This window comes from Cyclobacterium sp. L-R (genome assembly GCF_056859355.1).
Genome location: NZ_JBSXOH010000071.1, coordinates 57,672 through 115,342 on the forward strand (window position 1 = coordinate 57,672; position 57,671 = coordinate 115,342).

Here is a 57,671-nt window from a genome sequence, read left to right on the forward strand (position 1 = left end):
CAGCCTGAAGCAGCTTTCTCCCTATATTTTGGAAGGACAAGTTACCAATTCTCCTACTTCAAGGAGACCCAATACTTTGACCGTTTATTTTCAGGTAGAGTTTGATCAGCCAATTGAAAACTGGGTTGACAACAATCAATCGCCTCATAAAATAGTGACTTTTGGTGAAAGCAAAGGCCAACCTTTACAAATGAAGGTGGCACTATCCTATACGAGCGCTAAAAATGCGGCCCTCAATATGGCCGAAGAACTTCCTCACTGGAATTTTGACAAAGTTGTAAAAGAGACTCAGGACACTTGGAATGAACTCTTAGGCAGAATAGAGATAGAAGGCAATACGGAGACCCAACAAAGGCGTTTTTATACTGATTTATGGAAAGCACTGCAAGGAAGAAGGACAATAAATGATGTCAATGGCGCCTATCCAGACAATACTGGAGACACCTTCAGAATTGGACAATTACCTGTAAATGACCAAGGAAAACCCTTGTTCAGACATTTTAACTCAGATTCTTTTTGGGGGGCACAGTGGACCATTAGTGTCTTATGGGGCTTGGTATACCCTGAGATAGCAGAAGAGTTTGCCAATAGCTTCCTTCAATATTACAAAGATGGTGGATTGATCCCACGTGGTCCTTCAGGGGGTAATTATACCTATGTAATGACTGGTGCCTCAAGCACACCGTTTTTTGTTGGATTGTATCAAAAAGGAATACGGGGTTTTGATGTGGATTTGGCCTATGAAGGCCTTCGTAAAAACCACCTATCAGGAGGCATGATGAGCAGGTCTGGCTATGAGCACAAAACGGATAAGGGAGGCAATGTAGAAGACTATATCAGCAAAGGATATGTGCCCTACCCCAATCCAAGAGGTCGCTTTGGAGGTCATGAACAAGGCGCAGGTCAAACTTTAGAGTACAGTTATCAAGACTGGACCTTGGCACAGTTGGCGCTTGCCTTGGGCAAAAAAGAGGATGCAGAAAACTTTTTGGCACGTTCTGCCAATTACAAAAACCTCTATGATGAACAAACGGGCTGGATTAGACCTAAGGACGTGGATGGAAACTGGTTTAGTCCATTTGACCCATATAACTATGCAAAAGGCTATGTGGAAGCAAATGGTGCTCAGTTTACCTGGTTTGTACCTCACGATATTGCAGGCTTGGCCACGCTTATGGGCGGAAAAGAAAAAGCTGCAGTTCGACTGAATGAACAATTTGAAGAAGCCGAGAAACTAGGTTTTACTTCTGGCACCTCTCATTCACTTGAAACACATCCAGAGTACAGGAGGATTCCTATTAATTACGGCAATCAACCTTCCATGCAAACGGCCTACATTTTCAATTACTTGGATCGGCCTGACCTGACCCAATATTGGTCAAGAAAAGTTTTGGACAAAGCCTTTTCAGGATTATCTCCTGAAAGTGGCTTTAATGGAGATGAAGATCAGGGACTAATGGGTTCACTCTCAGTTTTGATGAAACTAGGATTGTTCCAGATGAATGCCGGGACAGAAGAAAATCCTATTTATGAATTGGGAAGCCCAATTTTCAACAAGGCAGTTCTCCACCTTAACCCCAAATATTACTCAGGTAAATCCATTACAATTCTGGCCGAAAACAACGGTCCGAAAAATTATTTCATCTCCAAAAAGACCTTTAATGGCAAACCAATCAAGGACATTGGTATTCGCCATGGAGATTTAACCAAAGGAGGTATTTTAAAACTTCAAATGAGTTCAACATCCAAATAAATAAAAAAGGGGGCTAAGTTTGGCCCCCTTTTTTATTACCCGGATAATGCAATTGCGCTTTACTGATTCTCCACTCATCTTGTTTCCAAGTGAAATAGAAGTGCTATTGCCTAATTAGAATTTATTTTTTAGGATAGTGAATTTTCACCAAATCCTGAATTTCTCCCCAAGGTTTTTGCATCCTTGCCATGGTAAAGACATTTGCATCTTTGTCTATGGCAATGGCATTCACATAGGTAGGAATGCTACCATCCTCATAAAATGCCGGACCATGGTCGGTATAAGTATTGGTAGGCAGGTGATAAGTTACCAAATGCAAGTTCTCCAGATTTTTGGCCGCTCCTTTGGCTATCTGCTTGGTTCCATCATTTGGTGGCCTATCAGTCAAAGGACCTCCGGTAAGATAAAACAAGGTCTCTTTATCTGGTCCTAAATCAAAACCTAAATAGCCATAACTGAATTGGTCATACATGCCCATTCGCATGGATGGAAGGGAGGACAACCTTTCTATTAGTTCAATTTTTGAATTTTTGGGATCGAATTTAAAAAGGTAATTGGAGTTTCCATGAATACCATAAGCGACATTGTCTTCATCATGCCAGAATATTCTTCTCCAGTTATACCCCATATTGCCAGGTACTTTTGGGTCATAGCTTCCGAAAAAATCCCTTCTCATATTAACATCTTCTAATTTAGCAGGTCCATCCACGCTATTTGGACTGTAGCAAAAGATATTCCCATCAGAAGTCGTATAATAGACATTGCCATTTTCAGGGCTAACCAATATAGACCTGCACAAGACCCTATAGTCTTCACCAACTACACCTGCTTCACCTTTTTCAGAGATTGGCCCAAAGTTTTTCAACTCACTGGTATCCAAATCCAGATGCAAGAAATTCCCGCTTGGCCAAGTGAGGGCATAAATTTGATTCCTTTCGGCATCCATGGTCATGGTAAGCACTCCTTCACCATCAGGTACGATAGCAAGATCTTCCATCACCTTATTCTCCATATCCCAGCTTAAAAAATGACCTCCAAGGTAATTCTCTACACCCTCCATAGGGTTGACAGGAAGTCTCTCCATGTCATCGATCATTTCATACACACCGATATGAGTACCGAAATACAATTTGCCATTTTTTTCAAAAAAGGGAACATGGCTTTTTCCTTGCGGAATAGTATTGCTATCTATTTCACCACAAGCCTCAGATAGGTCTGCTAACCATTCAATCTTATCAGTCTCCGGATCAAGACTATAAAGTTGACCCGCTTTTGTAAGCGACTCAGAAGACAAAACATAATAAATTTTCCCATCAGAGGCACTGCTTAATGCTTGGTAGGTATCATGGGCTATTTCAAAACCTGAATAATAAGGTTGGGCCAATAGCCCCTTGTTTTTAGTATTTGATTCCAATGGTATAGTTGGTTTTATTTATGGTAATAATTTATCCTTTATAGTTAAGTAACTCCTCAGCATTCTCATGGATTTTCATAATGGCATTGGCTATGTCATCCATGTCTGACTGGCTGCCTAATAACATACTCTGCGAAAGCCAAACAGCCTCCTCATTGCACAATTTATCGGTTATTGGGCATTGGTTATTGGCTACGTAATTGTCGAAATCCAATTCATTTGCATGGTACATTCTTCGGTAATTTTTTGAAGTAAATGCATCCTTTAAATACAATTTATCATTTAGCGGAATGTAACCACTTGAGCAAGGAATTCCTTCAGCTCTTAAGGCCTTTAGGAAAACATCTCTCGAAAGCCCTTTAAAGCCTTCACTATGAAATCTAAAAGGGAAAAGGTGAAAGACTGCACGAGTCACATTGGAATACAGTACATAAGTACTGAGCCCTGGAACTCCTTCTAATTTCTGCTTAAGGTAAGATGCATTTGTTTCCCTCAATTGGGTTTCACTATCCAGCCTTTGCAATTGACTTAAGCCGATGGCTGCCTGGTATTCGGTAAGCCGAATCTTTGTCCCCGCTATAACTGCACCTTGATTGACGGCTCCTACCAAAGAGCCATAAGCATAACCATAATTATGGTAGGAAAAACACCTGTCCATAAAATCATCATCATCACTTACAATGGCTCCACCCTCACCCATAGGTAAATTCTTGGAGTTTTGAAAACTAAAACATCCAGCGAGTCCAAATGTACCTACTTTCTTGTGGTTTATTTCTGCCAACCAACCCTGACAAGCATCTTCAATAACCACGAGGTCATTTTCTTTGGCTATAGCCATAATACTGTCCATATCTGCAGGTAAACCTAAAATATGTACTGGTAAAATGGCTTTGGTTCTACTGGTAATTTTTTTCCTTATTTCAACTGGGTTGATTTGAAATGTTTCAGGGTCAGAATCTACAAATACTGGCATAGCGCCCGTCTGCAAAATGGCTGCAACGCTGGCGATAAAAGTATAAGAAGAAACCAAAACTTCATCTCCTCCACCTATGTCTGCCTGCACTAATGCGGCTATTAGCGCATTGGTACCGTTAACGACAGTTAGACACCTTTTAGATCCTATGGTATTTGCCCATTTATCCTCAAACTCTTTTACTACTCCGGATCTGGACCAAACCCCACTCCTCAACACTTCCAGAACTCTAGACTCATCTGTGTCAGGATTCCACCTAGGCCAAGACGGCCATGAAGCAGTTCTTACAGGTTTACCTCCTATAAGCGCAGGTTTTACCTCCGATTGGATGAAGTTAAACCCCATCAATGCTCCTGTACCAACAAGGGCATTGGTTTTTACAAAATCTCTTCTCGTGTATTTCATGATTAGATGGCTTTAATAGTGAAATTATGCAAAAACAAGGAGAAAACCTGATCTAAGCAGGTAAAGGTTAAAAAAAAGACCACAATCATGCTTATCCAGCTAAAATGAAAAAGGGGTTAATCGTAGATTGCAAGGCATAATTCCTCCTATTTAGTAAAAACACAATTGACTGATAAACAGATAATAGACACTTATTTATCAACTACTGCCCTGTCATACCTATACAAGACTGGATTTACCCTTAATTTTTTCTCGCTTAATGTAAAATAAGTATTTCCTTCTGGTGAAAAGGCTATGGCCTCACCTTGTGGTTCAGGCTCATAAGGAAGTAAAGTGGCCTTCCCCGACAATGTTTGTTCCAATGTTTCACCTTCTGTTCTCTCCCAGTAATAAACTACCCAATAATTTTTTATAAGCACCTGTGAACCATCGGCAGAAACATCCCCACCTACCGAAAGCGTAATAGGCAATTGCATTACTTTTTCTAATTCAACAGTATGCCCATCCTTCAGCAAATCCCCTGAAGCCTTATAAAGTGTGTTTTTTGCTTCTCTTTTAGTTAGAATAAATAGATCTCCGCTGATGGGATCTACCAGTAAAGTCTCAGTATCTTTTGGCCCATCAGGGAAAGTCAGCTTAATGATTTCTGGCGAAACAGTCATCTCTTTTTCCAAGCTCTCCGGCTCAGGAATCCTGTATATGATCAACTCCTCAAATTTTCCGAAATTGTCACCAATATCTCCAATATACAAATAGGATTTCTCCTCTTCTGGCCCTGGTCCGAAAGCCAAATCTTCCCAGTCGCGATTCTCCACCCCTTCCAACCTTAAGGTTCCAATAAAAGTACCTAAAGTATCCAAAATATAAACCTCAGGCTCACCACCACTATCATTGTGAACGTAAATCCATGATGGATTTTTTCTGGAAACAGCCATTCCGCTGGTTTCTTCAATAAACTCCTCGCCAATCAGTGCTATTTTTTTAGGCCCAGTAAAATAGGTGTAGGCTATCTGTGGATTGATCTTCATATCATATTTCTTCTGAAGTTTTTCAGAAAGCAAAAATGGTATGATGGAAAGTATAAAAAATAGCTTTAATAGCATTTCAATAAAAAAACTCATTTTAGCGTATTATTAAGCATATGACATAAACTAAACAAGACAACTCACTCTATCCGACTAATCAACTATTGGCATCGAATGGTTACGGATAGCAATAAATATTAACTCTTTGCAGCTCAAAAAAGTTCATGTTCAGGCAACTACAGGCTCTGTACCTAAAAAGGTCTAACCATAAAAAAGGACAGTGATAAACACTGTCCTTTTACTATTTTAATTCAAAACTGGTTTTAGTCAGCTTTTTCTTTTTTGTTCACTTTAATCTCCAGCTCCTCACCTTCACCGGAATAATCTGCAAGGATAACATCCCCTTCAGACAATTCTCCTTTCAGGATTTCCTCAGCCAAAGCATCTTCAAGGTACTTTTGAATCGCTCTGTTCAATGGCCTTGCACCGTATTGCTTGTCATAGCCCTTCTCGGAGAGGAAATCTTTTGCTTTCTCAGAAAGTTCAATGGTATAACCCAAATCAGTAATTCTGGCAAACAACTTCGTTAAACTGATATCTATAATTTTATGGATATGCTCCTTGTTCAACGAATTAAAGATGACCACATCATCCAACCTGTTCAAAAACTCAGGGCTAAATGCTTTTTTAAGGGCATTCTGAATAGTAGACTTCATCACCTCATCCATATTCTCTTCCTTGGCCTTGGATGCAAAACCTATACCTGCGCCGAAGTCTTTAAGATCCCGTACACCAATATTGGATGTCATGATGATAATGGTATTTCTGAAATCGACTCTTCTACCAAGCCCATCGGTTAACACACCATCGTCAAGCACCTGCAAAAGGATATTGAATACATCAGGATGCGCTTTTTCTATCTCATCTAATAAGACTACAGAATAAGGTTTTCTTCTGACTTTTTCAGTCAATTGACCACCTTCTTCGTAGCCCACATAGCCTGGAGGCGCTCCTACCAAACGAGAAACACTGAATTTCTCCATGTATTCAGACATGTCAATTCTCACTAGAGAATCGTCCTTGTCAAACAAGTAAGTAGCCAACATTTTAGCTAATTCTGTTTTCCCTACCCCCGTAGGTCCAAGGAAGACAAAAGAACCAATAGGCTTCTTAGGATCTTTCAATCCTACCCTAGTACGTTGTATGGCCTTGGTTAACTTTTTAATGGCTTCATCCTGACCTACCACTTTACCTTTCAGTTCCTCGCCCATGTTGAGCAACTTGGCCCCTTCATTCTGAGCTATTCTTCTGGCAGGTATACCTGTCATCATTGCAATCACCTCAGCTACATTGTCTTCTTCAACAGCATAACGTTTGGTTTTACTTTCTTCTTCCCACTTGGCCTTGGCGTTTTCCAATTGTTCAAGAAGCTTTTTCTCTTTGTCTCTAAGTTGAGCAGCCTCTTCGTATTTTTGGCTTTTAACTACTCGGTTTTTCTCGACTTTTATCTTTTCTACCTCGTCTTCGAGTTTTAGAATATTTTCAGGAACGTGAATGTTTTTGATATGCACCCTTGCACCTGCTTCATCTAAAATATCGATTGCCTTATCCGGAAGAAAACGATCAGAAATATATCTATCTGAAAGATTAACACATGCATTAATGGCCTCCGGCGTATAAATTACATTGTGATGATCTTCGTATTTATCCTTGATATTTTCTAAGATTTGAATGGTTTCTTCAGGCGAGGTAGCATCTACCATCACCATCTGAAATCTTCTGGCCAAAGCCCCATCTTTTTCAATATACTGTCTGTATTCGTCCAAAGTCGTCGCTCCTATACATTGAATTTCTCCCCTTGCCAATGCAGGTTTGAACATATTGGATGCGTCTAGGGAACCACTTGCTCCACCAGCTCCTACGATAGTATGTAGCTCATCTATAAACAAAATGACATTTGGAGATTTTTCAAGCTCGTTCATTACGGCTTTCATTCTTTCTTCAAATTGACCTCTGTATTTTGTACCTGCCACTAAAGAGGCAAGATCAAGGGTCACTACTCTTTTATTGAACAGTACACGAGAAACTTTCTTCTGTATAATCCTAAGAGCTAAACCTTCTGCAATGGCAGTTTTACCTACCCCAGGTTCTCCTATTAATATGGGATTATTTTTCTTTCTCCTGGAAAGTATTTGAGCCACCCTTTCTATCTCCTTCTCTCTTCCAATGATTGGGTCAAGTTTATCTTCTTCGGCCATACGTGTAAGGTCTCTGCCGAAATTATCCAAAACAGGAGTTCTGGATTTTTCTGTAGTCCCTTTTGCACTGCCTGAAGAGCCACCTGAAGCCCCAAATAATTTGGATCCTTCTTCATCAGGATCATCAGCCTCTGTACCTGATCTAGGCGTTTGGTCCGTTTGAAATTCCAACATTTCTTTTACAGTATCGTAAGTAGCGTCAAATTTTTGGAGAATCTGAGTTGCGATATTGTCCTCATCCCTTAGTATTGACAGCAACAAATGCTCAGTACCTATTAGTTGGCTTTTGAAAATTTTTGCTTCCAGATAAGTGATTTTCAACACTTTTTCTGACTGTCTAGTTAAGGGTATATTGGCCAGGTTTTTCACATTGTGATTGGCTGTACCCTTTACTGCTCGCTCCACGGCGTTTCTCAACTCATCCAACGGAACACCCAACTTCTTTAGAATGGAAACAGCTACACCTTCACCTTCACGGATCATTCCTAACAAGAGGTGCTCTGTACCGATGTAATCATGACCCAAGCGCAAAGCTTCTTCGCGGCTAAGAGAGATCACCTCTTTTACTCTGTTTGAAAATTTTGCTTCCATTATATATATCCTTTCTTATGGTAATATTTCAATTCTCAATTTAATACAAATGAATTTGTTTTTAAACACAACTTTTTCACTTATTGTTCAATTACTTTCGGGAAAGGTTCAAAACTTCGTTAGCTGCCGGCCCCTCACAAAACAACAAATCCACAATAGACAGGTTAGAAACAAAGTTTGGGCCAAAAATTTGCATGTAAGGATAAGGCTTATACACCAAATCACTGCTTGTCAACGACTTAGGATGAATAACCCCTCTTAAGTCATTTTTTTGGTCACCTTCCTCTTCCTTTTCCTTTACTACCAAACTGACATTCCATCGTAAAAATTTAAGACAAAGTGTCAGTAAATCTAAATTTAAATCTATCAAAAAATTTGGCTTGCGCAAATAAATTTGCTCTAAATCGTCATAAAAATACTCAAAAAATGGGGATTTCCCATAGGCACTTTTTATCCCTCTCAGGTGAACGTTCAACCATTTTTGATGATAATCTATTTTAACGTCTTTTAATGCAAGCTTTTTCCTTAATCCATGTACTGGAACTATTAAGGTTTCCCTTTTATTTGTAAGCAGAATCTCTGCCTTATTCACGTAAGACTGCCTACTAAGTTTTGCATCTGCATGCACATGTACTTTATCAGCACCACTAATTGCTACAAAATAGGCCAAAGGTGGCAAATAGAGCAAATCAGTTGTCATTACCTTACTTTCACTGGTCATCTTTCTCTGTTTCCCGAAAGTTAGTCCCAAGAAATGCCAGAGGCAAAGGAAATAGAGAAATTATCAGATTATTTCAGAAATATCTCCCAGGCCTTCCCTTACTACTTCAATTTGATCACCTGAACAATCAACAACTGTCGAGGCTACATTATTGCCATATCCCCCGTCAATGACTACATCTACGAGGTCTTTGTATTTTTCATAAATCAGCTCAGGATCTGTACTGTATTCTATTACATCATCCTCATCCCGGATTGAGGTGGTTAGTATAGGCTGACCAAGTTCCTTTACTAGCAATCGGGGAATACTGTGATCAGGCACTCTTATTCCTACTGTTTTTTTCTTACTATTAAGCAATTTTGGCACCTTATTGTTTGCTGCCAAAATAAAAGTATAGGGTCCCGGAAGTGCCTTTTTCATTAATTTAAATACCGGAGTACTCAGTGTTCTGGTATATTCAGAAATATTACTTAGGTCATAACATATAAACGAGAAATGCTCCTTTTTAGGTTTCACTCCTTTTATCAGACCAATTCTTTCTATTGCTTTTTGATTGAATATATCACAACCCATACCGTACACTGTGTCTGTAGGATATATGATTACTCCCCCTCTCCCAAGGACATCTATAATCTGACTAATTTTTCGTGGGTCAGGATTTTCAGGATACAACTTTATGAATACAGCCGCCATAATTTACTTTATTTCAGCTTTGAACAGGCCAATACACTGTTTATAATTACGGTTAAATTAAGATAATTATACCGCAAATTAAAAGCCAAGTATCATTTTTAGAGGTATTTTATTTTCCATAAAAAGCAAGTGGCTGATTTAATAGTATATTTGCATCATTAAATAAACCTCAAGCGAGTTCATTTTAAGGCCTCAATTGGCCGGATAGTCAATATTTACAATGCTTACAGACAAAAAAAAGAAGTACATTTTGGTAGGGTTAGTAGCTTTTTCGGTACTGCTAACTTCCCTTAGTTTTTATTTTTATCAGGCATTCTTTTCCCCCAATATCCTGATATACAGTGATGAGCCTGCAGTATTGGAAATTCCAAAAGGCAGTACCTTCTCTCATGTTAGGGACAATTTGCTGGACAAAGACATCGTAAACGAGGTGGTTACCTTCAGTTTTGTAGCCAAAGTAATGAACTACTCTGAAGGAGGAGTCAAGCCCGGCCGTTATATCATTGAACCTAAACTCACAAACAGGCAACTTGTAAGCCTTCTGCGCTCAGGAAGACAAACCCCTGTTAACATAACTTTCAATAATATCCGGTTAAAAGATGAATTGGCAGAGAAAATCACCAGTAATCTGGAAATGGACAAGGAAGCTTTTCTCTCATTAATTGAGGACGAAAGTCTAATAGAGAAATACGGCTTTGACAAGCAGACCATCATGGCCATGTTCCTTCCCAATACCTATGAGGTTTATTGGAATGTCAGCCCTCAGGAACTGTTCGAAAGAATGTACAAGGAATACAAAAGGTATTGGACAGATGAAAGACTGGCCAAGGCAAAAGAGATAAACATGAGTCCCCTAGAGGTAGCGACATTGGCCTCCATCGTTCAATCGGAAACCAATAAGGCAAACGAGCGACCGGTAGTTGCCGGTGTGTACATCAATAGGTTAAAGAGAGGTATCCCCTTGCAGGCTGACCCCACCTTGCTGTTCGCCTTAAAGGACTTTACCATCAAGCGGGTACTTAACGTACACAAAGAAGTAGAAAGCCCCTACAATACCTACAAATACGCAGGTTTGCCTCCGGGACCTATAGTGTTACCGGAAATAAGTTCACTAAATGCTGTGCTGAACTACCAAACCCACAACTATTTGTACTTCTGCGCTAAGGAGGATTTTTCTGGCTACCATTCCTTCGCCACCAATCTGAGGGATCATATGGTCAATGCCAGACGTTATCAAAATGCATTAAACGCAGCAAAAATTTTCAAATAAATGTTTACAAAAGAACACCAGATCAGAGTAAGGTATGCCGAAACAGACCAAATGGGTTATGTTTATTATGGCAACTATGCGACCTATTATGAAGTAGGGAGGGTCGAAGCCCTTAGGAGCGTTGGCTATTCCTACCGGGAAATGGAAGAAAGTGGTGTAATGATGCCTGTATTAGAAAACCATAGCCGTTACCTATTACCGGGGAGGTACGATGAAAATTTGACCATAAAAACCAGTATTAGGGAAATGCCAGGCGTTCGTATCCGCTTCCATTATGAAATATTTAATGAAAGCAAGGTCTTGATCCATGAGGGAGAGACTTTACTCACTTTCCTAAAAACAACTTCTCACAGACCATGCCGGCCACCTGCAAGGTTTATGGAGCTATTACAACCCTATTTCAAGACAGAAGTGTGAAAGATAGGATTAACATTCTTTTAGAGAAGCTAAGCAACAAGGCACTACTCCTTAAGCCTATTCATTTTGGCAATCCTGATCAAAATCTTTATGATGTAGGAAAAATTTTCCTACATCATCTTCAAAAGGATGATGTGTTTGAAAGAGCAAGCGCCATGGCTTTTAGCTTTACTGTGGCACTCTTCCCCATGCTTATTTTCCTACTGAATATGATTCCATTTATTCAGTTCTTTTTGCATGATGTCACAACAGCCAACATACTTGTTTTTGTAAGTGAGGTATTGCCGGAAAGCATTTACAACGAGGCTGCCCCAACTATCATGGACATTATAAGCAAACCAAGACAAGGCATGCTTTCTCTGGGTTTCTTCTTTGCACTTTACTTGTCCACGAATGGGGTAATATCCATGATGAATGCCTTCAATGCAGTGTACCGAACCCGTGAATATAGGGGATTCTTTCAAACCCGGTTGATTTCGGTAAGCATAGTGTTGGTTTTAATCCTCAGTGTTTGTGGAGCGGTTCTTGTCATGATTTTGGGTAGTGAATTGTTGTATAAAATTTCAGAGTTTGAATTTGTCTCCAATAATATATATTATTATTTGCTGGCTTTTTTCAGGTTTTTCGTTTTACTGATCCTATTTATCATAACCAATGCTTATATATTCAGGTTTGCTCCGGCGGTAAGTAAAAAGTGGAAGTTTTTCTCTACCGGCTCTGTGGTTTCAGGTTTACTAATCACCTTGGGTTTTTTCCTATTTTCTTATTACCTGACCAATTTTGCCAGCTACAATAAATTGTATGGTTCCATAGGTACCATGTTGGCCTTGATGTTATGGCTTTGGATCACATCTATATTGGTTTTGGTTGGATTTGAAATCAATGTTAGCCTACAAAAAGCGGCAGATAAAAAGTCGCATAAAAAAACAAGTCCTTCACTTTCAAAAAATTAGCATTTTTCGCAAAAATTTTACCCCTCCAGCATTTGCATTAATTAGAATTAGGACTACCTTTGCCTTCCGATTCACATCAAAAGAGATGTAATCAAAAATTAAAGAATAAAAGGCTTGTATTAAATTCAATGAATTAACAAGTTTTATTAAAGCATCAGACCCAACTAGAGGAGTGGCAGAGTGGTCGAATGCGGCGGTCTTGAAAACCGTTGTACCGCGAGGTACCGGGGGTTCGAATCCCTCCTCCTCTGCACAAAATAGCTAGGCAAATTGCCTGGCTATTTTTTTTGAGTCGTCGGGAGCCACCCTACAAGCCGGCCCCTCGCTAAAACAGTCCACTGGACTGTTTTTTAACGCTCGGTCCTCTCCTTCTCTGCTAAACAAAACCATAACTACCTAAAGTCTCTGTAGTTACTTTTTTTCTGTAATACGCGATGGGACACCTAGCTAAGTTTTCATGATAGCTGTGATAAATTTTTGGTGTTCACCTGTTTGTTTTAAAAGTATTGTGGTGTAGGTTTTAGACTCTGGCAATACACTCTTATCTGATAAATCTTTATTATTAGTTCTAAAGCCTTATTTGCTGAAAATGAAAGTTTCTTTATTTTAAAATCCTGCCAGATAATTAAAGTTTCCAACTTAAATTCCAGATTGACCTGTCCAAGGATCTTATAAGGGATGACCAATTCTTTAAGAATGTTGAAAATTGTGGGAGCCTTGGGGCGAGGCTAATGTTCTTTGCTCTGGTAAAAAATGGTTACCTGCCCTCTAAGCCGATCAATTTCTGATCTGGCTTCTCGTTCCATAGTATCCAACTCTCTTTCATCCGAAGAACAACCCATAGTATTAACACCTTTGTTGATCCTACCTAGTTTTTGAATAATTTGTACACTAAAACTACCACTTGTATTTCTTTTTCGCCTCACAAACATAGGTTAAAAATTTATTGAGGCACCCAATATCGTAAATTTCCAGTACTGAAAAACAGAGTTAAAATTTTAAACTAGAAAGCACCCGCACAAACCAGAAAAAAGGAAAGGTTTCATGCAAATCCTGGGAACAGTTGATTTTGATTTTTTTATCCGGTTGTTCAAACATCCTTCTTCTACCCAATTCAAATGAAGTTACCATAGCGGGCATATCCTATCCCTTCTATTACCAGCCATCTTTCCATGTCCCACTTGGCCAATTCCGATAGTCTATTGTTTGCCAGAGAAAGGATCTCACGAGCTTTGTCTACTTGGATATTGGCTATACCGGCTATGATATGGTAGTCTGTCATGGCAGATTTCCCTTGGTTATAAAGCATCTCTGTGGGTTCTGATAATAGATTAAAACGTTTCATAATCTGCTTACCGAGGGCGCTGGAGGGCTAAATGAATGATGCGCGGGGGAGTTTTTCACTAAGCACAAGGAGGATCGGAATAAAAAAATCTCAGTCAGTCAGGTCCTATTTTGCCGTATTTCTTTGGAACTTCTCAGATAGCCAATTCTGATGCATGTGAAAAAATAGCCCATAACTTTGGCGCGTCATTGGTTTGGCCAAGTTTTATGTATTATATTATAATCTAAGGGTAAGATTAGATTTGAGACAAAAGATACTGGTTGGGGATTTAAAACGGACAAAAAACTCCCCTTTCATGAACGAAAGGATTGTGTGTAGTTTGTTATTGTTTCTTTAATTAGATTTAATTTTTCATTATTCACGCCATATTCTTCTTCATAGTCAAATTCTTTCCCGCTAGTTATATCATTTTTTAATTCATCCAAATATTTATCGCCTTCAAAATTTATTGCCACTTCAAGGGAATCAATTATATTCTCTTTCGTAAAGTCTGCTGAATTTATATCCATCATTGCAATAAAATGTTCAAGAGTATCCCCAACTTCGAATGAAATTTCTTCATGATTTGATTCATTTAAATCAATCTTAAATGTTGGTTCTTTTTGTACAATTAGGTTCAAAAGACGATTTAAAACTAATTCGGATTCAGAGGATTTGTTTGTAATATAGGCGTTTTGTTCATCAGAAAAAGGTAATGCAAATTTGCAATCAATATTTTCAAAAACTACCTTTTCTACCAAAGCATTTTTTTTAATCCCCTCCCTATTAAATGATGATGAAAAAACCTTTTTTCTCTCTACTATTCTTTCAACATCTGGACAGAATATTATACTAATGGAAATTAGTCCATCTTCAATTTGATGAAGTTCAATTTCAAAAGAGGTTTCATTTTCACTATCCCACCAGTCCAAAGCATGTGAGGCATATTCATAAACCGCATCATCAGTGTAGTCTATTCCATATTTTAATAATAATTCTTTCATATCCATTTTCGAATAATTATCAACAGTGAGAGATTTTTATTCAATTTACACACAACACCGGGAATTATGCAACTCCCATTTCAGATCTCTAAGGGTAAGGTCATTCGTTTTCTATTCTTGTAGCCTCTCCATTTACAATTATGTATTCTGTGCAATATTGGGCTTTTGTTTCTTTTGGAGAGCATCCTCCTAAACTTTTGAATAGGATTGTTCTTTACCACTTTTTTAGCCCAACATCCAGCCTATTCAGGTAAGCAATAAATAGAATAAGCCTCCATCTAATAAGATAAACAATACAAACCCGTTTTGATTGGACCGTATGCCTTTTCGATCAATATTAGAAATCTGGAATTGGTTGCAATCCTATGCTGCTGCAATTCCACCAGTGCCCGTGCCTCGCCAACAATAAGCGCAAAAAGTAAAATGCATTAGGTAATAATAAGACTTGTCAATTGCGATTAGACCTATGTTTTAAAAAAATTAAGTAGATTTCGGTTGAATATTTCTCCGAAACACTTAATTTAACAATGGCAAACAAGAGAATTTTTTTACTTTATTCTTAATGCCATATGATGCCGTTATTAGGAGCCACCAGTCTTGATGAAATTCGAACTAAATGAGCCCTAAAGGACAATAGACAAGCTATTGGCTGATGGGAAAACTTCCTTTGCAAAAAATCAGGGCTGGCTAAGAAAATTCAGGAAACGCTATTGAAATACTGGGTTAAAGAAAATAACAGGATCAAATAAAAGTTCGAAGGATTGATTTTTATACAAAGCTAAAACCATAAATATTTAATAAATGAATTTTTCAAAAATCATCCTTTGCTGTTTTTTATTGCTTTTTAGTCCAGTGCTTTTTGCTCAAGAGTCAATAGACAAGGTGAAAAGTATTAATGGTCTTAAACTTGGCGCTACACTTGAAAGCCTTCAAGATCAACTCCAATTAATAACTGGAAATGAAACAGTCTATCAAAACAACCCATTTCTGGCAGAAAGTCTTAAAAGAAATTTAGAAGCCGGAATACAGGAAGGAATTTATCAAGGCCATCCCTTGAGAATTATTAATGGCGTAGTAGCCCATGACCTGAGGTTGATTTATTTATCCGGTCTGTTATATAAATGTCGATGGACATTTAACAAACGTGACCTACCCAATATGGAAAGTGGGTTCAAAGACTTCATCAATTTCTTTAATAAAAAATTTGGTCCTCCTACCGAAAAGATCTTTAATGATACCTTTATCTGGGAGGGAGATATCAATAGGCTCACCATAAGTTTTTTTGATGGAAGCATACAAGTTGAATGGAGGGACAATCTTTCCGATAAAAAAGCAACTCAACTCACTCAGGATTGATCAAATCTCAGAACAAATAAAAAAAATTAAGGATCGGAAAAACTAGTAAAATTAGGTGGAAACTTATCCTTAGCTAAAAAACTGCTTTAAAGTCCATTTGTGATGGTCTTAGCAATTGAATTCATTTACTATGCGGAAGACACTAATTTGGTATGAATTAAAGAAGGCAGGTTTGATTTAGGAACCTGCCTTCTTTAAATTAGGCTCAGGCTTTATTAAAAACCGAAAGTGTAGAATGCCCCAATTCCTGCTACATTTCCTCCTTCTTCCATGTTTAATAAATAAGAAAGCCTGAAACCTACTGGAACCCCATTAATCAAGGCACGAACACCTCCATTAAGAACAGGTCCTGAAGCTTTATTGGTAGAGACGCCATCAAAATTACTCCCACCACCTAACCTATTAATTCCGTAACCTACGCCTGCATAACCACCTACTGAGGATCTGGTATCAGCATGGGCCCCGTGGCCAAAGTTTATTTCGGCTACAACGGGAAGATCCATCGCAAAGGATGCACTCCCTGAACTTGTATCGAGCATGAATCCTAACCCCAGATGCGTACCAACTGAAACTGTCATTTCTCTGCCTAATTCAACCACATTAACTCTTGGAGAATATAGAATACCAGGAGCACCAATTGTAGAGGTAGATTCTGAATATTCAGTGGAGGTGGTAGAAGTACTTACATAATAAGCTGCTCCTAAAGAATGAGAGAAAGAGACTTGTCCTAAAGAAACTTTGGGTAATGCAAAAAAGACAATGGCTATAACAGCCACAAGTAATGTTTTTTTCATGATTGAAACAATTAAATAATTTTGATGAAAGTGTACTTTTAAATAATTAGTCAAAGGTAATTGAATAAAATTAAAAACCAATAAAATTGTATTTCAAATATACAAAAAAGTATTTAAAAACATTTTTAACGATTTTATTCCCACTTTTAAATTTTTTTTTGTATGGCTTAGGAGATAAGTATACCTTAAATAAACAAGATAAAAACAGGGGCAGATGGGACTGAAGAGGTCAAAAAGTAAAATAGAATTTAACCTTTAGTCTGAGATCCATGGTCTTAACAAATTTATTTTGGACCTCAATTATATTCCAAAGGTCAAGAATAGAAGAGCTGAAAGAACTTTTTGAAAAGAACACGAAGCGATGACATCATGTAGAGCAAAAAAGCTACCCATATTTTTTTTAGAATAGTACTTACCGATGATTCGTCTTGAATCGACTATCCGTAATGTATTTTGGGATAATTGGAAAATTCTGGATTGAATAATTATTGTATCAGTAGAAATGTCCACGCCTTCTACTTCTTTAGATGCTGAAGTAGGTTGATTGCAAGAATACTTCAAAATGATAAACAATAACAAAAGGAGGTGGTCTTCTTTAAAACTAATTTGAACCAATAAACCAAATTTATTGGGCTAAAAAAATTGTGTAAAAAATTAGTTAATACCTCCTCATAGTTTGGGATTCTTAAGATAGGAAATATCTCACACAGGGCCGAGTGTTAGAAATAGGGTAAGGTATCCTGAGGAAACGAGTGAACTATTTTTTGAGTTTTATTTCAAGAATTAGTGCTCATAAAAAGATAGAGGAATGAGCCCTTTGTTATTCGAGAAACCATTTCCTGACTTGATTCTAAGGTAATTCAACCCTATAAGAGGAATTCTTTGTGAATTAAAGGTAACCAAATGATCATTCCAGATAAAAAATTGAAACTAGCCATCTGAGGCAGAAGAGAAAAAACCTCCATTTTTATATATGGAGGGTTAAAATTTAAAATTACTTAAACAGAGCAGGCTCTTTCTTGACTATTCTCCAAGCGAACCCTATGTTAACCAAATAATCTGCAAAAGCTGCATCACCATGTCGGTAGTTGTTAGGTGTGGAGGCATCAATGTCGGTAACACTACGGGTTCTATTCCTGTGAATGGCAATTGGAACATTCAAGTTAACCGTGAAATTTTTTACCATATAACTTATGCCCGGTTCTACTGAAATAACATATCCTGGTCTCCTAAAACCCTTGTTTCCTCCGATCAGGTCACGAACTGGGATGCCTTCTGCCCTCCCACCAAGGGAAAAGCCCAAACCATGGTTAAAGATTGATTTAAAAACCCCAGCCCGGAATGAAAACTGGTCAGGAACCGCCATTATCGATTCGTTCGATAAGATGGGATTTAAAGTCTCCCGAAAAGTTCTCGTACCATTGGTTTCCCGTGGATTAACAAGGTAAAACCCATCATAGTACAATACTACTCCATGATTAAGAAATCGCAAACCCTGTGAGTCCAGTATCAAACCAACACCTCCATCCCCAGGTTGAATGGATTGATCCACAGGACGTCTTTCCGGATTGCCTTCAGGACCAACATTATAAAAGACACTTTTGGCTTCATAATTTCCTGTGGGTAGCTTAATACCTGCCCCTATCGCTAGATTTCCCTTTGAAGAATTCTCTCCAGAAAGCAGCCAATATCCAATCCCAACTCTCATGTCTGCAATTCCCTTTGAATAACTCCGATGCCTTTCTGATCTCCCATGTTCATAAAGAGAACTTCTTTCATTGTATACGAAAGGCAGGGAAGCAATACCATATAACCGATCTGTTATCGAATAACTTATGTTAATATCAAGTGCATGCGAATAATTGATAACTTCGGTTTGGTTGGCAACTCTATCCGGCTCTTCATGAGTTCCTTTAAAATGCCTGAAAGACCTGAAATACCTGTAATTCGATGTAAAGTTCCATGTTCCTTTTTCAAGGAATCCACCAGAATTAGGAGATTGCCCAGCTGTTGAGAATTGACGTATAGCAACACAGCCTTGAGCAATGCTTTCTTTGGGAAGATTGATTAATGTAAATAGTAAAAAGACGCTAATATATATAAATGCCTTCATTTGACTCATTATTTAGGTTAAGAAGTAGTATGATACCACGCAGGGTAAAGTGGCAAATTCTTATCATCAATCCTAAGTAGAAAAAACCCCTGAACCTTATTCTTTGAAAAAGGAGTCAGGCTGTTTTCTGACAGATAATGAAGTAAGAAAATGCAGTGAAAATTCCATTGGGATAGCATTACCAATTTCTGCCAGAACTATTCCAAAAAGTAATAACTGGTAAGCTCGGACTAAAAAGAAAAAAAGCAAAAAACTGGAATATCCAATCCCTATGAATACCATGGTGGAGGTGTAATAATAGTCAGGTGAGGTGCTTTTAGCATTCCTGGTTTGCTATCATGATATGTTATGGCAGCTAATATGGATTTAAGACAATGAAAATTTCCCGAACGAGGCAAATAATCCTTGAGCTGATACTTAGTCAAAACCTTACCATCTTTGTTGTCAGGACTATTTTCAGGAGAAAGTGAAATCACCCAGTTTTTATAATCTGCTTCTAATTTCAGCGTTGCCATATCAGGAACATACAAAAATTCAAAGGTGTCATCTTTAAAACGTTTTTGAATGACCCTGTAAGATTTCCCATCCTTTTTAAAGGGAATGTTTGCTATCTGAAATCTTTCCTGATCAAATGAATAGGGTAGTTTCAAAGGAATGCGGTGAACCGTTTTGTGGTCAAACTCTTCCATATAAACCTTTTTGTTCCAATCGCTTTCAATTTTATATTGGTACAAAAGATAAAAGGAATAGAAGCCAAAATGGTAGATGACAAAACAGCCTAATAACAGTATGGCAATAAATTTTCTCATTTGTTCTGTTAGCCATTAAATGTATTAAAAAAAAATTAAACAAGAGATTTTTTTTTAATACATTCTTTCCTTCAACAACCTTTAGCGTTGGTTTCTCAAGCATTGAGAAGAAAGTCGGTAGGTGAAAATGGACATTATTAATTGCTGTCGAAATCCTGGCAGATCTAAATGGTTATAAATGATTACAGGTTCATCAATGGTCGGCAAAAAATAATTACCATCAGGATAACTGTAAAAACCTTGTAAGGAAAATGTTTCATTTAAAACCACTAAAGTATATACCCGGAAAATTTAACCAACAGATATTTCGTTATAGTTTTTAGGCTAATAAAATAATTGATAAAATTTGTATATCCACACTTCTTAGAGATTCAAACCTAATGTTTGGTGGCCTGTAAAAACTAGGGGAATTATCCCAGTATTTTTGGAAAACCCATTGCCAGACTTTATCCTAAGATAATTAAGCCCCAAATTAGAAATACTTTGGGAATTAAAAACAGCCAATTGCTTGCCACCAATGTATACCCAAAGCCTACCCTCTGGATCTACAACATCCCAATCAAGTCTTAAGGTTACATTGTCCTTAATTTGACCATTTCTCAAAATTTCTGACAATTTAAAGTTGAAAACACCAGCTGAAAAAGCTGCTGTATCTGAGGGGACCGAAAAGTGGTCTGTCAAAGCAATGTCAAAATCGAGCAACTCACTGGCAGGCAATGGTCCAATTTGAACACTTCCTATTTTATTCATTGGAAAATTTATAACAGCTTCACTATCGGTGAAATACGAGAAGGCCAAAGTATCCCCCATCCATCTGGGCACAGTTTTTCCTTTGGCTAAATTCGAATTGGAGGGAATAGCCTTAAAAGAGAGGTACCGCACCTGATTTTTTTCCTCCAACCAATCTGGGTCCATGGTGTAAACAGACCTAGCTTCCCCCTGACCTGTTGCCAACAAAATTCTACCATCTTCAATTTCTATGGCCGATGAATAAGCGGTTCCTCTATCTCCTTTTTCAGGAATATCCTCGTTCTCAAAAGCCACTTCACGGTTACCTTTCCATGTCAAGCCATCATCACCACTGATAGCAGCATGAAGCACTTCTCTTCCTCCCATTGCATAAGAATTGGGTTTGTCATAACGTTGGCAACTGTTAAAGAACATAATCAATCTACCATCCTTTAGCCGCAGTACGGAAGAAGGGGAGTCTGAGGAGATAAAGGATGTTGGCCTGGCTTTCTCCCAGGTTTCCCCTCCATCGTTTGAAAAAGATTGGTACAATACCCCATGTGTAGTTCTAATCAACATCCAAATTTCACCATTTCGCATTTCCACTAGTTCCGGCTCAATGCCTCCATATCGGGTAGTTTTGGAATTGTCTATTTCAATTTCTATTGGCTTTTTTGAGATATCCCAGGATTTACCTTCATCATCAGAATACATGGATACAATATTGTTCCAGCCATAATCCACCTCTCCATTTTGGGGGGCTTTTTCTCTTTCAGGAACTGCCCTGGAAAAAGCCAACAGCAACCTTCCGCTCTTTAGCTTTATCAAGCCTCGGATTGCCCCCACATACCCATTGTATATCTTAAAAGGTTCTCCCCATTCCCCATTTACTCTTCTATTGACCCAAAGATCCAAGTGCCTACCTCGGTATCCATTTTCCCCTTTACCAAAAATATGGAAAACGGAGATCAAGTCATTATTGCTACTATGCACCATTTGTAAGGCATAATATGCTTGTCCTGGCAAAGCAAACTCTTCCTTTGCTTCACTCAACCCTTCCCCTGTCCAATCCATGGTCATTATCTTGTCTGCATTTCCCGGACGATTGACATAAAATAGCCGAGGAGTCCCTTCATCATTGAGCCATACAGCTTCATTGGCAGGTGATTTACTGATTTTCTCAGGGGAAAAATCCCCACTAAAATCGAGGACCAAGAAACTTGTTCCTATTAAAAAAATAATTATTGAAATGGCTTTAGGATAGTTAGGCATAGAAAGATTTAGTCAGGCTGGATTCTTAATTTGAATTTGCACCTAATTTCTCCTACAAAAAAGAAATGCACAACTAAATTGGTATAGATGGGGAAGTGGATCCAATTTTAACCTTTTTATGCTATTAAATAAGAACCGATTATTTTTTGCGCAATTGGATAAGGCTCACCCTCTTAAAAACCATATGCCTTTTTCACCTCTATTTTTCACTTAGGTATTTCCAGTATCGTTTGGGCACATGACGCACATGTAGCTTTATGTTTTTCCTTGAAGGGATGTTGGTACTTTCAAAATAGTCCTTCCATAAGGTTTGAAATTCTATTTCTTCGACAGCAAAATAATCAGGAGAAGTTTTGCTGGCATCAAACCCCTCGGGTAAGGTCAAGTTGATAATTTCCACCCTATCCAAATCATAATAGAGGCCATAATTTCGCTTAAGGTCATAAATCACCCACTTTTGATCGGCATATCTACTTTTGAAATGTTTGGAAATAAGCGGGAGTACATCAAAATCGGGTTCAATGGTAGCAAAGTACAGCCCGTCTTTTGTCAATCGAAATCTAACAAAAGCCTCCATGCGGTGTTTTTCCCTGCCTACGCTTTTGGCGATCTTACTCAGCTCTAAAACCTCTGGATTGGAAAAATCGGAATCAACCGGTAGACTACTCTCAAAAATATATTGAATATAACGTAACAATAGATTTTCAACCCACTGTTTTTCACTCAAAAAGCCATAATAAATACGCAGCCTTCCTGCAGCTGATGTTTTCTTACGTAGACCTTTCCACACCCGATCTGCTTTAACCTGATCTGCAGCCACTACATTTTTCTTGCCAAATAAGGAGGCTTGAGATTCACTATCTTTTTGGATAAGAACTCGTTTTAATTTCAAATCATAGACCTGAAATACACAGGTCAAAAAACCATCAAAACTACCATCATAAATGAGTATGGAATCCTGAATATTTAGCATTTATTAAAATAAATTCAATTGTGGGCTTAGTGTTTTTTGATATTTACTGGTGGTGTTTTGAAGAATAAGAGATTTCAGTTGTGGACCTGTCAAATCCCTGCGTTCAAATTCCTGTGAGGCACAGACAAGAAAATATTTCGCCCTATTCATGGCTATACCTATGCGCTGTAAATGCTCCCAATTAAGTCTTCTAAAACGTCTTGCCTGAATGATTTTATGCACGGATTTCATGCCCACTCCCGGTATACGTGCCAACATTTCCCGATCAGCAGTGTTCACATCCACTGGAAAGTATTCCAAATTCCTTAAGGCCCAACCCAATTTGGGGTCTACCTCCAAGTCGAGGTTTTTGTGGGACTCATTCAATATTTCATGCACTTCAAAACCATAGAAGCGCATCAACCAATCTGTCTGGTACAGCCTATTTTCCCTTAACATCGGTACTTCGGTGCCAATATGTGGCAAACGCGAATCGTAACTGATGGGTATATATCCGGAATAGTACACCCGCTTTAAATCAAACTTTTTATAAAAATAATTGGAGGTCCACATGATTTGCTGATCACTTTCTCCGCTAGCCCCTATAATCATTTGCGTACTTTGCCCTCCGGGAGCAAATAGAGGGGTGCTTTTTATAAGTTTCTTTTCAGATTTGTATTGAATGATCTCATTTTTAACTTTTATCATTGGCTTGATAAAATCTTCACGATTTTTTTCCGGAGCCAATAGTTTCAACCCTTCTTTGGTGGGAATCTCAATATTTACACTCAACCTATCTGCATAAAGCCCAGCCTCCTTCATCAGTTCATCAGAGGCTCCGGGAATGGATTTGAGGTGAATATAACCATTGAATTTTTCTTCTGTTCTCAATTTCTTGGCCACAGCAACCAATCGCTCCATGGTATAGTCTGCACTTTTGAAGATCCCTGAACTAAGGAACAAGCCTTCGATATAATTTCTACGATAAAAATTAATGGTCAGGTCCACCACTTCCTGCACCTGAAATGCCGCCCGCTTGATGTCATTGCTTTTCCTTGTCACACAATAGGCACAATTGAAGATGCAATAATTGGTTAGCAAAATCTTCAACAAGGAAACACAACGCCCATCCTCGGTATAGGAATGACAAATCCCCATCCCTGTCGCATCACCAAGGCCCTTATTGGCGTTGCTCCGCTTGCTACCACTGGATGCACAGGACACATCATATTTGGCAGCGTCTGCAAGTATTTTTAATTTTTCTTGTGTGCGTGTAAATCCCATATTTGACCCTAATGAAAAATGCTTTGACTCAAGACCTCGTGACTGCTTTCTCTTGGGTAAATTTCAAATTTAATCTTCCAACTTAATAGAAATCCTTGTCGGGGTAACGCTTCATTGTCAAGCCCCTTTTTCTCCAATCCCATTGCCCAATAGCCTATATAAACAAAGCTTAATTCTAAACAAAAAGCATCAAACTTTGTTCATTCCAAAGCATTCTAAAAACGGAAAATAGGCTAATAAAGTTGCACTAACTTTAAAAGCAATACTTAAACAATTCACTAAATTTCAATCAATTTTACAACGAATAAACTACCCCCACTTAGAACCATAGGAATTAAAAATCTAATTACCATCTAATGAAAAAAGACAATAGAGGAAAGGATATTCCTAGATGTCTTGGATAGTGTTTAAGCCCCCCTGGTTTAACAGCTTTTACTTTACTGCAGACACATAGACATTATTTATGGCTCGTGTTTTTTCAGAAAGCCCTCTTACGGCTTCTTCAGTATGCAAATGCCGAGGGAACCAGTTGTTATGGATTGCACATTTTTCTTCCGGAATACCTCTAATTACTACAGATGTTTGAGGCGCATAAAAGGTATTGTTATAGATCTCCATTGTAGTCCCCGCAATGTCCGTATTGTCTTTTCTATCCCTTCCACCGTGCATGTCAAAGCAATGGCTCAATGAAATGCCTAGCTCAATATTGTGCCTGGCAGTGTAACCGCATCCGGAAATCCCTGTGCCAGCAATAGAATGCCTGTTTTCATTGAATAAATTATATTCGATTAGAGAATCAGCTGCGGCATGGCTTATCCCATAACCGAGGCCATTGTACTGGCATTGATGGATAAAATTATGATGAATATGGTGTCCAGAACCCTTTTTAAGAAAAATGCCGCTACCTGAAAAAGCTGAAACCTCACAATTGTCCACTTTCAATTCAGGATATTCCGTCACTATTCCTCTCGAAACTGGGAATTTGTAATAATAATCACGTCCCAAACCTTCAGGTCCAAAAGCGCGTTTGTGATGTTCCAGATGCCGGTCAGGATTTGGCCCTTGAATTCTTAGCCCCGATATTCGTACCCCTGGCCCATGGGCACGAATCAGGAACTTGGTCTCCAAAGCATTGCTTAGCAAAATTCCACCTTTAGAACCTTCATATCCGCGGTTCCCGGCCAAGGTTACCCCTTCAGGAATTTCTAAAACCAACTTTTCAATAAAAACCCTAGTGGTTAGGTCTATATTTATTTCATCGGGAATAAAGACAACTTGTCCCGACTTTGCTTGGGCAAGTGAATCCAACAATTCATCCAGATTTGTCACCTCAAAATCTCCCTTTACAATTGGAAAGGCATATCCATTCCCTCCACCAATCGGCACCATATCACTAGGTTTAGCGCCATAAATCTCATCATTAATAGCGAGCCAACTTGGCTTTTCCAGATCTTTGCCTTCAATAGATTCAGTTAAAAATGTACTGGGACTCCACTCTTTCAAGGGAAACCCTAAAGTGCAGGCCGCTAAACTACTTTTAGCAGCAGTAGCAAAAAACTGCCTTCTGGAATTTTTGCTATTATTATTTTGGTTCATAATGTCTTTTCAATGCAAAATACTAAACTGGTTTCAATCCAAGTTCCTTAAATCTAATAATAAGGGATTAATTATGATAAAAGGAATGACCAAACCTTCTAAAACTACATAATGGCAAATTTTAAGCTTTCTTTAAATCCCCGGCAAACTTCCTAATCTTATGAATGGCTTGCGCAATCTGTTCCATGTCTTGTCGGGTCCCAAGCAACATGGTTTGTGAAAACCATACCGCTTCCTCACAAAGCTGGTCATTCTGCGGACAGTGATTTTGCTCCATCCAATCGTTCATCGTTTTCTCTCCATACACTTTTAAATAGTGCTTGTTTTTTGCAAGATCTGTCACGTATTTCTCCTTGTTTAACCTACCGTAACCACCTGAACAAGGGATGCCTTCTGCTACTAAGGCTTTCAAAAATTTACTTCGGTCCATGTTCTGAAATTCCCTTTTGTCATACCTAAACATATATAGGTGATAAGCACTTTTGGTTACTCCTGCATAGAGTTTTGCGGGGTAAATTCCTGGGATTTCTTTTAAGAGACTGGTTAAGTAGGCTGCATTTTCCCAACGATGGTTAACCTGCTGCGGGAAACGTTTCATCTGAGCAAGCAATAGGCTCCCCTGGAATTCTGTCAATCGGAGATTTGTTCCTCGGGTAGGAGAATAGGGATCGTTTGGATCGCTGGTATGCCTTCCCTGATTGTGGAAATTATAACAGCTTTCAGCAAATTCATCGTCATTGGTCAACAAAGCTCCTCCTTCACCAGAAGTAAGGTTTTTGCTGGATTGAAAACTAATGGCCCCTGTAAGGCCTAATGTCCCAACTTTTTCACCCCGCCATTCGGCCATCGGTGCCTGACATGCATCCTCCACAACTGGTATATTGTGCTTGTTTCCCAACCCAAGAATGGTATCTAAATCTGCAGGAGACCCTCCAATATGAACAGGCATGATGACCTTTGTTTGCGGAGTAATGGCCTTTTCAATTTGATTGGCGTCAATCTGAAAACTTTCTATATCCGTATCCACAAACCTTGGAAGCGCATAATTCAATACCACCACATTGTAGGTGGCAACAAAGGTATATACCGGAATTAAAACCTCATCCCCAGGACCTATGTCTAAAGCGCCCATAGCGGTATACAATGCGCTGGTGCCACTAGATACACCCAAACAATGTTTAGCTCCACTCATCTTTTTATATGCCTCTTCAAAATTAGCAACCGCATCGCCATTAAGGCGGCCCCACTTTTTACTCTGCAAGGTTTCCAGAAGTGCGTTTTCATCCGGCCTTTCTACGATGGGCCAACTTGGAAAACTTGCGGGATGGGCTTTGGGGCCTCCCAATAAGGCAGGCCTATCGTTTATTGTCCTTCCAAAACTAAATTGGGGCATTTCAATGACTAGGCTAGCACCAACCATCGAGAGGTTACTTATAAAGTTCCTGCGGTCTAAATTCTTGTTCATGGCTATTGTTCTAAGATTCTTAAAGCTTAGGTATCTTTACAACCACTTGTTTCATGAAATTCGTAAATTTAGAGTCGAAATGAGGAATAGAAACAAGTTAGCAGCAATCCTTATTCCCAATATAAGCTTTAAACTTCTTTGGAAGTAACATTTCTCTAAGATTCTCTAGCCATCTCAACTAAGTAATAAATGATGATTAGTCCTTCAACCTAACCCACACAATGATAGGATTTAATTCGAAACCTGTTTCATCTACCTCTCTTTTGATATAAAAATAGTCTCCATCCCCAAAAGCATTTAGGAAATAGGTTTTCCCATCTGCCGCTGTGATCCCATTTTTAAGGTCGTAACCAGCATTTTTCTTTCTGTCGAACACAAACATCGATTGCTGGTGTTTATCACTTGAGTAAGTAATGAAATAATAGTTGCCTTCTCCGGTAATCTCGTAAATATAAGCCACCTTTCTATTGTCTGAGAAGACAAAATCGAACCTACTGTAGGGTTTCAACTGATCTTTTTCTAGCGTATATAAGGAATCTCTACGGATTTTTTCCTGCATTATGACTGCATAATATATCCCAGTTTTATCATCAAATGAACTGACATACTGCTGGTGAGTATACCTACCTGGACCAATATTATCCACTAAAGGCACCTCCTTAATAAGAAAAGAATCCAACATATTCAACTCACTATCAATACGGTAACCCATTATTTTTAATTTATTGGTAATTCTGGATTGTAAAAATCCTCCGTGGGAAAAGACCCAAATTCCGTTATCCGTTGCATTTACGTAAAATGGGAAAGGAAAAGAGGCAGAACCAATTAGTTCTCCTTCTTCACTGTACTGTAATATTGCCTGATTAAATTGGGCTGCCACCAGTAAACTTCTGCTTTTCAAGTCATAACTAATCTCATATGCGCCAAGGTACTCACCCGGAGCTTCACCCTTTTTTGCTATTTCTCCAACATAGGTACCATCCAACTTGAATTTAACGATCCTTCCTATGTCTAAAATATAAAAATGCTCTTCGGATTTGGTAATACTGCCAGTTGATTTTAAATAAATACCCTCTCTGGTTTCCAAAGGAATTTCCACTATAGAAGAAGCTATATCAGATAGCTTCAGTTCATTACCCAACACATTTTTTGCCTTAATTACAGGGATTCCCTCCTGTTCATTAGAACAAGAAAAGAATAAAATGAGCACACAAACTAACAGAAAATTAAATTTTGATGTATTCATTATAAAAAGTTTTTCATTTTATCGAAGAGTTATGTTCACTATAATTATCCTTAAAAAGCACCTACCCTATCAAATTTTCTATGGCACTCACTCCTTCCCCTTCAGCAAAAATCGCTTTTGATTCCTTTTAAACTCTCCGGGCTTATTGTGGTTGGCTTTTTGCTCATTGTATTTTGGCAAGCCTTCCCATACCGGACCTTCTGTTTTAACCTCTTCCAGCAGTACCAGCAATTCATTTTTCATGGCCTCCAGCTTATCCGGTTCAGTAGCTGCCAAGTCCTCTTGTTGACCGGCATCGTTTGCGACATTGTATAATTCATAAAACTCGGGCTGAATGGTTTTTATAAAAGTCATGTCTATATCCGATACCCCATGGGTTCTGGGTACCTTATCATTGGCACGAGCCAGCAACATATAATCCCCCTTTCGCATGGCAAACTCGGGGGAACTTCTGTAAAAATACCATAGCATGGGCTTTTCTCTTTCTATTTCACCTCCTTCAAGCAATGGTAATAAATTTATCCCATCGTATTTCCGATCTGAAGGAATGGCCGCCCCAGTCAATTCCCCGATGGTAGGCAACAAATCCTGGAACCATATGGGGGTGTCAATTACCCTATTCCCGGGAAAAGCACCGGGATAGGAGAAAATCCCGGGAACCTTGATACCCCCATCATATACCTCCCCTTTCAATCCGCGAAGTTCGCCTTGAGAACCTATCCGATATGGACCGTTATCCGATGCAAAGAAGACCATTGTATTATTATCCAATCCTCTTGATTTTAAGGCTTGCAAAATCCTACCGGCGGCCAAATCCATGTTTTCAATATTGGCGAAATATTCAGCGGTTTTCTTGTCATAGTCTGGGTAATTGGCGATTAAATTATCAGGTGAAGCAACCTTAGCATGAGGCTCATGGAAAGCCACATAGAGGAAGAAAGGCTGTTCTTTTTGATAATTTTTCTCAAACCAAAGGTCTACTTCATCTGCTACCAATTGACAGGAATAGCCCTCCTGCTCTCCTATTGGGATTCCATTTCTAATAAAGTTGACAGGATTGAGATGAGAAGGCTGGGCATTATTTTCCGTACCAAGTGAATAATCAAAGCCCTGCTGCTGAGGTTGTGGCTGATTGAGTTCCTTATCTTGAGGAAGAACGCTCAAGTGCCATTTACCAAAATGAGCCGTCTGATATCCTTCAGGCTTGAGGAGTTCGGCAATCGTTATTTCATTGTCCGGTAGATGCATAGGAGATCCGGGTGGCCTATAACTGTACATGCCTGCTCTTGCCGGAATTCTACCTGTCAACAACCCAACCCTCGAGGGAGAACAATTGGGAGCACCGGCATAGCAACTGGTGAATTTCACCCCTTCAGATGCCAAAGCATCCAAGTTTGGAGTGTTGGCTACTCCACCGTATCCCTGAAGATCCGCATACCCCATATCGTCTGCAAGGATGATCACCACATTGGGGAGTATTTTCCCATTCTCGCTCTTTGTTGCCTTATTGTTTTGGGACCAATTATTTTGAGCATTCATCGCCTGAGTCAATCCAAAAAAGAGGAAAAGTAAGCAGAATAGAATTTTGGGCGTTTTTATTGGAATTAACATGCTAATAATAGGGTTTATATTTATCCTTTTTAGGATTAGAATGTAAAAACAACTAATTATCGGTGAATATTTCCGTAAAATCAACTAGAGCTTTTACTATTAGCACAATTCTCAACCCTTTTGTATAATAAGCTCAAACAAGTCCCAATTTTTCACTTATTTGATGATAATAAATGGACATGTCAAAAAAAAAATTATTTTTTTGTTTACAATTTATGTTTTTCACTACTGTCTGTACTTTATGCCCAACAGCAGGTTTATCTGGGTGATTGATCCTGGCAATACTTTTTTCATCGTCCACAACCACAACTGGCAACGGTTTACAGACCGATTCAATGTCATGGAAATTCAATCCATTGTTAAACTTGCCTATACCTTGAGATTTTAAGGCAGTGAATAGGTCTTAAATCTCGACAATAACCATAAGAAATTAAAGTTTCCATTTTTCATTCCTTTAAGCGCTCAGTAAATCTACTCAAGGTGTTGGAAAATAAATCTCCGGTTTTTGAATATTTTTCATTAAATTAATTCTTCTGTAATGTTTGGCCGGTGAATTTATTGCCTCCCAACACCCAGAACAAAGCTTTTAACCCCGCCCCACTAATCAATCACCTCATGAAAATTAGATCTTACCTGCTATTGCCTATAATATTGTTAGCCTTTGCTTGCCAAAGCAATACGGAGAAAAACAACATTTCCGAAGAAACTAAAAAAGCTGTGCCGGAAGGCGTTATCTTCAACAAAAAAACTTTAAAAAGATTGGGGGCCAGTGGTGACAATTGGTGTCTCACCTGGGCAGCGGATGGTTCGCAGATTGTTTCAATGTGCGATGGGAACTGGCTGGATCAAAAAAATTATGCCTCCAGATTCACAACCACCTTTATAGAATAAAAGGTGGTCCAGAAAACTTTAAAAGGGAAGACCTTCCCAATTACCCTGAATTCAGTGGCAAGGAAGGAAGTTGGTTTGGCTATGGGATTGTTTCTGTAGACGGAAAGGTATATTCAGCAGCCTCCAAGACACCTGGTCCCTCTTGGTCAGGACCCTTTACAGCTGTTAAACTTTTGAAGTCAACTGACAATGGCCATTCTTGGTCCCGTGTAGACAGAGAAGGAAATGAACTTGCACTCACAGCCATGGGCAGCATGAGAAATGTAGTCAATGAGCAGGAGATGTTTTCTTTAAAGGAGCATGGAATACCTCATCAAACCCAAGAGGCTTATCCTTTTTCTTTTTTCGATTTTGTGCAAAACGGCAAAGACAATTCAACTGCCAAGGATGAATACGTCTATATTTATTCCCCGGAAGGAGCCAAAGCCCATCAACTGACCTTAGCTAGAGTACCTCATGATAAAATCGGAATTCGAAGTGAATGGCAATATTTCACAAAGTATGACTAAAACAAGGAACCCCAATGGTCAAATAAAATAACTGACAGAGGCTATGTGCATACTTTTCCGGAAAAAAGCAGTAAAGACCATTATTTTGGATGGTATTCTTGGTTGCCTTCTGTTGTATGGAACGATGGGCTAGGTCTTTACTTTATGGTCAACGGTGGTACCTATGGTGGTTATGGCATGAGCAACTCGGATGAGGATTATTACCACAGTTGGATGCATACTGAAACGGGCAACCTAGGTTTTTGGTATTCAGAAAATGCCTATGGCCCATGGACACAATTCCACTATTCGGAATACTGGACAGTAGACCATCCCAACAATAGAACCTACTAACCAAAACTTTCTCCAAAATGGATCAGTGAAGATGGTAAAAAAATGATCCTGATCTGATCCGATGCCATGAAAAACGATCAGGGGAATTCTCATTCGATCAACTATATATGGAACCAAATGGAGATCGAAATCGAGGTGAAATGAGGTTAAAAAAAAAATTGGTTATAATTCGAAGATTTGGATTAAAAAAGGGGAAACCACCAACCTTAACTATATATTGTATTTCACTACACAATGAATAAAAACACATAACTACTACAATCGTTGTTTGCGACAATTCCTTAAATAGAATTGTCGCAAACAACCTCAAGACTCAACAGGAAATATCCAAAGACAAATTGGAAAGGGGAAGACTTAAATCGATTTACCTTCTCTCATTTTCCGGCAGAGATAAATTGGTAACCTTTTTCTCAGTATGCTTTTCAGGGTCGTAAAGAACAATCCTGTCCAAAAAATGATTGGCAGACCTTGCTGAGACCTCTATCGAATAGACTCCTTTTTTCTCGAAGGAAACATAAATTTCATGGGGATCATTGTCACTGGTTTTGGTGCGCCATGTCCAGTCAGTAGTGCCATTGCTATAAATTTTAAACCAACCTTCCTTTCCCGCTCCTTCAGGACAATCATCCTGACATTTTCCGTGAGGTCTTACAATATGTTCTTCATTTTTCCCAAAAAACCCTGCTGCCTCAGGCACTCTAAGCCAAGTATCATTGTTATCAGTTGAAGAGGTCCCCAGACCTACCTTGGAATGCCAAATGATTTTATATTGCCCAGGATTATTGATTTCAATAGGATACTTAAGTGTCTTATTCCCGGGATCTTTAAAGTGCTCAGTTGTGGAATACAAGTAATGGATCGTACCTCCTTCTATATTCACACTATCTCGAAACCAATCCCCTACCCCTTCTACCGACTCAACTTCTATAATCAACAGGGAATTTTGCTCATTGAAAGCAACTTGCGCTGCCGCTTGAAAGCTTATCAGGTTAATGAATAAAAGTAACTTTGCCGGTATGTTTTTCATAGGTCATTTTGAATAAACAATATAACACGATTCAATTTAATCAATTTTCACTAAAATACGCTGTAAAACAATGAACATCAAATAGGGAAATTAAGTACATGGAACTCATTTATATTTTGAGTGAAAAAATCGACCCTCCAAAAGTTATTTTGACGGAAGCATACAAATAGAATGGAGAGACAATATTTCTTAAAAAAACAATGCATCTCACCCAAGATTAATCAAATCTCAGAATAAATGAAAAAATGTAAAGGTCGAAAGGAAAAGTATTAGAAGGGTAAACTTATGCTTGATAAAAAAAATATCATAAAACAGCTTTGAAGCCCTTCCGTGATGGTCTTAGAAATTGAATTCTTTGCAATTGCAGAAAAACACTAATAATAGGTAAGATTCAACCCGGATTATGTAATAGGATTTCTCCGCCCTGACTGTCAGGGGTGAAGCCTGTCCCGTGTTTACGGGAAGTGTTGCAATTATAAGAAAATCAGGCTGTTTGGATATTTTAGCATAGCACTGCTATGGTGAAATTGAAAACAGCAACGAAGTGGCTGATTTTGAAGCGATTTCAGCACGTAATAGATTGTCTATTGCATATTTCGGGTTTAATATGGTAGGGCCTAGACCTATATTCGATGCGATTTTCTCGGTTGTCTTTCCATTAAATTCGAGATTTTTTGAGTCATAAAGAATCAACGGAGCCAAAATGGATGCTTGGAAAGGACACCATTTAACTATCAGATAGAGCCGAAAACAGCAACGAATTACTAATTTGGAAGTGATTTCTTCACTCAATAAACATCTTATTCATGTTTCGGATTTAAATGCCGCATTTTTTAATTGTACGGTTTTTCTGCTCTCCACTATCGTTTGGGTTGATACCTCTCTAGGGTTCAATAAATAGAATTTAGGTAAATTTCCAACATCGTATAACCGTCTTTACCAACCTTGTTTCCATCACTGGCTTGTTTGGGATTTAGACCATTTTGCTTTTCATATTCATCTGGAATTCCATCGTGATCCGTATCAACCATGGCAGGGCTACTTTTTAGCGCTGGCCATCCACCAACATCTTCTTGAGTATCTATGATCCCAGTCTTTCTAGAACTATCCGCAACCTTATGATCCTTTTTGTAGGTTTCCCCTTCATAAGTTGCGTAACCATTGCGTACTTCATCAATAATTCGAAGGTCTACAGCATCACGCTTAGGAAAAACAGCACCCGCGTTCTCGAGAACAGAAACAAAAGCGTCCTCGGCAGACTCTTCATTGATAGCCATCGATGGCCAAGGTTCCTCCAGCTTTAAACCATCCAAATATTCGCTACCGCCTTGAGGCTGCACTCCACCCAACCAATTGTTCGCTGAAATCCAAAAATTCCCTTCAACTGTGTTGTCTGAAATGTACCATTTCCCATAGTCCGCTGCTTTGTTTCGAGACCAGGGCGAGGCGATACGGTGGGAGATTTGACCGGGTGCTGTTGCAGGTCCTGCCTTATAATAGTTTCCTACCATATTGATGTTAGTGAAATTGAACTTGTCATTGCCTACCTGAGCAACTTCACCTCCATAAGTAGATTCATATCCCCAATTGTAAACTACGTTGTTTCGGAAATCAATATTTCCACCTCCCGATGCAAAGCGTGGATTACGGTTGGAATGATTGGCGATTAAATTGTGGTGATAGGTGCTGTAGTTTGATCCCCAAATACCGCCAAAACCATGATTCCCCTTTTGATGATTGGATTTATAAAGACTTTCTGATGTTATACACCATTGAACTGTTACATTTTTACCATGGTAAATGGACATGGTTTCGTCAATACTCCAACTTGCCGATACATGGTCCAAAATAAGATTGGTAGTATACCTGCTGGATATTGCATCAGTTTCACCTCCTGATTCGTTCCCGAGTCTCACCCTGATGTACCGAATGATCACTTCATCTGCATTTATCATCAACGGGTAAGCCCTGAGTGTTATGCCCTCGCCAGGAGCTGTTTGACCTGCTATCGTGATATATGGATTTTTAATTCTTAATTCACTTTCCAATTTGATGGTTCCTGAAACCCTGAAAACAACTGTTCTTGGTCCTTCAGCTTCAACAGCCTCACGAAGGCTTCCTTTTCCTGAATCATCAAGATTGACCACTTCGTAAACTTTCCCACCCCGTCCACCAACAGTGTATTTCCCATAACCTTCAGCAGTCGGGAAGGCCAGTTGTTGCGCATAACTGTTCAAACCAATGAATGCCAATGCAATACTTAAAATAGTTCTTTTCATTATTTCCTTAATTAATTGACAACTTCGTTAAAAGAGTACCTTGAATTTTATAAAGCAGCAATTTGAAGTAACAAACACAGATCCTCTCAAAAGCCAGAGAGAAGAATACCCCATGATTCCTTTACTTTTTTAATGGCATCCAAACTGCCATTTCTGATTCTCCTCTATTCCCCCAGGCGAAATAGGGAATCAACCTGATATTAATGGGATTCAGCGTGTTTTTTTGATCTACTTCCTGGTACAATTTACCGGCCCAATCGGGCTTTTCTTGTAACAAGGCCTGCCCCTCCAAGAAGGTTAGCGAGGCACCTTTCACCATTTTTTTGACAGGGGTAAATTGAATGGCAGCAGGAAGTTCAACATCAAAAATGCGAACATCTTGCAAATCTGGAGATTCAATACAATAAACAATTGGCCCTCGCACAACAGCTACCTGATTTCTGGTTTCCTCCACCAGCGGGTTGGCCTCCATCAACCGAGCAGTCATGGGTAGATTTAATTCAATCTCATCACCCTTTTTCCACTTTCGTGTTAAGGACAGATAACTTCCGGCTATAGGTTTTTCCTTCGATTTTTCTCCATTAACGGTGATCTCAGCCTGACTGGCCCAGGCAGGGATCCGTAGATCTATGGCAAAGGGATCTTGCCCGGTTTTTTCGATGCTTAGCTTTATCTTTCCATCCCAAGGGTAATCCGTCTCCTGTTTTAACTCTAGGCTTGAACCATTTGGCAAACTGGTTTTCAGTTCATTGCTACCATACAAATTAACGACCAAACCATTATCAGATAATGCATAGGCATAATTATGGGTTTCCGCAACCGTTCTGACGACATTGGGAGGACAGCAGTTCGATTTTGAAATATAGGGTTCCCTGACCTTGTTCCAGCGAAATGTAAAGGGCAAGTCCTTATCTACTCTCAAGGGGTTGGTATAATTAAAATTGGTCCCACCCAGATCAGTACCGGAAAATACACTATTGATCAAGCTAAGCTCTAATATATCTGCAAAACGGCTGTCTCCGGTTACCAAAAGCATGCGGTGGTTCCACAAGACATTTCCAATATTAGCACAGGTTTCATTGTAGGCTGAAATATTGGGAAGCTGAAAAGCCTGCCCATAAGCCTGGTGGACTTGCTGAATAATTGACTGCCTGTAGGTGGTTCCATTTGGGGACACACCATCATACAAAGCCCCGGTAGCTCCAGTGATGTAGAGTTTTTTAGTGACCACATCCTTCCAAATACTTTCCAATGCCATCATCAAAGAATCCTCCCCTGTTTCTGCATAAAGATCCGCTACGCCAGCATACAGGTAATTGGCACGAACGGCATGTCCTACGGCTTCTCGCTGTTGCCGGAATGGGATCCGATCCTGATTGTGGTCTGTACCATCAGTTATCATCCCACGAATATCAATCATTTTACCTGCCAGGTCGAGGTATTCCTTGTTTCTGGTGGTTCTATACATTTCAATTACTCCCATATAGTGGGAAGGACAAATCGCATTTTGAGCTTGTTCGGCAGTTGCATTTTCATGGTAGGCAACAAGAAAATCTGTTGCCTTGATCGCTATGTCCAAAAAGTTGGTCTGCCCGGTAATGCGATAATGTAAGCTGGCCGCCGTCATCAAATGGCCCATATTATACGTTTCAAAGTTCATTCGATCTTCAAACTCAACCGCATCTTGAGGGTTATTGCGCTGCTTAATTATTGTAGAAGTATGAATATAACCATCTGCTCTCTGTGCGTCCGCAATCACTTTTATGATCCGCTCTAGCTCATCATAATACCTTTGGTCTTTTGTGCTGGCATAAACGGACACTAAGGCTTCAAGCGTTTTATAAAAATCTCCGTCATGAAAAGGAGCGCCCCTATGTCTTCCTTCTTTGTATCCTGCTGCTATTTCAAAATTGAGAAAACCATGGCTAAGGGTATCATTCTCATAAATGTGCAACATATTCATGGCCATGGTGTCCTTACTGACATCCGCCCAATGCCCCCAAAAGCCATCAGTCCATTTTACCGCATCCATGTCCACCGAAACTTGTTTGGCATACGGGCTTTTGGAGGTGTTTACCAAAGCTTTTTCCTGAGCATTTACCGACAATAGTGGTGCGAAAATGATTGCCGTAAAAAAGCCAATCCAATTACTACTCCATTTAATATCAAGCATATATTTGTTATTCTGGGTCAAATATTAATTGATGCTATTTAAATATTTCTCTAGCATGGTGTAACCATCCGCTAAATTGTTTCTATCCGCCGCATTCGAAGGATCAAGACCGTTTTTCTTTTCCCAATCATCTGGCATACCATCGTGATCTTTGTCCTCAGGTGCTGGTGCACTTTTTAAATTTGGCCAGCCCCCTACATCTTTTTGTGAATCAATTATACCGGACTTTTTGGACTTATCTGCCAGGGTTTTGTTTTTCTTATAGCTTTCACCCTCAAAGGAAGCCTGTCCTTCTTTTGCTTCCTTTATTATTCTCTTATCCACAGGATCTCTTTTTGGCAAGGTAGCTCCTGCATTTTCGAGGACTGCCTCATAGGCTTTTTCCGCTGTGTGCTGGTGAATAGGCATAGAAGGCCATGATGCTTCCATTTTTACAAATTGAAGATTTTGGGCTCCTCCTTGTGGTTGCACTCCTCCATCCCAATTGTTAGCAGTCACTTTGTTATTTCCTTCAATGACATTGTCAGAAATGTACCATTTGCCAAAATCACTGGTTTTCTTGCGCATGGATGGGTTGGCAATCCTATAGGAAACCTCTCCCGGAATTGTGGCCGGTCCTGGTTTATAATAATTGGCCACAATATTGAACTTTGAAAAAGAAAAATTTGGATTACCAACTTGTTGGTTTTCTCCACCATAGCAACTGTTGTACCCCCAATTGTATATTACATTGTTTCTATAATCTGTGTAGCCAGAACCTGATGCCATTCTCGGGTTGCGACTGCCATGACTAGCAATTAGATTATGATGGTAGGTACCATAGTTTGAGCCCCATATCCCTCCAAAACCATGTGCTCCTTTTACGTGATTGGAGTTATACATGCTTTCAGAAATAATGCTCCACTGAAGAGTAATGCTGTCACAATGATAAATAGACATGGTTTCATCCACACTCCAACTGGCTGAAATATGATCCAGAATAATGTGTTTGGTATACCTGCTTGAGACCGCATCGGTATCTTCGCCTGATTCATTCCCCAACCTAACCCTCAAATACCTAATAATGACATGATCTGCCTCTATTATCAAAGGATTCTTTTTAAGGCAAATCCCATCACCAGGGGCCGTCTGACCGGCAATGGTGATATAAGGATGCTTGATCCGCAAAGGAGATTCCAAGGAAATAGTACCTGAAACTTTAAAAACCACTGTTCTTGGCTCCGCTGCCTCCACTGCAGCTCTTAAACTTCCTTCTCCACTGTCATTCAAATTGGTAACTTCAAACACAACACCACCTCGACCCCCTTGAGAAAATTTCCCGTAGCCTTCGGCTGTTGGAAAGGCAAGTTGTTGGGCACCGCTATTAAATCCTATCAATAGCAATACTGCACTAAGAATTAAATGTTTCATGGAATGTTTTATTTTAAAAGGGCTCAAATGAAGCGGAAAACCGAACTTTTGTACTCTTGTTAATTGTGTTTATTGTCCTCAAATTATTTGATTGGTATTAAAGAATCGATTAAAATCCATTTCATCAAAAAACAAATTGCCAATTCTTGTATTAGTTAATCCCATTTCTTTTTTTCCATTCCGGGTATTTTTCCAGCATTTGTTCCGGAGCCCGGGTGTACCAGCTATAGCCGTTTCTTCGCTCATGACCTATCTCCGTTATGGAATCCTTTTTAATACCGTCTCTATCGCAGAAATATATTTTCTCGGTTTCCAGGTCATAAAATCGTCCCCAATGTAAAGGCGCATTTTCATCTTCCACCACAATTCTATCCTTGCTTCCATCAGGCATTGTCTGGCTGTCTACCCTTAATCGACCAACACTGTGCTCTTCAAACCATTTTACAGCTCCGTTTATAGAAGCCTTGACTTCATTGGATGGGTTTTCTATTTCCATAAGCATCAGCACTATTCCTACAGATTCCGATCCACTAAATGAAGGCAATTCATAACTTCTGGCTTTTGCGGGTGCAAGGGTCACCGAATCATGTTGAGCACACCATGCGGTAGGCTCCCCTTTGACGACAATCTGAGTATTTAAAAAACACGCTATTCCTTTGTCATAGGCTTCTTGGATTTTGGCTTTTTTACTGTCTGACAATTGAATGGACTGAAAAGCGGGATCATCGGATAGCAATTCTTTTAGGAAGCGCATTATATTGACCATGGCATCGTCATTGAAGGTGATGTGGCCGGAATACGCCACACTTCCTTTGCGTACCGGATAAAACTGAGGCCAACCCCCATTGTCGTATTGGGCCTTGAGTATATAATTTATTCCTTTTTCAAAAGCCTGCTTGTAGCGTTCGTCCTTGGTTTTTGAATAGACATTGGCTAGAAATCTCAACTCGGTAATGGTAGCATCATTATCAAATGTTGCTCCAATTTCATCTTTTGTTTTTAGGTAAGCTGCTTTTTTACCAGCATCCATTGGGTGATGATAGGGCTTGTTTTTTTCCCAACCACCAATAGCTTTTTGGGTCAGCAGTACATTTTCTGCTACAAGTTTTGCTTCATTGGAAGCATACCAGGCTTCCGGCATTTTCCCAGCAACATCCTTCCAGCGCATGTCTTGAAAATTTTTGGAATCATTCTGACCCATTGCGGAGCCAATCGCAAAAACTGCGATTAACCCTATTAATCCTATTGTTTTTGAAAATGAAATTCTATTTTTCATTGTTATTGAATTTCCTTATTTGTAGTAATATTAATCCCGAAGTAGGCAATAACCCTTCTATTACTTCTACTTTTCCAACCATTTCCACCTTTCTCCCCAGTCGCCCAAAAAGGCTTCTCTGAATTTAGCAATGGATTTTGCTCCTTGTTGGTCTTTTATAAATAATCCTTCAGCTAATCGATCACTGTACCAGTTGGAGCCTAACTGGTAATCGTCTGAAGAGGGTTTACCTGGCCAAGGAATGGTACTGATATATTCTCCTTCCAAGCCATTCAGTTCAGGGATTTCACTACTGGTTTTGTATTTACCGTGTTCAGCCTTTTTAGAGCTATATTTCACTCCGTAAATCCCCTCTCCGAGGTAATAACCAGGCCAAACCTGACCTTGTATTTTGATATGAAAAACTGTAGAATCCTCCGGAACCATTATTTTAGGCCCTTTAAATCTCCATTCGATTGTAGCATAAGCGGCCACTGTATCTGCCTTGGTGCTGCCACCTTCAAATACACTTCTGGAACTGCGGTCTATCTTCTCAAAGCTACCACCCCAACTTTCTCCTGTAGGGTCTTCCGGGTCTCCATTCATAACATAAGCCAGTGAAGGGGTATCTCCCATTTTTATTTCTCCATTATAATAATTGATAAAATCCTTACCCATTACACCTCGCCCCTGGATAAAATTATCATAATAGGCTTCACCTTTAAATGCTTCAGGAGAATCTTCATCCATAAACCAGCCCCTATAGGTCGCATTGGTCTCTATCATCCAAAGGTCTCCGTGATGGGCCGCTATATAAGAGTAGGCATTGATGCTCCATTTCTTATTCGGGCCTCCAATCCAATACACCCTTATATTCTCCTTTATTTCCGGTGCATCATGCAATGCCTGAGCGAGGTCTTCTATTCCTCCCCAAACCAAAACCCAAAGCGGCTGATCACTTTCTTTTTTGGCGCATTTAATGATCCAATCTGAACCTTCCGTAGAAGTAGAATACCCCTGAAAAGGAGCTGCCTGAATGGCACCCTGCTTGACAACCGCTCTCAAGGCAGCAGGTTTCGGAAGGTCACTTGCATGTTTTGCTAACTGGGCATAATCTTTTTCATAATCTTCAATTATGTCCAAAAAATTGCTTTTACGTCCATCTCCGAAAGGTGAAGCTACCAGCCCCTCAATTTCAAATTGATCCGCATACATTAATAAATGTATCATGGACTGAAAATCATCAGGATCAGTCCCCCCTATATCAGAACTAATTAAAACCCTGGGCTTATCCTGCCCCCTTACCTTGCTTCCACAACCACAAAAAGTGGCAATTAAAACAAGTACTATGAACCTTAAACCTACTGTTTTCTTCATTATTATTTATGACTAATTTTCTTTTATTTACGATTTATAATTCAATCATTATAAGTTCAATTTCAGCTTATTAAATACTCTAAACATCGATTATCTATTCAATTACTGGGTATAAATGTATCAAAAAGAAAGTAAAAGAAAAATTAAAAGTAATTTTTCGAAAATATATTTTAAAATATTTTTATTTTAAATCTTATTATGACTAGATTTATACCCGATATATTTACTATTTACTTTCTTTTAGTTTCTTTATTTTACGAATACCGAGAAAATTAAATCAAAAACCTATTCAAACATACTATTTAACCTTTGCTGTTAACAAATCCCAAAAAACCATGATGAAATATTCTTACATTAAAATCCCTCCATCAGCTGGAGGAAGGCTTTTAAAAACAGCCTTGTTCGTCATTGCCTGTTTTATGCTTATTCTTTCTGAGCTATCTGCTCAGAACACCACTATTACTGGAACTGTTAAATCATCCGACTTAGACGATGTGCTTCCGGGAGCAACTGTTCTGGTAAAAGGCACCAATATTGGGACTGCAACTAACATTGATGGCAAATTCACTATTTCAGCGGCGGCAGATGCCACATTGGTCTTTAGCTCCATTGGGTATATCCCGCAGGAAGTAAAAGTAGGTAACCAAACTTCTATTCAGATTACCCTGACTCCCGATATTACCAATATGGAGGAAGTTGTCGTGATTGGATACGGTACGGTTAAGAAAAGAGACCTCACAGGAGCGGTTACCTCCGTCAAAAGTGATGAAATCAGACAAGTACCGGCTCAAAACCCTTTAGAGTCCATTCAAGGAAAAATTGCAGGTGTGGACATCACGCGAGGCAATGGTTCCTCATCTTCTGGCATCAATATTAGAATTAGGGGAAACAGATCCATCGGAGCCAGTAACAATCCTCTATTTATTGTAGATGGCGTTCAAACGGGAAGCATTGACAATATCAATCCCAACGATATTGAGTCAATGGAATTTTTAAAAGATGCTTCTTCTACAGCCATTTATGGATGGCAGGGTGCAAACGGTATAGTTATCATTACAACCAAAAAAGGAAGCTCCGGAAAGCCTTCGGTCACTCTTAACTCCTATTATGGGGTGTCAGAGGTTTCCAGATACCCTACGGTATTGAATGGAGACGAATACGTGGCCATCAAAAGAGAAGCCAACAGGACTACAGGAAAATGGAACTCGGTGGCTGATGACCCATTGATTTTTAATACCCAAGAACTGGCAGCCATCGCAAATGGAGATTGGATTGACTACCAAAGCTTACTACTAAGCAATGGTAATCAGCAAAATTACAATCTTGGAGTTAATTCCGGAGGGGAAAGAACCAAAGTATACACCTCTCTGGATTTTTATGGAGAAAATGGCATTTTGAAATTTGACAATGTAAAACGATACACACTTAGAACCAATGTAGACCATACTTTCAACAGTTGGATAAAAGCCGGTATGCAAGCGCAGGTGGCCAATAGAGATGAAAGTTACCGTAGGGATCCATTGAACATGGCCAATAAAATCATCCCTCTTGGAACTGTATATGATGAAAATGGAGATTTCATTGTTTATCCACTCGGAGGATCCTCAATTAGCCCTTTAGCAGATGAACAACCAGACATATTCTCAAACAAAGGCAAAATAACAAATGTACTCGCCAACGTATACTTGGAATTGAAGCCTTTTGAAGGGTTTAACTTCCGAACAAATTTTGGCACAAATATCAATAACACCAGGGTTGGTCTTTTCGAAGCATCCAATTCCATCAGTAGAAACGGTGGCACCAGTCGTGCACAATACACCGCATCCAATAGTCGCTTTATCAACTGGGACAATGTTATCAATTACCAAAAGGAGATTAAGGACCATTCATTTGCCATTACAGCATTAAGCAGTTTTGTGCAGGAAGAGTCGGACAATGTTCTTGCCCAAGGGGAAAACCAATTACTTCCTGGCCAATTGTTTTTTGGACTAGGGAATGCCCCTGACAACATTTCCATTAATAGTGGGTTTTCGAAATGGAATGTACTCTCCTTCGCCGCACGTTTGAATTACAGTTATAAAGGCAAATACCTGATAACCCTTACAGATAGAGCAGATGGCGCTTCAAGATTGTCCAAAGGAAATAAATGGGCCTATTTCCCTTCAGCAGCATTTGCTTGGAGAGTAGTAGATGAGAACTTTATGCAGAATGTAGCTGCTGTTAGTGAGTTAAAACTTCGCTTGAGCTATGGTGTAGCAGGAAACTCAGGAATTAAAGCCTATGGAACACAAAGTTCTTTGACCAGAATCCCTATGGCTTTCGGTGAATCAAGTTTCCAAGGGTTTACCTTCTCCCCACTCTTAGGCAATCCAGATGCTGGATGGGAATTGTCTGAAACAACCAACTTTGGCATTGACTTAGGACTATGGAGAAGCAGAATAAATGCCACAATGGACATTTACGACACCCGCACATCTGACCTTCTTTTGCCACGTGGCCTGCCACCAACTTCAGGTGTACAGCAGGTGTACCAAAACATTGGTAAAACCAAAAATCAGGGAGTTGAAATCGGGATTAATTCCCTAAATATCGAAAACGAAAACCTGCAATGGGAAACCACACTTACCTTCACTAGAAACAGGGAGGAAATTGTTTCCTTGGTTACCGAAGGAGTGGACGATATTGGAAATGGATGGTTTGTTGGTCAACCGATAAGTGTTTTTTACGATTATGAAAAACTGGGAATATGGCAAACCAATGAGGCAGATGAAGCCGCAGTTTATGGGCAGGTGCCTGGTGAAATAAAAGTGAAAGACCAAAATGGAGACATGAAAATTGACGCCGTCAATGATAGACGTGTTCTTGCAGGCAATAATAGACCGGATTGGTTTGGTGGTTTAAACAATAAAGTAACCTATAAGCGAATTGACTTTAGCGTGTACCTATTTGCCCGTTGGGGTCAAACGATTGATCCTGACTTTCTAGGCAGATACGATCGGCAGTCCAATTTGAGCAATAGTACGAAGGTTATTGATTATTGGACACCGGAAAACCCAACCAATGAATATCCAAGACCAAATGCTGGAGTATCCGGCTCCTCCACTCTTTACTGGAGCACAATAGGCTATGTAGACGGGTCTTACCTCAGGGTACGAAATCTTTCACTGGGCTACACACTACCAAGCACGGACAAATCAATATTCAGTAATATGAGGATTTACTTTTCCGGCTCCAACCTATTCACCTTTACCAAAAGCAAAAAGCTGGATGAATATGATCCTGAGCGAGGTGGTGGAGAAAGTTACCCTATGTTAAAAAATTATGTTTTCGGAATCAATCTTGGCTTTTAATCGATTCAAAATGAAAAATATAAAAACACTATCAGCAGCCGCATTATTCGTGGCCCTATTTACGACATCATGTAATGATGTGCTGGAAGAATACAACCCCAGTGGTCTTACTGCTGAAGCGGTTTACAGTACACCTGAAGGGTTTGAATCTTTGGTCAATGCCGCATATTCTTACCAAAGGTGGTGGTATGGAAAAGAAGAAGGTTTTAATATGACTGAAATGGGCACGGACATATGGATAAGCGCCGCAGGTGATGTTTGGCCTGACCTTACTACCTATACCAATTTACAAGGTACCAATGCACCAATTACCACCGAATGGAGGGAATTGTATGCAGCGATAAACCTTACCAATGCAGGAATTAACCGTATTGAGGAAGCAGGTTTCACCCCCTCCATGCGCTCACAAAGAGAGGCTGAATTGAGATTTTTAAGAGCCTTTTATTACTACCATATTGTGGAAACCTGGGGAGGCGTACATTTTACGCTTGAAGAATCCCAAGGAATCATCACGACAGCCAATAAAACACCTGTAGACACCTTTTATGACCAAATACTGACAGATCTGGATTTTGCTGTAGCCAATTTATCCACCACAACTTCAGACTACGGAAGGGTTACAAAACCTGCAGCCATGGCTTTCCTGTCACGGATTTACCTTACCAGAAAAATGTACAATGAAGCATCCCAAATGGCTGAATCAGTCATCAATGGGGGTTATGGCTACGAGTTAGTCTCAAATTATGCGGACCTTTGGGATATGGGAAATAACCAAAACAGTGAAATTGTTTACGCAGTTAATTATGCAGAAAACCTAACACTAAATGACCTTCGGAATTCCTCTACCAACCCATTGGGACATGGAAGAGGCAGTAACAATGGTCACTTGCATTTCCTAATGAAATACGACAACCTCCCTGGGATGACAAGAGCAATTGAGTACGGAAGACCCTTCAATAGGTACATGCCTACAAGGGCGTTTCTTGACCTTTTCAGCGAAGAAGACTCTAGATACGAAGGTTCATTTATGGAGGTTTGGTACGCCAATTCAACCAACACACCGGCCGGAATGGCTGTTGGTGACACGGCAGTGGTGGCTACCAGAAGCACTTTCACAGGTAGTCCCGGTCATGTATATCAAGTATACAACAGGAACGACATCTACAATGAGAATGGTACTGTAAGGGACAACCTTCGCTACCCTACCCTGACCAAGCACATGGACAATACCCGGTCAAGTGCCAATGAAGCGCAAAGCTCAAGGGATGCTTTTGTCATCCGATTTGCTGAATTGTACCTTATTGCAGCAGAGGCCCAGATGTTTCTTGGCGACAAACAATCAGCAGCAGACCTTATCAATGTAGTAAGAACACGCGCAGCAAAATCTGGTATGGAAGATGCAATGAAAATCACTGCGGAAGAGGTAACCCTTGATTTTATTTTGGACGAGCGTGCTAGAGAGTTTGCAGGGGAGCAATTGAGATGGTTTGACTTAAAAAGAACAGAGAAATTGGTGGAAAGAGTTTTGAGTTTAAACCCTGATGTCACTAGAGTAGAAGCTTTTCACTTGATAAGACCGATACCTCAAGCTCAATTGGATGCGGTAACCAATCGGGATGAATTTGTTCAACATCAAGGTTATCAATAAAATAGAATACATACCTATTATTCCTATAATTATGGAGCGTGGGCAGGCTTAATTGCTTGCACACGCCCATATTAACTAAAATTACCATTAAGAAATCTTTGAAATTAGCTTAAATCCAGACCTTTGATTTCTTATTAATTATAGTGTATTGAACACAACAATAAATTAAAATCATTATTGATAACTTTTAACCAAAACAAAAAGGAAAAAAAACTTACGATACTATTTAGAGGTTAATTATCTTCGTTCTTCCGCAAAATACAAAGAAATAATGTTGCCAAAACAAAGAAAAGAAAAGATACTTGACTTACTAAAAGAAGATGGATCTGCCAAAGTTATCGACCTAGCCAGAATCTTTAAAGTCACAGAGGTCACTATCAGACAGGACCTAGAGAAATTGGAGAAAAATGGATTGGTCATTAGGGAGCATGGTGGTGTACATTTAAAAAATGTCGAAGACCAGGTGCGTAATTTCTCATTAGTACATCAGGATAACCTAAAGGAAAAAGAAATAATTGCTGAAAAATGTCTGGAATTCATTCACCCCGGAGACACAATCATTCTTGATTCTGGCTCAACTACGACAGAGATCGCTAAAAAAATTATAAACATCAAAGGGTTAACCGTCATTACGAATGCCCTAAATATAGCACTGATGCTAGGAGCAAATCCAAACATAGACATTATCATGACTGGAGGTGAATTCAAGGCGCCTACCTTATCACTTACCGGCCAAAAAGCGGCTGACTTTTTTAAGGGACTGAATGTGCAGAAACTCTTTCTGGCTACTGCAGGCATATCCTTAAAATCTGGCCTTACTTATCCAAGCCTTAGCGATCTTGTAGTGAAAAAAGCCATGATTGATGCCGCAGACATTACCTACCTGGTAGCTGATTCTTCAAAAATTGGAAAAAGTGCTTTTGCCAGTCTCGGAGCTTTATCCCTTATCGATTACATTATCACCGACGAAGGGGTCGAAAATAAACACAAAGAAGTCTTCAAAGAAAACGAAATCCAATTAATCATCGCTGAAGACAATAATTAAAGAAACAGAAAGTAAAAAGTACCATTTCTTACAAAACAATGAAAAATCAAAACATTACTTTAGGCATTATCATAGGAAACAGAGATTTTTTCCCTGACAAACTTGTGTCAGAATCAAGGGTTGAGGTCTTAAACGTACTTGAGAAACAAGGTATAAAAGCCGTTATTCTTGGAGAAAATGAGACTAAACTTGGTGGTGTTGAAACCTATACAGATGCAAGGAAATGTGCTGATCTTTTCAAGAAGCATAAGGAAGATATAGCAGGTGTTTTAGTAGTACTCCCAAATTTCGGAGATGAACGAGGAATTGCAGACACTTTACACCTTGCTGATCTTAAAGTGCCGGTACTTATTCAAGGATACCCTGATGAGCTGAATAAACTAAATGTAGCCAACAGAAGAGATTCATGGTGTGGGAAAATCTCAGTTTGCAATAACCTTTACCAATACGGTATCAAATATTCGATCACTACCAAACACGTGGTCCACCCTACCGACCCATCCTTTCAGGCAGATTTACAAAAATTCCTGGGTGTTTGCCGTGTAGTTAAAGGGATGAAAAATGTTCGAATTGGAGCCATTGGCGCCAGACCCACTGCTTTTAACACGGTGAGGTACAGTGAAAAAATATTGCAAAAAAATGGTATTTCTGTAGTCACCTGCGATTTGTCGGAAATACTTGGCAAAGCCAATAAATTGGATATTACCCATCAGCGGGTAAAAGATCATTTGGAGAAAATTCACAATTATGCTTCTACCGGAAAAACCCCAAGTGAGTCTTTAATTCAGATGGCAAAGCTTGATGTGGTATTGAATGACTTTATGACTGAAAATCAACTGGATGCCAATGCCATTCAATGTTGGACTTCGCTTCAGCAAAATTATGGCTGCAATGTTTGCACCAGCTCAAGTATGTTTAGCGAAGGCATGATCCCTAGCGCCTGTGAAGTAGATGTGACGGGAACCCTCAGCATGTATGCAATGCAATTGGCCTCTGGTTCTCCCAGTGCTTTGGTAGACTGGAACAATAACTATGCGGACGATGAGGATAAATGTGTGCTTTTCCATTGTGGAAACTGGGCTAAATCCTTCTTACCAGACATTGAAATAAGCAATGCTCCAATTCTAGGTACAACTGTAGGAGTGGAAAACACCTATGGTGCATTGGACGGGCGTACGCCTGCCTCCCCATTGACTTTTGGAAGAATCACAACAGATGACACCAAAGGAATCATGAAAGCCTATATGGGCGATGGTGTTTTAACAGATGACGAATTAAAGACTTTCGGAAATAGGGCCGTTGCCAAAATCCCAAACCTTCAGGGATTAATGAATTATATATGTAAAAATGGTTTCGAACATCATGTGGTGATGAATGCCTCACATACCTCTGATGCTTTGAAAGAAGCATTTGAAAATTATATGGGGTGGGATGTGTACCATCACGAAGGGTAAAAAAAAGGTTAAATGTTACCAAGAAGACAGAACAATAATGTCAGAAAAAGAATTAGAAAAGAAGTCAGTATTCCTGAGAAAAAATATTCTCAAATACATTTACAAAGCAAAAGCCGGACATACTGGAGGTAGCTTGTCTTGTGTGGACATATTGAATGTATTGTACAATAAAGTACTTAATGTAGACACCGAAAATTTCAGAAACCCCGATAGAGACCGCTATATTCAAAGTAAAGGACATTGCGTAGAAGCCTTGTTTGTCACGCTTGCAGACAGAGGTTTTTTCCCTGAATCAGATCTGGAAACGCTTTGTCAGTACCAATCCCACTATATCGGTCACCCTACAAAAAAAGTCAATGGTGTGGAGCAAAATACCGGAGCTTTGGGCCATGGTTTACCAATCTGCGTCGGAGAGGCTATTGCAGCCAAACTGGACAAAAAGCAACACCGGGTATTTACGCTTTTAGGAGATGGTGAATTGCCTGAAGGCTCCAACTGGGAAGCATTTCTTTCCGCATCGCATTATAAATTGGACAACCTATATGCGATTTTGGACAATAACAAACAGCAAATCACCGGTTCAAATCAGGAAGTAATGAATACTGATTCCCTTCAGGAAAAATTGGAAGCTTTTGGTTGGTCTGTGAAAGAGGTTGATGGTCATAATTTAAAAGAACTGACAGAGGCATTAAACAATGGCCCATACAATATTGGTAAACCAAATTTCATCATTGCCCATACAGTCAAAGGAAAAGGGGTGAGTTATATGGAAAGCGTTTTGAAATGGCACCATGGCGTCCCAAGCCCCGAACAATACGAATTGGCTATATCAGAACTAGACGCGGCTGAGGCATTAATCTCATAGATCATGGAACTGGATAAAATTGTAAATAAAAATTTAAAAATGGGTAGAGCAAACCAAGAAGTTTTTGCTGAAACCCTTGAAAACTTAGCTGCTGCGGACCCATCGATCATTGCCGTAACGAGTGACTCCCGCGGTTCGGGGAAACTCGTTCCATTTGGACAGAAATATCCAAATCAGATTGTAGAGGTTGGCATTGCTGAACAAAATCTAGTAGGCGTAGCCGCTGGCCTGGCTTCTGCAGGAAAGAAACCTTTTGCTGTTTCACCTGCTTGTTTCCTTACAGCAAGAGCACTGGAACAAATCAAAAACGATGTGGCCTATTCTGATAACCCCGTAAAATTGGTAGGAATAAGTGCTGGTGTAAGCTACGGTGCATTAGGCACCACACATCATAGCCTTCATGACTTTGCCGTGCTTCGGGCCATCAACAATATCACTATTGTCGTACCTGCAGATAACTTCGAAACTGACCAGGCGGTGCGTTTAGCCGCCAATCTTAAACAACCGATTTACCTTCGCTTTGGTAAAAAAAGCGTACCCTTCTTGAGTGAAGAAAACCAAACATTCGAATTTGGTAAGGGGAGAGTAATCCGTGAAGGAACTGACCTTACCATCATTGCCAATGGGGAAACCGTCCAACACGCATGGCAGGCAGCCGAGGTTTTGGAACAGCAGCATGGAATCACTACCAAGGTTATCAGCATGCATACCATCAAACCTTTGGACACAGAGCTTCTGGATGATTTAGCCAAAGCTGGGAAACCAATAATTACAGTAGAAGAACATATGGTAAACGGAGGATTAGGAGAAGCCTGTGCTTCCTACCTCTTTCAACAAGGGGCGAGAAACCCATTCCATATTATGGGCATTCCCGATGAGTACACCGTGACCGGTTCCCAAAATGACATCTTTAAGCATTACGGGATTTCCTGTGATGGCATAGTAGCGAAAGCAGTATTAGTTTTAAAAAATTAACACCCAAACCCAAAATGACCAATTTCAACCCCTTAAAAATGCTTTGCTTTTTTGCAATAGCATTGATTTTAAATGGCTGCGGAGGACCTGATGAACGCGCCTTGGATCAACCTAAAAAGGTGGCCGTAATTGTGTCCACTCTTAACAATCCCTGGTTTGTAGTATTGGCAGAAACAGCCGCAAATCGTGCTACTGAATTGGGATTTGAGGCCACTATTTTTGATTCCCAAAACAATACCGCACTAGAAACAGACCATTTTGAAAACGCTGTTTCTTCAGGATATGATGCCATACTTTTCAATCCTACAGATGCAGACGGCTCGATTGCCAATGTAAGAATCGCCAAAGAAAAGGGGGTGCCTGTATTTTGCATGGACCGAGAGATCAATGCAACGGATGCAGCCACAAGTCAGATTCTTTCAGACAGCTATGCCGGCTGCGTAGCCATTGGGAAGTACTTCGTTGAAAAGCTCAATAAAAAGGGCAAGTATGTTGAGATACTAGGCTTAGTTGGCGACAATAATACATGGAGCAGATCCAAAGGATTCCATTCTGTGGTCGACAATTATCCCGAACTTCAAATGGTTGCCCAGCAAAATGCAGATTTCGACAGAAACAAAGCCATGGAAGTTATGGAATCCATATTACAGGTGCATCCCGACATTAAGGGGGTGTTTTGTGGCAATGATGCCATGGCCATGGGGGCTTACCAAGCACTTGTTTCCTCAGGTAAAGCAGATCAGGTAATGGTTTTTGGATTCGATGGTGCAAGCGATGTTATTAACTCCATCAGAGACAAGAAAATACTGGCCACAGGCATGCAATTTCCAAAATTGATCGCCAGAACTGCAGCGGAATACGCACAATCCTATTTTGATGGAAAGCGGGATTTTGCCCAAAAGGTACCTGTAACGGTGGAAATGGTCAACCAGGAAAATGTAATGGATTACCAAGCCTACGGAAGCAAATGAACAGGAAAGCAATTAAATACAGCATTGGAATACTTGTCATCGGTCTATTGGGATATAATTCCGTCTATTTTCAGGCACTGGATAAAAAACTGGCAGATGGAAATGAAATTAGCTTTGATGCAAAAGCCTATGTGGATGGAATTTGGGGCAATGAATTAAGGATGGTCTATAAAGATGCACCAGACATTGCGCTCTTAATAGATAGCTTGGAGCAAAATACGGTTGCTGCTTTTGAAACCTACGGATACGCACTGGGCATTGGGAATATCGGCTATTTCAGAGTCATAGGAGAAGGTCTGGTTACAGCCGTCAATAACAATAATGTCCTGCTGCAAGTGGGAAGCTATGTGATTGAAGTGGAAACGGAATTTGTGTATGGGAATGCCATTCGAGACGCTTCAGGTTTAGTCAAGTTAAACGATTATGACAACTCCTCTGATTTTAACAGCATTTCTGAATCAATCAATGAAAAAATTCGAAAGGAGCTTATCCCGGAATTCAGGTCTAAAGTAAAAATAGGAGATAAGGTAAGGTTTGAGGGGGCGATTGAGCTCAATAAAGCGCACCTAAAACTTAGCCGGATTGAGGTGATTCCTATTACTCTTCAAATAACAGAATAGCATGACAGCGCTACTTGAAGTCCGACAAATAACCAAGAAGTTCTCCGGGGTGACTGCTCTAAGCCAAGTGGATTTGCGCCTCGAGGGAGGAAAAGTCACCGCCTTAATTGGTGAAAATGGTGCTGGAAAATCCACTTTATTGAAGATCATGTCGGGAATTCACACCGATTACGAAGGTGAGCTATTACTTAAAGGTCAGGAAATCAAATTCTCCAGACCGAAAGATGCCCAGGATATGGGCATATCCATTATCCATCAGGAATTAAACCTTATCCCCTACCTCACTGTAGCCCAAAATATTTTTCTGGGCAGAGAATTGGTCAATGCTTTTGGATTTTTGGACCGTGATAAAATGATCCGAAAAACCAAAGCACTTCTGGAAAGGCTAAAACTGGAAGTAGAACCAACCGCTAATGTAAGCACCCTGAGGGTGGGCCAACAACAAATCGTGGAAATTGCCAAGGCACTTTTGACTGAATCGTCAGTGGTGTTTATGGATGAACCTACCTCCGCAATAGGAGAAAGTGAAACGGCTGTTCTTTTTGAAATAATTAACAAGTTAAAAGCAGAAGGAAAAGCCATTGTCTACATTTCACATAAGCTGGAGGAGTTGTTTGCCTTGGCTGACAATTTTGTGGTTTTACGAGACGGAAAAGTCGTTGGACAAGGTGAAGTTTCAGCCATTTCCCGCCCCATGCTGATCAATATGATGGCTGGCCGTTCAGTAAACGTCATTAAAAAATCCAATAAAAAGTCCTCTGAAGAAAAAGTCTTACAAGTCAAAAACTTGCAATTAACAAACCCTGACAATCCCAGCCGACCTTTGCTTAACAATATTCATTTTGACCTGCACAATGGGGAAGTACTGGGAATTTATGGATTGATGGGTGCCGGAAGGACAGAACTTTGCGAAAGCTTGTTTGGCCTCCACCACCGCAGAATGACCGGGAGTATCGAATTGGAAGGAAAAGAAATGCTTTTCAAAAACCCGATAATGGCCATTGAAGCAGGTATGGCACTGGTGCCGGAAGACCGTAAAAAAGACGGGATTGTACCCAATATGTCTGTAGGCAAAAACCTAAGCCTTTCCGTAATGGAGCAGGTAAGCAGCTATGGATTCCTCAATACTGCCTTGCAAACAAAACTTTACGACAAATATGTAGCCTCACTAAAGATAAAAGTACACAGTGAAGAACAACTTATTAAAAACCTAAGTGGTGGAAACCAACAAAAGGTTATTCTCGGCAAATGGATAGCGCGGTCTCCAAAAGTTCTTATGCTGGATGAGCCCACCCGAGGCATTGATATCAATGCTAAAAATGAAATCTATGAATTAATATCCCAATTGAGCCAATCGGGCATCTCTATTCTCGTAGTCTCTTCAGAAATCCCAGAAATTCTAGCCATTTCTGACAGGATACTTGTGATGGCTGAAGGGGAAATTTCCGCTCAATTCTCGAGTGAAGATGCTACAGAAAACAATATTATGAATGCCTGCATACCGGAAAACCTGAACCAATGATCTCTATAAAGAAAAATTTAAATATCGCTCAGTTTCAGTCCCTCATAGCCTTGTTTATTTTATGCCTGGCCCTGGCTTTGATGACAGACAACTTTATGACTACAGACAATTTCTGGAATGTCATGCGTCAGATTTCGGTAAACGTTTGCATTTCAGTGGGCATGACCCTGGTGATCTTAACTGCTGGAATTGATCTTTCTGTAGGTTCAATTCTGGCTTTTTGCGGGGCTGTTACGGCTGGCCTGCTTAGCAATGGAATCAGCATTCCTGCTCTCAATTTATTCATAGGCTTTACCGTTTTAGGAGCTGTACTTGCAGGCCTACTTGTTGGGGGTGGCTTAGGGTTTATCAATGGCTATGCCATTACCAAATTTAAAGTACCTCCCTTTGTGGCTACCCTGGCCATGCTTACAATGGCACGTGGTTTCACCATGCTTTGGACCAAGGGGCATCCGATTTCGGGTTTGGGCGAGACCTTTGGTTTTTTAGGCACAGGTTGGTTTTTGGGCATCCCCATGCCGGTTTGGATTTCAGGAATTGTGGTCGTTACAGCGATAGTTCTAACCGGAAAAACCCGGTTTGGCAGGTACATCTATGCCATAGGTGGCAATGAAAATGCCTCACTGCTCTCCGGAATACCCATTGCAAAAGTTAAAATGTGGGTATATGCCCTTGCCGGCATACTTGCTGCAGTAGGTGGGATTTTGGTAACGGCTCGTCTGGATTCTGCTCAACCCAATGCCGGCTTCAGTTATGAGTTGGATGCCATCGCTGCAGTGGTGATTGGAGGAACTTCCCTATCAGGTGGAAGGGGAACCATCCTGGGAACTGTGTTAGGTGCTATCATTATCGGAGTCCTAAATAATGGGCTGATCCTTATGAGCGTTTCCCCATTTTGGCAACAAGTAATTAAAGGGCTGGTCATTCTCCTTGCGGTAATCATTGACAAGTCCAACCAAAAAAGTGAATAAACCAGCGTTGCTTCTGCCATTACAACAACGCATTACGAAAATAAAAATGTCTTATATTTTAGCCATAGATCAAGGAACAAGCAGTACCAAAACCATCATTTTTGATGAAGAAGGTAAAGCTTTGCACAAGGAGACCGAACCACTAAAGACCCACTTTCTTGATGGAAACAGGGTAGAGCAGAAGCCTGAAGAAATCTATCAAAACATATTGAGCTCATTAGGCAAATGCCTGGAAGGATTTAAGGCTAAAAATGGTGATTTGAGCAAAATCAAAGCCTGCGGCATTTCCAATCAACGCGAAACTTTTGTCCTGTGGAACAAAGCAGGTGAGGCACTTTACAATGCTGTAGTTTGGCAATGTAAACGATCTGTCCCTGTTTGTGAACGACTGAAAAGCGAGGGGCTCGCACCCAAAATCAATCAAAAAACAGGATTAATCATTGACCCCTATTTCTCTGGCACAAAAGTGATCTGGCTGTATGAAAACGAGCCTAAAATCAAACAGGCAATAGACAATGGAGAGGCTTTTTTTGGCACCATCGATACCTGGTTGCTTTATAAATTAACCAAGGGGCAATCCTTTTTGACCGATTATACCAATGCTTCCAGAACCTTGTTCTTTGACTTAAACAAGCTTTGCTGGGACAAAGAGTTATTGGAGGATTTCGGCTTGTCACAGCTGAATTTACCAAAGGTAAAACCTTCTTCCTTTCATTTTGGAGACACCAATTTTGAAGGATTAATGGGCCACAATGTCAGTATTTCGGCCATGATAGGGGATTCCCATGCCGCAGCTTTTGGTGAAGGTTGTTTTGAACAAGGAAGTGCAAAAGCAACTCTCGGCACTGGAAGTTCTATTTTAATGAACATAGGAAGTAAACCAAAAACTTCTCAGCATGGCATGGTGACCACCATTTGCTGGAGCACTGAAGATCGGGTGGATTATGCACTGGAAGGAATCATCGTTTCAGCCGGTGCCACAATTGAATGGGTTAAAAACCAACTCGGTTTATTTGAAAATGCTGCAGACTTAGAGGAAATATGCTATTCCTTGCCAGACAATGGTGGCGTATACATCGTGCCTGCTTTCTCCGGATTAGGAGCACCACATTGGGACATGAAGCGGAAAGCATCCATTGAAGGGCTTTCATTTGACTCCACCAAAAATCATGTGATACGGGCAGCGGTAGAGTCTGTTCCCTATCAAATAAAAGATGTGATTTCAGCCATGGAAGCAGATTCAGGCACCCCGCTTTCTGAGCTCAAGATTGACGGCGGTATTACCGCAAATAAGTTTGTATTGCAATTCTTAGCAGACCTGCTTGAAAGGAAAGTAACCAATATAGCCATTGCAGATGTTTCCGCTTTAGGAGCTGCCTATTTGGCTGGACTTCAATCAAAAATATACGAAAGTCTGGAGCAACTCCAGGGATTTAACCAGACTGCCAACAATACCTTGGCAGGAGATGGTAGGAACAAAGCAATAGACGCCTATAAAGGTTGGAAAAACGCGATTGGATAAATTTCACCTCCACAAAGAAAACATACCATGAAAAACAAACTCAAAATACAACTGGCAATTACGGCTTTGCTGGCATTAGGCTTCAGCAACCTAATCGCTCAAAATAAGGCAGTGGAAAAGACAAGGGTCATCGTCACCAGCGATGGAGAAATAGACGATCAGTGCTCTATTGTTCGCTTTCTTTATTACGTCAACGAATGGGATGTGGAAGGAATCATCACCTCCAGCTCTCAATACCATTGGCATGGTCATAAATGGCCCGGAGACGATTGGATTGAACCTTATCTGGATGCCTATGAAAAAGATTACCCTAATCTTGTAAAACATGATCCTGCATTCCCCACAGCAGATTTCCTTCGCGAACGCACGCTTTTGGGAAATGTAAAAACCGAAGGAGAAATGACGGAAGTTACAGCTGGTTCAAGCCATATTGTGAAGGTTTTATTGGACGAAACAGATGACCGACCTATTTGGATTCAGGCCTGGGGAGGAACAAATACAATTGCCAGGGCTTTGAAAACCATCGAAGAAAATCACCCTGAAAAAATGGAATATGTAGCCAATAAAATTCGCCTTTACCTGATATGGGAACAAGATGTTACTTTTCAGGAATACATTCGACCGCATTGGGGTAAATACAATATTCCAACCATCATCTCTGATCAGTTTGAAGCCATAGCTTACCGATGGGCCAAGGTTCAGCCCAAAGAAATGCTGCCCTATTTTGAAGGACCATGGATGAAAGCCAATATTCTTGAAAACCACGGCGCATTGGCAGCGCTTTATCCGGCTATGGAAAATGGTGATTTCCGTTCTGAGGGCGACTCTCCTGCCTTTTTGCACAGCATACCCACAGGGTTAAGAAGCTTGGAATCACCTGGATATGGTGGCTGGGGAGGAAGATTTGTCAAAGTACGTGAGAACACCTGGCTTGATCCTGTACCTGTATCAGGTTATCAATACCCTGAAGGCAGGTGGTATGGCAGCAATGGCTGGGGCAGACAAAGTTTGCGTGAAGGAAGCAAAGCTACACCTGCACAGCGGCATGAATATTTCAAACCCATGTGGCGTTGGTCAGATGCCATGCAAAATGATTTTGCAGCTAGGGCAGACTGGGCTGTGAAATCTTATGAAGAAGCCAACCATGAACCTGAGGTAATACTTAAACATAAGGACGATCTTAGTCTGAAAGCAGGGGCAAAAGTCAAGCTTGATGCTTCCCTATCAACGGATCCCGATAAAGATCAATTGAACTTTAAGTGGTGGAAACATCAAGAGGCAAGCACTTATCCTGAAAGTATTGCTATTAGAAATTCTGAAAGTGAGAAGACTACTTTTACCATTCCTGAAAATGCTTCCAAAGGGCAAACCATCCATATTGTCTGTGAAGTAAGTGATAACGGAACACCAAAATTAACTAGGTACCGAAGGATAATCATCACTGTA

45 protein-coding genes and 1 tRNA gene (2 of these 46 cut by a window edge) are annotated in these 57,671 nt (G+C 39.9%); 21 read left to right on the forward strand and 25 right to left on the reverse strand.

Annotated elements, in window-relative coordinates; all coding sequences use genetic code 11:
- Positions 1–1,753 carry the 3' portion of a GH92 family glycosyl hydrolase gene (locus AC13EX_RS11110; protein WP_482892727.1) on the forward strand. Its footprint begins 530 nt before the window's first position, so only the last 1,753 of its 2,283 coding nucleotides appear in the window; the start codon falls outside the window, past its left edge; the stop codon is at positions 1,751–1,753.
- Positions 1,754–1,874: 121 nt separating this feature from the next.
- On the opposite strand, the gene AC13EX_RS11115 is transcribed toward AC13EX_RS11110, so the two are convergent.
- The 6 genes from AC13EX_RS11115 to AC13EX_RS11140 all read right to left on the reverse strand — a co-directional run bounded on the left by AC13EX_RS11115 (position 1,875) and on the right by AC13EX_RS11140 (position 9,833).
- Positions 1,875–3,167 carry a hypothetical protein gene (locus tag AC13EX_RS11115; protein WP_482892728.1) on the reverse strand — a complete coding sequence of 431 codons (1,293 nt, stop codon included), beginning with the start codon at positions 3,165–3,167 and terminating at the stop codon, positions 1,875–1,877.
- Between the two features lie 31 nt (positions 3,168–3,198).
- Positions 3,199–4,545 (reverse strand): DegT/DnrJ/EryC1/StrS family aminotransferase, encoded by a 1,347-nt coding sequence (locus AC13EX_RS11120; RefSeq protein WP_482892729.1) that lies wholly within the window; start codon positions 4,543–4,545, stop codon positions 3,199–3,201.
- A gap of 191 nt (positions 4,546–4,736) precedes the next feature.
- Positions 4,737–5,666 (reverse strand): hypothetical protein, encoded by a 930-nt coding sequence (locus tag AC13EX_RS11125; RefSeq protein WP_482892730.1) that lies wholly within the window; start codon positions 5,664–5,666, stop codon positions 4,737–4,739.
- Between the two features lie 227 nt (positions 5,667–5,893).
- Positions 5,894–8,419, reverse strand: coding sequence for an ATP-dependent Clp protease ATP-binding subunit (locus AC13EX_RS11130; protein ID WP_048642527.1), 2,526 nt, complete (start codon positions 8,417–8,419; stop codon positions 5,894–5,896).
- A gap of 91 nt (positions 8,420–8,510) precedes the next feature.
- On the reverse strand, positions 8,511–9,140 hold the full coding sequence (locus AC13EX_RS11135) for a WbqC family protein (protein WP_482892731.1): 630 nt from the start codon (positions 9,138–9,140) through the stop codon (positions 8,511–8,513).
- 63 nt (positions 9,141–9,203) lie between these two features.
- Positions 9,204–9,833, reverse strand: coding sequence for an L-threonylcarbamoyladenylate synthase (locus AC13EX_RS11140; protein WP_482892732.1), 630 nt, complete (start codon positions 9,831–9,833; stop codon positions 9,204–9,206).
- Positions 9,834–10,053: 220 nt separating this feature from the next.
- On the opposite strand from AC13EX_RS11140, the gene mltG reads away from it, so the two are divergent.
- The 4 genes from mltG (at position 10,054) to AC13EX_RS11160 (ending at position 12,724) form a co-directional block, all read left to right on the forward strand.
- Positions 10,054–11,103 carry an endolytic transglycosylase MltG gene (gene mltG / locus AC13EX_RS11145; RefSeq protein ID WP_482892733.1) on the forward strand — a complete coding sequence of 350 codons (1,050 nt, stop codon included), beginning with the start codon at positions 10,054–10,056 and terminating at the stop codon, positions 11,101–11,103.
- Complete coding sequence (locus AC13EX_RS11150; RefSeq protein WP_048642523.1) at positions 11,104–11,520, forward strand: acyl-CoA thioesterase; 417 nt, start codon at positions 11,104–11,106, stop codon at positions 11,518–11,520.
- The gene (locus AC13EX_RS11155; RefSeq protein ID WP_482892734.1) at positions 11,517–12,473 is read left to right on the forward strand and encodes a YihY/virulence factor BrkB family protein; all 957 of its coding nucleotides are present in this window, start codon (positions 11,517–11,519) and stop codon (positions 12,471–12,473) included. The genes AC13EX_RS11150 and AC13EX_RS11155 overlap by 4 nt, the downstream gene beginning before the upstream one ends.
- 166 nt (positions 12,474–12,639) lie before the next feature.
- Positions 12,640–12,724, forward strand: a tRNA-Ser gene (locus AC13EX_RS11160).
- A gap of 477 nt (positions 12,725–13,201) precedes the next feature.
- Here the strand turns inward: AC13EX_RS11160 and AC13EX_RS11165 are convergent.
- The 3 genes from AC13EX_RS11165 to AC13EX_RS11175 form a co-directional block, all read right to left on the reverse strand.
- Complete coding sequence (locus tag AC13EX_RS11165) at positions 13,202–13,399, reverse strand: hypothetical protein (protein ID WP_482892735.1); 198 nt, start codon at positions 13,397–13,399, stop codon at positions 13,202–13,204.
- 188 nt (positions 13,400–13,587) lie between these two features.
- On the reverse strand, positions 13,588–13,818 hold the full coding sequence (locus tag AC13EX_RS11170) for a hypothetical protein (RefSeq protein WP_482892736.1): 231 nt from the start codon (positions 13,816–13,818) through the stop codon (positions 13,588–13,590).
- Between the two features lie 293 nt (positions 13,819–14,111).
- Positions 14,112–14,801, reverse strand: coding sequence for a hypothetical protein (locus AC13EX_RS11175; protein WP_482892737.1), 690 nt, complete (start codon positions 14,799–14,801; stop codon positions 14,112–14,114).
- 801 nt (positions 14,802–15,602) lie between these two features.
- Between AC13EX_RS11175 and AC13EX_RS11180 the strand changes: the two genes are divergently transcribed.
- Positions 15,603–16,157, forward strand: coding sequence for a hypothetical protein (locus tag AC13EX_RS11180; protein ID WP_482892738.1), 555 nt, complete (start codon positions 15,603–15,605; stop codon positions 16,155–16,157).
- Positions 16,158–16,372: 215 nt separating this feature from the next.
- On the opposite strand, the gene AC13EX_RS11185 is transcribed toward AC13EX_RS11180, so the two are convergent.
- From AC13EX_RS11185 to AC13EX_RS11230, 10 genes are all read right to left on the reverse strand, one after another.
- Positions 16,373–16,951 (reverse strand): hypothetical protein, encoded by a 579-nt coding sequence (locus AC13EX_RS11185; RefSeq protein ID WP_482892739.1) that lies wholly within the window; start codon positions 16,949–16,951, stop codon positions 16,373–16,375.
- 994 nt (positions 16,952–17,945) lie between these two features.
- Complete coding sequence (locus AC13EX_RS11190; protein ID WP_482892740.1) at positions 17,946–19,064, reverse strand: hypothetical protein; 1,119 nt, start codon at positions 19,062–19,064, stop codon at positions 17,946–17,948.
- 269 nt (positions 19,065–19,333) lie between these two features.
- Positions 19,334–19,873, reverse strand: a complete 540-nt coding sequence (locus tag AC13EX_RS11195) for a hypothetical protein (protein ID WP_482892741.1) — start codon at positions 19,871–19,873, stop codon at positions 19,334–19,336.
- 363 nt (positions 19,874–20,236) lie between these two features.
- A complete protein-coding gene (locus AC13EX_RS11200; RefSeq protein WP_482892742.1) occupies positions 20,237–21,874 on the reverse strand; it encodes a sialidase family protein in 1,638 nt (545 codons plus the stop codon).
- Between the two features lie 199 nt (positions 21,875–22,073).
- Positions 22,074–22,847 carry a TIGR03915 family putative DNA repair protein gene (locus AC13EX_RS11205; RefSeq protein WP_482892743.1) on the reverse strand — a complete coding sequence of 258 codons (774 nt, stop codon included), beginning with the start codon at positions 22,845–22,847 and terminating at the stop codon, positions 22,074–22,076.
- Between the two features lie 3 nt (positions 22,848–22,850).
- Entirely contained in the window at positions 22,851–24,110 is a 1,260-nt protein-coding gene (locus tag AC13EX_RS11210; protein WP_482892744.1) for a putative DNA modification/repair radical SAM protein, read from the reverse strand.
- Positions 24,111–24,542: 432 nt separating this feature from the next.
- Positions 24,543–25,706 (reverse strand): right-handed parallel beta-helix repeat-containing protein, encoded by a 1,164-nt coding sequence (locus AC13EX_RS11215; protein WP_482892745.1) that lies wholly within the window; start codon positions 25,704–25,706, stop codon positions 24,543–24,545.
- Between the two features lie 121 nt (positions 25,707–25,827).
- Positions 25,828–27,171, reverse strand: a complete 1,344-nt coding sequence (locus AC13EX_RS11220; protein WP_482892746.1) for a DegT/DnrJ/EryC1/StrS family aminotransferase — start codon at positions 27,169–27,171, stop codon at positions 25,828–25,830.
- A gap of 196 nt (positions 27,172–27,367) precedes the next feature.
- Positions 27,368–28,417: a 6-bladed beta-propeller gene (locus AC13EX_RS11225; RefSeq protein WP_482892747.1), complete on the reverse strand. Its 1,050-nt coding sequence runs from the start codon at positions 28,415–28,417 to the stop codon at positions 27,368–27,370.
- An 87-nt stretch (positions 28,418–28,504) separates the two neighbouring features.
- Positions 28,505–30,028, reverse strand: a complete 1,524-nt coding sequence (locus AC13EX_RS11230; RefSeq protein WP_482892748.1) for a sulfatase-like hydrolase/transferase — start codon at positions 30,026–30,028, stop codon at positions 28,505–28,507.
- A gap of 615 nt (positions 30,029–30,643) precedes the next feature.
- On the opposite strand from AC13EX_RS11230, the gene AC13EX_RS11235 reads away from it, so the two are divergent.
- From AC13EX_RS11235 to AC13EX_RS11245, 3 genes are read left to right on the forward strand one after another with little or no spacing between them, the layout of a single operon-like run.
- On the forward strand, positions 30,644–30,919 hold the full coding sequence (locus tag AC13EX_RS11235; RefSeq protein WP_482892749.1) for a hypothetical protein: 276 nt from the start codon (positions 30,644–30,646) through the stop codon (positions 30,917–30,919).
- Positions 30,853–31,428, forward strand: a complete 576-nt coding sequence (locus AC13EX_RS11240; protein ID WP_482892750.1) for a hypothetical protein — start codon at positions 30,853–30,855, stop codon at positions 31,426–31,428. The genes AC13EX_RS11235 and AC13EX_RS11240 overlap by 67 nt, the downstream gene beginning before the upstream one ends.
- Positions 31,429–31,473: 45 nt before the next feature.
- Positions 31,474–31,761: a hypothetical protein gene (locus AC13EX_RS11245; protein WP_482892751.1), complete on the forward strand. Its 288-nt coding sequence runs from the start codon at positions 31,474–31,476 to the stop codon at positions 31,759–31,761.
- Between the two features lie 364 nt (positions 31,762–32,125).
- Here AC13EX_RS11245 and AC13EX_RS11250 read toward each other — a convergent pair whose 3' ends face one another.
- The 6 genes from AC13EX_RS11250 to AC13EX_RS11275 all read right to left on the reverse strand — a co-directional run bounded on the left by AC13EX_RS11250 (position 32,126) and on the right by AC13EX_RS11275 (position 41,282).
- Positions 32,126–32,788 (reverse strand): hypothetical protein, encoded by a 663-nt coding sequence (locus AC13EX_RS11250; protein WP_482892752.1) that lies wholly within the window; start codon positions 32,786–32,788, stop codon positions 32,126–32,128.
- Between the two features lie 890 nt (positions 32,789–33,678).
- On the reverse strand, positions 33,679–35,067 hold the full coding sequence (locus AC13EX_RS11255; RefSeq protein ID WP_482892753.1) for a pectate lyase family protein: 1,389 nt from the start codon (positions 35,065–35,067) through the stop codon (positions 33,679–33,681).
- Positions 35,068–35,188: 121 nt separating this feature from the next.
- Complete coding sequence (locus AC13EX_RS11260; protein ID WP_482892754.1) at positions 35,189–37,240, reverse strand: aceric acid hydrolase; 2,052 nt, start codon at positions 37,238–37,240, stop codon at positions 35,189–35,191.
- Between the two features lie 24 nt (positions 37,241–37,264).
- Complete coding sequence (locus AC13EX_RS11265; protein WP_482892755.1) at positions 37,265–38,650, reverse strand: pectate lyase family protein; 1,386 nt, start codon at positions 38,648–38,650, stop codon at positions 37,265–37,267.
- 151 nt (positions 38,651–38,801) lie between these two features.
- Complete coding sequence (pelA, locus tag AC13EX_RS11270) at positions 38,802–39,926, reverse strand: pectate lyase (protein WP_482892756.1); 1,125 nt, start codon at positions 39,924–39,926, stop codon at positions 38,802–38,804.
- Positions 39,927–39,992: 66 nt separating this feature from the next.
- The gene (locus AC13EX_RS11275) at positions 39,993–41,282 is read right to left on the reverse strand and encodes a nucleoside hydrolase-like domain-containing protein (RefSeq protein WP_482892757.1); all 1,290 of its coding nucleotides are present in this window, start codon (positions 41,280–41,282) and stop codon (positions 39,993–39,995) included.
- Positions 41,283–41,617: 335 nt separating this feature from the next.
- Here AC13EX_RS11275 and AC13EX_RS11280 point away from each other — a divergent pair, with 335 nt between their 5' ends.
- From AC13EX_RS11280 to AC13EX_RS11335, 12 genes are all read left to right on the forward strand, one after another.
- Positions 41,618–44,632, forward strand: coding sequence for a SusC/RagA family TonB-linked outer membrane protein (locus tag AC13EX_RS11280; protein ID WP_482892758.1), 3,015 nt, complete (start codon positions 41,618–41,620; stop codon positions 44,630–44,632).
- Between the two features lie 10 nt (positions 44,633–44,642).
- Entirely contained in the window at positions 44,643–46,280 is a 1,638-nt protein-coding gene (locus AC13EX_RS11285; protein ID WP_482892759.1) for a RagB/SusD family nutrient uptake outer membrane protein, read from the forward strand.
- Positions 46,281–46,551: 271 nt separating this feature from the next.
- On the forward strand, positions 46,552–47,325 hold the full coding sequence (locus AC13EX_RS11290) for a DeoR/GlpR family DNA-binding transcription regulator (protein ID WP_048642496.1): 774 nt from the start codon (positions 46,552–46,554) through the stop codon (positions 47,323–47,325).
- Between the two features lie 38 nt (positions 47,326–47,363).
- Positions 47,364–48,779, forward strand: a complete 1,416-nt coding sequence (locus AC13EX_RS11295) for an L-fucose/L-arabinose isomerase family protein (RefSeq protein WP_339712612.1) — start codon at positions 47,364–47,366, stop codon at positions 48,777–48,779.
- Positions 48,780–48,816: 37 nt separating this feature from the next.
- Complete coding sequence (locus tag AC13EX_RS11300) at positions 48,817–49,644, forward strand: transketolase (protein ID WP_482892760.1); 828 nt, start codon at positions 48,817–48,819, stop codon at positions 49,642–49,644.
- A gap of 3 nt (positions 49,645–49,647) precedes the next feature.
- Entirely contained in the window at positions 49,648–50,619 is a 972-nt protein-coding gene (locus AC13EX_RS11305) for a transketolase family protein (protein ID WP_482892761.1), read from the forward strand.
- Positions 50,620–50,657: 38 nt separating this feature from the next.
- Positions 50,658–51,590: a substrate-binding domain-containing protein gene (locus AC13EX_RS11310; RefSeq protein WP_482892762.1), complete on the forward strand. Its 933-nt coding sequence runs from the start codon at positions 50,658–50,660 to the stop codon at positions 51,588–51,590.
- Positions 51,587–52,210: a DUF2291 domain-containing protein gene (locus AC13EX_RS11315; RefSeq protein WP_482892763.1), complete on the forward strand. Its 624-nt coding sequence runs from the start codon at positions 51,587–51,589 to the stop codon at positions 52,208–52,210. Before AC13EX_RS11310 ends, AC13EX_RS11315 begins: the two co-directional genes overlap by 4 nt.
- Before the next feature lies 1 nt (position 52,211).
- Positions 52,212–53,732: a sugar ABC transporter ATP-binding protein gene (locus tag AC13EX_RS11320; protein WP_482892764.1), complete on the forward strand. Its 1,521-nt coding sequence runs from the start codon at positions 52,212–52,214 to the stop codon at positions 53,730–53,732.
- Positions 53,729–54,703: an ABC transporter permease gene (locus AC13EX_RS11325; protein ID WP_339712630.1), complete on the forward strand. Its 975-nt coding sequence runs from the start codon at positions 53,729–53,731 to the stop codon at positions 54,701–54,703. Before AC13EX_RS11320 ends, AC13EX_RS11325 begins: the two co-directional genes overlap by 4 nt.
- A gap of 46 nt (positions 54,704–54,749) precedes the next feature.
- Positions 54,750–56,225, forward strand: a complete 1,476-nt coding sequence (locus AC13EX_RS11330; protein ID WP_482892765.1) for an FGGY family carbohydrate kinase — start codon at positions 54,750–54,752, stop codon at positions 56,223–56,225.
- A 27-nt stretch (positions 56,226–56,252) separates the two neighbouring features.
- Positions 56,253–57,671: the 5' portion of a DUF1593 domain-containing protein gene (locus tag AC13EX_RS11335; RefSeq protein ID WP_482892766.1), read on the forward strand. 6 nt of this gene lie beyond the right edge of the window; 1,419 of the gene's 1,425 nt are visible here — the first part of the coding sequence; the start codon lies at positions 56,253–56,255; its stop codon lies beyond the right edge, outside the window.

Bases quoted from the DNA above. Each gene is read 5' to 3' on its own strand.
- AC13EX_RS11215 (WP_482892745.1), bottom strand. From the start codon at position 25,706: ATGAACCAAAATAATAATAGCAAAAATTCCAGAAGGCAGTTTTTTGCT.
- AC13EX_RS11235 (WP_482892749.1), top strand. From the start codon at position 30,644: ATGAAAATTAGATCTTACCTGCTATTGCCTATAATATTGTTAGCCTTT.
- AC13EX_RS11175 (WP_482892737.1), bottom strand. From the start codon at position 14,801: ATGAAAGAATTATTATTAAAATATGGAATAGACTACACTGATGATGCG.
- AC13EX_RS11305 (WP_482892761.1), top strand. From the start codon at position 49,648: ATGGAACTGGATAAAATTGTAAATAAAAATTTAAAAATGGGTAGAGCA.
- AC13EX_RS11180 (WP_482892738.1), top strand. From the start codon at position 15,603: ATGAATTTTTCAAAAATCATCCTTTGCTGTTTTTTATTGCTTTTTAGT.
- AC13EX_RS11330 (WP_482892765.1), top strand. From the start codon at position 54,750: ATGTCTTATATTTTAGCCATAGATCAAGGAACAAGCAGTACCAAAACC.
- AC13EX_RS11210 (WP_482892744.1), bottom strand. From the start codon at position 24,110: ATGGGATTTACACGCACACAAGAAAAATTAAAAATACTTGCAGACGCT.
- pelA (WP_482892756.1), bottom strand. From the start codon at position 39,926: ATGAAAAATAGAATTTCATTTTCAAAAACAATAGGATTAATAGGGTTA.
- AC13EX_RS11310 (WP_482892762.1), top strand. From the start codon at position 50,658: ATGCTTTGCTTTTTTGCAATAGCATTGATTTTAAATGGCTGCGGAGGA.
- AC13EX_RS11285 (WP_482892759.1), top strand. From the start codon at position 44,643: ATGAAAAATATAAAAACACTATCAGCAGCCGCATTATTCGTGGCCCTA.
- AC13EX_RS11195 (WP_482892741.1), bottom strand. From the start codon at position 19,873: ATGAGAAAATTTATTGCCATACTGTTATTAGGCTGTTTTGTCATCTAC.
- AC13EX_RS11225 (WP_482892747.1), bottom strand. From the start codon at position 28,417: ATGAATACATCAAAATTTAATTTTCTGTTAGTTTGTGTGCTCATTTTA.
- AC13EX_RS11250 (WP_482892752.1), bottom strand. From the start codon at position 32,788: ATGAAAAACATACCGGCAAAGTTACTTTTATTCATTAACCTGATAAGC.
- AC13EX_RS11290 (WP_048642496.1), top strand. From the start codon at position 46,552: ATGTTGCCAAAACAAAGAAAAGAAAAGATACTTGACTTACTAAAAGAA.
- AC13EX_RS11200 (WP_482892742.1), bottom strand. From the start codon at position 21,874: ATGCCTAACTATCCTAAAGCCATTTCAATAATTATTTTTTTAATAGGA.
- AC13EX_RS11150 (WP_048642523.1), top strand. From the start codon at position 11,104: ATGTTTACAAAAGAACACCAGATCAGAGTAAGGTATGCCGAAACAGAC.
- AC13EX_RS11280 (WP_482892758.1), top strand. From the start codon at position 41,618: ATGATGAAATATTCTTACATTAAAATCCCTCCATCAGCTGGAGGAAGG.
- AC13EX_RS11170 (WP_482892736.1), bottom strand. From the start codon at position 13,818: ATGAAACGTTTTAATCTATTATCAGAACCCACAGAGATGCTTTATAAC.
- AC13EX_RS11185 (WP_482892739.1), bottom strand. From the start codon at position 16,951: ATGAAAAAAACATTACTTGTGGCTGTTATAGCCATTGTCTTTTTTGCA.
- AC13EX_RS11275 (WP_482892757.1), bottom strand. From the start codon at position 41,282: ATGAAGAAAACAGTAGGTTTAAGGTTCATAGTACTTGTTTTAATTGCC.
- AC13EX_RS11120 (WP_482892729.1), bottom strand. From the start codon at position 4,545: ATGAAATACACGAGAAGAGATTTTGTAAAAACCAATGCCCTTGTTGGT.
- AC13EX_RS11320 (WP_482892764.1), top strand. From the start codon at position 52,212: ATGACAGCGCTACTTGAAGTCCGACAAATAACCAAGAAGTTCTCCGGG.
- AC13EX_RS11190 (WP_482892740.1), bottom strand. From the start codon at position 19,064: ATGAAGGCATTTATATATATTAGCGTCTTTTTACTATTTACATTAATC.
- AC13EX_RS11295 (WP_339712612.1), top strand. From the start codon at position 47,364: ATGAAAAATCAAAACATTACTTTAGGCATTATCATAGGAAACAGAGAT.
- mltG (WP_482892733.1), top strand. From the start codon at position 10,054: ATGCTTACAGACAAAAAAAAGAAGTACATTTTGGTAGGGTTAGTAGCT.
- AC13EX_RS11135 (WP_482892731.1), bottom strand. From the start codon at position 9,140: ATGACCAGTGAAAGTAAGGTAATGACAACTGATTTGCTCTATTTGCCA.
- AC13EX_RS11205 (WP_482892743.1), bottom strand. From the start codon at position 22,847: ATGCTAAATATTCAGGATTCCATACTCATTTATGATGGTAGTTTTGAT.
- AC13EX_RS11260 (WP_482892754.1), bottom strand. From the start codon at position 37,240: ATGCTTGATATTAAATGGAGTAGTAATTGGATTGGCTTTTTTACGGCA.
- AC13EX_RS11140 (WP_482892732.1), bottom strand. From the start codon at position 9,833: ATGGCGGCTGTATTCATAAAGTTGTATCCTGAAAATCCTGACCCACGA.
- AC13EX_RS11265 (WP_482892755.1), bottom strand. From the start codon at position 38,650: ATGAAACATTTAATTCTTAGTGCAGTATTGCTATTGATAGGATTTAAT.
- AC13EX_RS11230 (WP_482892748.1), bottom strand. From the start codon at position 30,028: ATGTTAATTCCAATAAAAACGCCCAAAATTCTATTCTGCTTACTTTTC.
- AC13EX_RS11255 (WP_482892753.1), bottom strand. From the start codon at position 35,067: ATGAAAAGAACTATTTTAAGTATTGCATTGGCATTCATTGGTTTGAAC.
- AC13EX_RS11300 (WP_482892760.1), top strand. From the start codon at position 48,817: ATGTCAGAAAAAGAATTAGAAAAGAAGTCAGTATTCCTGAGAAAAAAT.
- AC13EX_RS11130 (WP_048642527.1), bottom strand. From the start codon at position 8,419: ATGGAAGCAAAATTTTCAAACAGAGTAAAAGAGGTGATCTCTCTTAGC.
- AC13EX_RS11315 (WP_482892763.1), top strand. From the start codon at position 51,587: ATGAACAGGAAAGCAATTAAATACAGCATTGGAATACTTGTCATCGGT.
- AC13EX_RS11220 (WP_482892746.1), bottom strand. From the start codon at position 27,171: ATGAACAAGAATTTAGACCGCAGGAACTTTATAAGTAACCTCTCGATG.
- AC13EX_RS11325 (WP_339712630.1), top strand. From the start codon at position 53,729: ATGATCTCTATAAAGAAAAATTTAAATATCGCTCAGTTTCAGTCCCTC.
- AC13EX_RS11125 (WP_482892730.1), bottom strand. From the start codon at position 5,666: ATGAGTTTTTTTATTGAAATGCTATTAAAGCTATTTTTTATACTTTCC.